Source organism: Streptomyces sp. NPDC101237 (genome assembly GCF_044767465.1).
GTDB classification, from domain to species: Bacteria; Actinomycetota; Actinomycetes; order Streptomycetales; family Streptomycetaceae; genus Streptomyces; species Streptomyces gramineus.
The window spans coordinates 171,036-218,502 of sequence record NZ_JBIWNY010000016.1 but is presented as its reverse complement, the minus strand read 5'-3'; the positions used below and the strand labels follow the sequence as shown (position 1 = coordinate 218,502).

Below are 47,467 nucleotides of genomic sequence, written 5' to 3'. Positions count from 1 at the left end.
CACCAGATCGACGACCAGGTCCAGGCCCTCATCGACTTCAGCCGCACGGTCTCCACCGGCGTCTTCCCGAACGGCCTGCCGCAGGCCCCGACCTCGCTGCCCATGCCGCCCATGCCGTCCGCGCCGCCGCTGCTCGCGGCCGACGCGCCGCTGCCGATCCCGCCCGCGCCGCCGCTGCCGCAGGTGGACGCGGTCCCCGGAGAGGGCACGGGGGTGGAGGACGACTCCAGTCCCGAGGCGCGCCGATGACCCGGGCCGATCCCGACGCGGCCGCGCACTACGTCGCCGAACGGCTGCTGCTGACCGTGCGCGAGGACGTGGGCAGGGCGGACGTGAAGGCGTCCGTCCTGCTCTCCGGCGCCGTGGCGGTCCCCGCCCTGGTCCTCGGGCGCGGGACGCCCGGCGTCGCCGGTCCCGCCGCGGTCTTCCTCGCGGCGGGCGCGGTGCTCTGGGCGGCGGGCACGCTGCTGCTGCTCGCGGTGATCGTGCCGCGCACCCGCACCGTCCGTGCGGCACCGGGCCCGACATTCTACGCCGACGCCCTCGCCGCCGCCGACCCGGAGGCGCTGCGCGGCGCCGCCGCCGCGGCCGGCGCGGACCGGGTGGGCTGGCTGCTCACCCAGTTCCAGGACGTCAGCGTCATCCTCTCGGCGAAGTACCGGTGGCTGCGCGGGTCGATGGTGCTGCTCGGGGCGGGACTGCTGCTGGCGGCGGTGCCGCTGGCGCTGGGCTGAGCGGGCGCCGTCAGGCCGTGCGAAGCCGCTTGAGGCGCTCGACGTCGGCGGCGTGACCCTCCTTGCCGCCGGGCGTCTCGATGATCAGCGGGACGCCCTCGGTCGCCGGGTGGGTCATCAGCGCGCGGAACGGATCCTCGCCGATGTGCCCGGAGCCGATGTTCTCGTGCCGGTCCTTGTGCGCGCCCACGACGTCCTTGGAGTCGTTGGCGTGGATCAGCTTCAGCCGTCCCTCGCCGACGGTCGAGACCAGCAGGTCCAGCGTCTGGTGCATCCCGCTCGGCCCGGTCAGGTCGTGGCCGGCGGCGAAGACGTGACAGGTGTCCAGACAGACGCCCAGCTTCGGGTGGGCGTCCAGCGCCTCGAAGTACGGCCCGAAGTCCCAGGTGCGCGAGCAGAGCGAGGCGCCCTGCCCGGCGGTGGACTCCAGGAGCAGGAACGGGTCGTCGTCGTGGGTCAGCTCGTCCAGCAGCGGCAGCAGATACGCCCGTACCTGCTTGAGCGCCACCTCCCGGGACCGTCCGCCGGTCGCGCTCCCGGTGTGCACCACCACGCCGAGCGCGCCGATCTCCCGCCCGCGCCGCAGCGAGTGCCGCAGCGACTGCACCGACCTCTCGGCGGTCGCCTCGGTGTGCGAACCGAAGTTGATCAGGTACGGAGCGTGCACGTACGCGGGGACCGACTCCGCGGCGCAGGCCTCGCGGAACGCCTCGTCCTGCCGCGGGCTGCCCGCCGGAGTGGCCCAGCCGCGCGGGTTGGCGACGAAGACCTGCACGGTCTCGGCCTTCAGCTCACGGGCGTAGGACATCCCGACCGAGTGCAGGCCGCCGGCCACCGGGACGTGACCGCCGACGGGGTTGCGGGGGAGCGGGGGCGGGAGGCTGTTCACCCGTCCAGGGTGTCACGCCGCGCGCCGGCGGCCGTCACCGGATGGTGATGGTGATCGTCGACCCCTTCGGCGCCTGCTTCCCGGCGTCCACCGACTGTCCCTTCACGGTGTCGCCGAACAGCCCGAGCAGCCCGCGGTCCTCCTTGACCTCGAAGCCGGACTGCTGCAGCAGCTTGGTCGCGTCGTCGACGCTCGCCCCGACCACGTTCGGCACCTCGGCCGTCTCCGGGCCCTTGGAGAGCGTCAGCGTCACCGTGTCGCCCTCGGCGGCCCGCGCGTCGCCCGCCGGGGTCTGCCGGGCCACCTGCCCCTGGTCGTGCTCGGAGGTGATCTCGGTGGCCGACACGGTCACCTTCAGCCCGGCGTCCCGCAGCTCCTGCCGCGCGTCGTCCAGGTCGTCGCCGGTGACGTCGGGCACGTCCACCTGCGCGCCCCTGCTGACGACGAGCGCGATCGCCGTCCCCGCGTGCCGCTTGGTCCCGGCGCCCGGGTCGGTGGAGATCACCGAACCCCTGGCCACGTCGTCGCTGAACTCCCGCGTCACCATGCCCGGTTCCAGCCCGGCGGCCTTCAGCAGCTCCCGGGCGCGGGCCTGCGTCCGGCCCTGCACGTCGGGCACGCCCACCGACTCCGGGCCGTCCGAGACGGTGAGCGCCACCGAGTCGTTGCTGCGGATGCGCCTGCCGGCCGCCGGGTCGGAGCTGATCACCGTTCCCCGCTTCACCGTGTCGCTGTAGGCGTGCTCGACCTTCCCGATGCCGAGCCCGGCCTCCTTCAGCTGCGCGGTGGCCTGCGCCTCGGTCTTCGACAGCAGCGGCGGGACCTTGGTGAACTGCCCGGAGTTGATGTACCAGATCCCGGTGCCGGCGCCGAGGAGGACCAGGACGGCGACGACGAGGGTCACCACCCCGCCCCGGGACCTGCGGCGGGTTCCGTGCCGGCCCTCGGGGACCGGCGGCGCCTCGAAGCGGCTGGTCGTCAGGACCCGGTGGTCCGGCTCGCCGGCCGGCGGCGGCGCAGGCACCGTGAGCGAGCGGGGGATGACGCTCGTCCGGTCCTCGGCTATGTCACGCGCGGCGGCGAGCGCCTGGGGCGGTACGGCGTCCAGCTGGTCGTCCCGCAGCGCGGCCCGCGCCCGGCGGACCAGCGCCAGCAGCGCGACGGCGTCGTAGGGCCTGGCCCCGGGATCGCGGGCGGTGCCGTGCGCGACCAGCTCGTCCAGCTCGTAGGCCAGGCCGGGCACGGCGGCGGAGGGCGGCGGCACGTCCTCGTGGAGGTGCTTGTAGAGGATCACCGCGGGCGAGTCCGAGTCGTGCGGCTTCTCCCCGGTGAGCATCTCGTACAGGACGACACCGCACGCGTACACGTCGACGCGGGGATCGGCGGCGCCGTTCTCGATCTGCTCGGGCGCCAGGTACGACACGGTCCCGAGCACGGCGCCGGTGCTGCTCGTGACGGTGTTCACGGACCGCACCAGCCCGAAGTCGGCGACCTTGACCCGCCCGTCGTCGCCTATCAGCACGTTCTCGGGCTTCATGTCCCGGTGCACGAATCCGGCGCGGTGCGCGGCGCCCAGCGCGGCCAGCACCGGCTCCAGGATGTCCAGCGCGGCCCGCGGCTGCAGCGCGCCGCGCTCGCGCAGCACGTCACGCAGGGTGCAGCCGGCGACGTACTCCATGGCGAGGTACACGTACGGCCCGTCGGTGCCCTGGTCGAAGACCTGGACGACGTTGGGATGGGCCAGCCGGGCGACCGACTTGGCCTCCCGGATGAATCTCTCCACGAAGGATCCGTCGGCGGCGAGCGCCGGATGCATCACCTTCAGCGCGAGTATCCGGTCCAGCCGGACGTCCAGGGCCCGGTAGACCGTGGCCATCCCACCGACGGCGATCCGCGCGTCGACGCGGTAACGGCCGTCGAGCACCTGCCCGACCAGGGGGTCCTGAAGCGTCGTATCCACCCCGCGAGTGTACGAGCCGCAGCCGAAACCCCCACAGGTGAGACAGATTTCCCCATGGACTTGCAGCGCAGCTGTGACGCACCCGGCACGGGCCGCCGGTCAGAAGGCGGGCCGCTCGGGGTCCAGGACGGCCCGGCCCTCGGTGGGGGAGGACGCCTCCGCGAAGTGCCGGAAGGGGATCCGGCCGGCCAGTCGGGCCAGCCGTCCCGCCTCCACCCCGGCCCGCATGGCGGACGCCATCCGCTCCGGGTCCTGGGCCCGGGTCACCGCCGACGCCAGCATCACTCCCGCGCAGCCCAGCTCCATCGCCAGCGCCACGTCGGAGGCCGTGCCGGCCCCCGCGTCCAGGATCACCGGCACGCGCGCGTGCTCGACGATCAGCCGGAAGTTGTGCGGGTTGCGGATCCCGAGGCCCGACCCGATCGGCGACCCCAGCGGCATCACCGCCGCGCACCCGACGTCCTCCAGCCGCCGGGCCAGCACCGGGTCGTCGTTGGTGTACGGCAGCACCGTGAACCCGTCGTCGACCAGCGTCTCCGCCGCGTCGAGGAGCTCGATCGGATCCGGCAGCAGCGTCCGCTCGTCGGCGATGACCTCCAGCTTGACCAGCGAGGTCCCGAGCGCCTCCCGGGCCAGCCGGGCCGTCAGCACCGCCTCCCCGGCGGTGAAGCACCCCGCGGTGTTCGGCAGCACCCGGATCCCCAGCCGCTCCAGGACCGACAGCACGGATCCCCGCACCCCCGGGTCCACCCGCCGCATCGCGACGGTCGTCAGCTCGGTCCCGGACGCCACCAGCGCCCGCTCCAGCACCTCCAGGCTGGGCGCACCCCCGGTCCCCATGATCAGCCGGGACGAGAACGCCGTCCCTCCGAGCACGAACGGGTCGTCGGCCATGGCTCAGCCTCCCTGTACGGCGGTCAGGACTTCCACGCGGTCACCTTCGGCGAGCGCCGTGCCCGGCCACTCGCCGCGCGGTACGACGGTCTCGTTGACCGCGGCGGCCACCCCGGACGGCGCGGCCGTCAGGGACCTCACGAGCGTGTCGAGAGCGGTGCCGGGGTCGATCTCCCGGCGCTCCCCGTTGACGGAGATGTTCATGCGGTCTGCTCCAGGAGTGCGCCGGGGACGGGGCCGAAACGCTTCGGCGTGAACGGGCGGGCCTCTTCCGGCAGCTCCCCGCCGGTCAGCACCTCCGCCATCACGTCTCCCGTGACGGGGGTGAGCAGCACCCCGTTGCGGTGGTGCCCGGTGGCCAGCAGCAGCCCGTCCAGGCGGGTCGGCCCGAGCAGCGGCGCGTTGTCGGGGGAGCCGGGGCGCAGCCCGGCCCGGGTCTCGGTCAGCGGCAGCTCGGTGATGCCGGGCACCAGCTCGTGCGCGTCGCGCAGCAGCTCGTACACCCCGCCCGCGGTGACCGTGGTGTCCCAGCCCAGTTCCTCGCTGGTCGCGCCGACCACCAGCTCGCCGTTCTCCCGGGGCACCAGGTAGAGATGGCCGCCGCGCACCACGGCCCGCACGGTCCGGCTGAGGAACGGCGCGTACCGGGCGGGCACGGTCAGCCGCAGCACCTGCCCCTTCACCGGCCGCACCGGTGGCAGCACGTCCTCGGGCACTCCCGCCAGCCGCCCGCTCAGGCTGCCGCCGGCGAGCACCACCCGGTCCGCGGCCAGCCGTTGCCCCGCGCGGGTGACGGCGCCGGTGGCCCGCTCCCGCACCACCGCCAGGCGCTCGGCCCAGTCGCGGTGGAAGACCACCCCGGCCCGCTCGCACGCGGTCACCAGCGCGGCCGCCAGCCGGCGCGGGTCGATCTGGTGGTCGCCGTCCACCCGCAGCCCGCCGCGCACACCCGGCGCCAGCATCGGCTCCAGGCGCCTGCACTCCCGCCCGGACAGCCAGACCGAGTCCAGCCCCGACCGCTGCTGGAGGGCGTGCAGGTCGCGCAGGTGCGCGCGGTCGTCGGCGTCCAGCGCGACCGCGAGCGTGCCGCAGCGCCGGTAGCCGAGGTCGTGGCCGGTCAGCTCGGTCAGCTCGGCGGCGAAGCCGGGATAGCGGCGGGCGGAGGCCAGGTTGAGCCCGAGCAGGGTCTGCTCGCCGTGGTGCAGTTCGGTGACCGCGGCCAGCATCCCCGCCGCGACCTGCGCGGCGCCGCCGCCGGGCGCGGGGTCGGCGACGGCGGTGGCGAGCCCGCGCTGCGCGGACCGCCAGGCCGTGACCAGGCCGATGATGCCGCCCCCGATGACGAGGACGTCGGACGTATGTGCGGACATGGGCGTCCAGCCCCTCCCTTCGCCGGCATGACCCGGATCAGGTTCGTACGGTCGGAGGCCGCCAGCCTCCCTCTCAGCCCGGTGCGTCCGGGCTCCCGCGTGTGCTTCCCGGCCACCCTAGCCCGCGCCGCCGCGCCCTCGTAAGACGGCCTGCCGGGCGGTGTGGAACAGGTCACTCAGCACGCCCGCTGACTGACTCTTTGTCAGGTGTCTATCGTTCTTGTCTATGGTGATCACGTGAGCGAGCAGACGCAGCGACGGAGCACGTCACAGACGCGACGCGTGGTCGTCGTCGGCGCGGGCATGGCCGGGGTGCAGACCGCCGTGGCCCTGCGCGAACAGGGCTTCGCCGGCACGGTGACCCTGATCGGCGCCGAACCGCACCAGCCCTACGACCGGCCGCCGCTCTCCAAGGCGGTGCTGCTCGGCAAGGCGGAGGGCTCCGCCTTCGAGGTGGACTTCGAGACGCTCGGCATCGAGCTGGCGCTGGGCCGCGACGCGCTCGGCGTGCGCCCCGCCGACCGCGAGCTGGACACCGAGGCCGGCCCGGTGCCCTACGACGTCCTGGTGCTCGCCACCGGCGCCGAGCCGGTCACGCTGCCGGGCACCGAGGGCGTGCCCGGCGTCCATCTGCTGCGCACCCTGGACGACGCCGAGCGGCTGCGGCCCGTGCTCGCCCGGCAGCACGACATCGTGGTCGTCGGCGCGGGCTGGATCGGCGCCGAGTTCACCACCGCGGCCCGCGAGGCGGGCTGCGCGGTGACCGTGGTGGAGGCCGCCGACCGGCCGCTCGCGGGAGCGCTCCCGGCCGAGGTGGCCGCGCCGATGGCCGCCTGGTACGCCGACAGCGGGGCCGACCTGCGCACGCACACGCGCGTGGCGCGCGTCGAACCCGGCGCCGTGGTGCTCGACGACGGCTCGCGGGTGCCCGCGGGCGCGGTCGTGGTCGGCATCGGCGCCCGTCCCGCGACCGCCTGGCTGACCGGCTCCGGCATCGGCCTGGGCCGGCACGGCGACGTGCTCGCCGACGACCGGCTGCGCACCGGCGTCCCGGACGTCTACGCGGTCGGCGACTGCGCCTCCTTCCCGTCCGGCCGCTACGGCGAGCGCCTGCTCGTCCACCACTGGGACAACGCCCTGCAGGGCCCGCGCACGGTGGCCGCCAACATCCTCGGCGAAACCGACGCGGTCTACGACCCGGTGCCGTACTTCTGGTCGGAGCAGTTCGGCCGGTTCGTGCAGTACGCCGGGCACCACGCGGCGGCCGACCGGCTGGTGTGGCGCGGCGATCCGGCGGGCCCGTCCTGGAGCGTGTGCTGGCTGCGCGAGGACCGCCTGGTCGCTCTGCTGGCGGTGGGCCGTCCGCGTGACCTGGCGCAGGGCCGCCGCCTGATCGAGGCGGGACGCCGGATGGACGCCGAGGCGCTGGCCGACCCGGCCCGCCCTTTGAAGAACGCGACCGCGGAGCCCCGATAGCGGCGGTGGGGGAGGAACGGCGCGGCGGGCCACGGCGCCGCCGCGTCCGGACGACCACCGATCGCACCCGGCCCGCCCCAACGCCTACCCTTGACCCCGTGACCGAGATTGACGCAAAGACCGATGCTCTCGTACCCGCCTGGCTCACCGTCCCCGACATCGCAGAGATGCTGGACATCGATGTGACGCGCGTGCGGCAGCTGGTCAAGGAGGGCCAGCTCATCGCCGTCCGCCGTGGTGAGAACCGGGCGCTGCACGTCCCCGCCGCCTTCATCGACGGGGACAAGGTGGTCAAGGGCCTGTCCGGGACCCTGACGCTGCTGCGGGACGACGGCTTCACGGACGAAGAGATGCTGGAGTGGCTTTTCACGCCCGACGAGACCCTGCCCGGCACCCCCGCGCAGGCACTCAGCGAGAATCGTGGCACGGAGGTGAAGCGCCGCGCCCAGGCGCTCGCCGTCTGAGAAAGGCCGTACCGACACCACGGGGGACACCGCATGACCGACACCGCCCGCGCCCGGCTGGCCGACGCCCGGCTGTACCTGTGCACCGACGCCCGTAAGGAGCAGGGCGACCTCGCCGCGTTCCTGGACGCGGTCCTGGCGGGCGGTGTCGACATCGTGCAGCTGCGCGACAAGGGCATGGAGGCCGGCGAGGAGCTGGAGCACCTCGCCGTGTTCGCCGAGGCATGCGCCCGGCACGGCAAGCTCCTCGCGGTCAACGACCGCGCGGACGTCGCCCACGCGGCCGGCGCCGACGTGCTCCACCTCGGCCAGGGGGACCTGCCGGTCCCGGCCGCCCGGGCGCTCCTCGGCCCCGACGTCCTGATCGGCCGCTCCACGCACGCCGACGCCGAGGCCGCCGCGGCCGCCGCCCAGGGCGGCGTGGACTACTTCTGCACGGGTCCCTGCTGGCCCACCCCCACCAAGCCCGGCCGCCACGCGCCCGGCCTCGGCCTGGTGCGGCACACCGCCGCCCTGGGCACGGACCGTCCCTGGTTCGCCATCGGCGGCATCGACCTGGGCAACCTGGACCAGGTGCTGGACGCGGGCGCCCGGCGGGTGGTCGTGGTGCGCGCGCTCACCGCGGCTAAGGACCCGGGCGCCGCCGCCGCCGAGTTCGCGAAGCGGCTGCGGTCGGCGTAGCGGTCCGGTCCCGCCCGGCCGTCCGGAAATATGTCCAGTATCCGGACACGGGACCGACAATCCCGGGCGAATCTCCCGAGTCCGGTTGGGTGACCGTCCGGCCCTGGCTAACCTGCGGGTATGGCCCTTGGAACCGCATCCACCAGGACTGACCGCGCACGCACCGTGCGTGACATGCTCGCCGCCGGCAAGACCACGTACTCGTTCGAGTTCTCCGCGCCGAAGACCCCCAAGGGCGAGCGGAACCTGTGGAGCGCACTCCGGCGGGTCGAGGCGGTCGCCCCGGACTTCGTCTCCGTCACCTACGGTGCCGGCGGCTCCACCCGCGCGGGCACGGTCAAGGAGACCCAGCAGATCGTCGCCGACACCACGCTCACCCCGGTCGCCCACCTCACCGCGGTCGACCACTCCCTGGCCGAACTGCGCAACATCATCGGCCAGTACGCGGACGCCGGGATCCGCAACATGCTCGCGGTGCGCGGCGACCCGCCCGGCGACCCGATGGGGGACTGGGTGGCCCATCCGCGGGGCCTGACCTACGCGGCCGAACTGGTGCGCCTCATCAAGGAGTCGGGCGACTTCTGCGTGGGCGTGGCCGCCTTCCCGGAGATGCACCCGCGCTCCGACGACTGGGACACCGACGTCCGGCACTTCGTCGACAAGTGCCGCGCGGGCGCCGACTACGCCATCACGCAGATGTTCTTCCGGCCCGAGTCCTATCTTCGCCTCCGCGACCGGGTCGCCGCGGCCGGCTGCGAAACCCCGGTGATTCCGGAAATTCTGCCCGTCACCAGTGTGAAGATGTTGGAACGGCTGCCCAAACTCAGCAACGCCGCCGTCCCGGACGCCCTGAAAGAGCGGATCCTCACAGCCAAAGACGATCCGGCGGCGGTACGCTCCATCGGTATCGAGTTCGCCACGGAGTTCTGCGCACGGCTGCTGGCCGAGGGCGTCCCCGGACTGCACTTCATCACGCTCAACAGCTCCACGGCGACGCTGGAAATCCACGAGAACCTGGGCCTGCACCATCCCCCGCGGGCCTAGACCGGTCGCACCGGAGTACGACACACTGCGTAACGGTCATTGGGAGAGGGGCGTACATGGGCTGGACGGTCCTCTACGTAGCGTTCGGCATCGTCGCGTTGTGGTTGCTGGGCGAGGTGCTGCTGCAGTACAAGGCGCGGCTGCGCTGGCGGCTGCTCGCCTTCGGCGGCTTCGTCGGCGTCGTGTTCGGTGTCCTGATCCCGTCGGTGATCGTCATCGGGATCGGCGCGATCGCCTTCGCGGTCGGCCAGACCTACGTCACGCTGTCGTTCCGCCGCGGCTTCGAGTCCGGCTGGGCGGTCAAGCGGCCCGGCGCGGAGGGCGAGGGAAGCCCCGTCAAGCGCCGCCGCGGTGAGCCGGACGAGCGCCACGATCCGGAGGCCGACACCCCGGACGAGGCCGACGGCGCCCAGCGCGCCGCGTACATCACCGGCGGCGACCCGTCCTACGGCGACGACTACGACCGCGACGACGTCTTCGCGCCGAACCGTGCCGCCGAGTCCACGGCCGCCGAGTCCACGGCGGTGTACGAGCCGCAGCCGATGCCCGACGACACCGGCTCCTACGGCGTGTACGACGACCCGGCCTACGCGGCCGCCGCCGGCCAGGACCAGCAGTACGCCGCCCAGGGCACCGACCAGAACTACGCCTACGACTACTCCGGGTACGGCCAGCAGCAGTACGGCTACGACACCGGCGCCCAGCAGCAGTACGCCAACTACTCCGACCCGTACGTCGGCAACCAGACCTACGGCGGCGCGGGGTACGACCAGTCCTACGGCACCCAGCAGTACGACCAGCAGGGCTACACCCAGGAGCAGTACGGCAACGGCGGCGGCTACGGCGAGACCCCCGCGGGCGGCGTCTGGGTCCCGCAGCAGCGCGCCGACGAGACCTACGGCGGCGAACTCCCGCCCGAGCAGCAGTACCCCTACCAGGGCGGCGACGGACAGGGCCGGCAGCAGGACCGGCAGGGCACCGGGTACGACGAGCAGTACCGTTTCTGAGACCGCCGCGCCGCCCGGCGCGGGCCGCGTCTCACTGCGAGCCGCGGAACTCCGGTCCCTCCACGACGAGTCCGGCCACCAGCGCCCCGGACATACCGGCGTGCGGCAGCCCGCCACCGGGATGCGACCAGCCCCCGGCGCCGAACAGGCCTGACAGCCCGGTGGTGTTGCCCGGACGGAGCAACGCGCCGCCGCCCGCCGCCAGGGCCGGCGCCGGGACCGCGCCGCCGGGCGCGCCGGTCTCCGCCTCGACGTCCGCGGGGGTGCGAACCTCCTGCCACAGGATGCGCTCCCGCAGACCCGGCACGGCCCGCTCGGCGGCCGTGACCGCCTGGTCCACCAGGTCCGGAGCCCCGCTCCCGGCGGGTACCGCGCAGACCAGCGCGACCGCCTCGTGCCCGGCGTCCGGGACCAGAGCCGGGTCGTCGGGCCGCAGCACCGTCACCGTCCCGGGAGCCGCGGGCGCCGCGCCGAACAGGCCCTCCAGCTCCGCGCCGGCGTCCACCGCGTGCACCACCGTCCGGTGCGCGGTGCCCTCGGGCCGTCCGCCGCGCAGCGCCAGCAGCACGGTGAGCCGGCTCGGCGGTCCGGTCCGGGGCACCGGGTCCCCCGCGGCCGGGGGGCGGCGCAGCGCCTCGGGGGCCACACCGGCCACCACGACATCGGCTTCGGCCGTCGACCCGTCGGCGAACTCCACCCCCGCCGCCCGGCCGTCCTTCTCCAGGATCCCGGTGGCCTCGGCGCCGAACACGAACTCCACCCGCCGCCGCACGCACCGCTCGTACACCGCCCGCGCCAGCTCCCGGATGCCGCCGCGCACGTACCAGGTGCCGAAGGCGTGCTCCAGGTACGGCAGCACCGCCGCGCTCGCCGGGGTGGCGCGGGGATCGAGGCCGTACGCGAGCGCGTGGCTGTCCAGGAGGGCGGCCAGCCGCGCGTCGCGCAGCTCCCAGGCGCCGATCTCGGCCAGCGTGGTCGCCCGGCGGGTGCGCAGCAGCTTCTTGTGCGGCACCGACGGATAGGGCTCGCGCTCGGCCAGCACCTGCCAGTTCGGCCACAGCGGCTCCTCCAGGAGCGGACGCCGGGTGCGGTCCCAGGCCTCGCGGGCCCGCACCAGGAAGTCACCCCAGCGCTGTCCGGCGCCCGCCCCGAGCGCCTCGTCCAAGGCGGTGACGACGCCCGCGCGGGACGCGTTCGGCAGCGCGACCTCGGTGCCGTCCGCGAAGACGTGCCGGGCCGACGGGTCCACCTGGACCAGCTCGACCAGGTCCTCCAGCGGTTCCTTGCCGGTCTTTACGAACAGGTCGCGGTAGACGGCGGGCAGCGGCAGCAGCCCCGGCCCGGTGTCGAAGGCGAACCCGTCGCGCTCGAAGCGGCGCACCGCGCCGCCGTACGTCCCCGTGCGCTCGTACACCGTCACCCGGTGGCCCGCCACGGCCAGCCGGGCGGCCGCCGCCATGGCGCCCATCCCGGCGCCGATCACCGCAATCCGTCCCATGCCCGCGACTGTATCGACCGGCACCGACAGCCCGGTCCGGCGGCCCGTCAGTCCGGCGGGCGGCCCGCCTGGGCCGCGAGCCTGCGTTCCTCCCGGCGCTGGGCGCGGCGGCGCCGGAAACGGCGGATCCGGGAGATCAGGAACACCAGCGCGAGCAGGCCGGTGGCCAGCAGCACCGCGGCGATGACCGCGGCCGCCAGCGGGTGGAACATCGCGAACGACACGATCGCGCCGACCCCGAGGTCCTCGGCGAAGCTCAGCACGATGTTGCTGAAGGGCTCCGGCGAGGTGTTCACCGCCATCCGGGTCCCGGCCTTGACCGTGTGGCTGGCCAGCGCGGTCGAACCGCCGATCAGCCCGGCGGCCACGTCCGACAGGGAGCCGCTGTGCCCGGCGAGCAGGGCACCGACCCAGGCGCCCGCCACCGGGCGGACCACCGTGTGCACGGAGTCCCACACCGAGTCGACGTACGGGATCTTGTCGGCGACCGACTCGCACAGGAACAGGACGCCCGCGACGATCAGCACCTCGGGACGCTGCAGCGTCGCGGGGACGTCGTCGCTCAGGCCTGTCGCGCCGAAGAGGCCGAGCAGCAGCACCACCGCGTAGGCGTTGATTCCGCTGGCCCAGCCGCTGGTGAAGACCAAGGGGAGTACGGACACGGACGCGATCGTAGCCAGTCGGCGCCCGCACGTCGTGGGCCTGCGCGCGCGGAACCGAGCAGGGCTACTCAGACGGTGAGATGAGTACGCGCGCGGATGGGCCGCGACCTGCGCGGACGAGACAGTGGAGGCACGGAGAAGGGCGCCGGGTCCGGTACCGCCGACACGGGGCGGCGGAACGGCGCCGGCGCCCTCGACCGCTCCTACCGTCGGCCCGTCGGCCCGTCGGCCCGTCGGCTCGTCGGCTCGTCGGCTCGTCGGCACAAGCGGGACACGGGGGAGCGGGGACCCGGGGGAGTCGACGGGGACCCCGGAAGCACGGGGGTGCGACGCACGGCGCCGGTCCGGCGGCGGCCCGCGGGGGACGCGGCCGTCACGGGCCGGCGTCCTCCGCGTCCTCCGCGCGCACCCGCGCGCGTGCGGGCCGTGCCGGGCACGCGCGCGAGGCGGCCGGCGCCGGGCTCAGCCCCTCCCGCTGACCCGTCCCTGCAGCAGCCGGGAGAGCGCCGCGTGGACGTCGTCCAAGGAGCGCTCCGGCTGGAAGGACTTCCAGTCCAGCGCGGCCACCAGCACCATGCCGACCAGCGCGGCCGCCGTCAGCGGGACGTCGATCTCGTCGCTGAACTCGCCGCCCTCCACGCCCGCCCGCAGCACGCCCTCGACGACCGCGACCGCCTGCTGCCTGACCACCATCAGGGTGGACTGCCAGGCCCGGTTGGTGCGCCACAGCTCGGCCACGTAGAGCTGGGTGAACGCCGGATAGCGGTCGATGAAGACCAGACCCGCGCGGATCATGGCGTCCAGGGCGTCGACCCGGCTGCCGCCCTCGCGCGCGGTCCGCTCGGCGGCCTCCTTCAGGGAGGCGGTGAGCAGGCCCACGCCGTGCCGCAGCAGCTCCTCGAAGAGGACCGACTTGCTCGCGAAGTTGTAGTAGACCGTGCCCTTCGCGACCCCGGCACGCTCGGCGATCTCGTCCACGGTGGTGGCGGAGAAGCCCTGCTCGGCGATGAGCGTGACGGCCGCCTCGTAGAGCTTCTGCCGGGTGGCTTCACGGCGCGTGCTGCCGCCCGTGGTGCTGCTGCTTTCCATGGCCCCGATTCTCACAGGAACGGCGGGCCCCGCGGACACGGCGGGGGCGGACCTCGGTCTCCTCACAGCGTCAGCTCCGGATGCAGCCGGTCCAGTGTCCACACCTGGCGGCGCCGGGCCGACAGCGCGGTGAGCGCGAGGGCGCCCGCCGTGAACGCCGTCAGGACCGCGCAGGCCTGCCACACCGGGCCCAGACCGCCGCCCGTGATCAGCCTGCGCAGGGCCTCCACGATGTAGCTCATCGGCAGGAACGGATGGATCGCGTTGAAGAAGGCCGGGCTGGTCTGCACCGGGTAGGTGCCGCCCGCCGAGGTGAGCTGGAGCATCAGCAGCGCCAGCACCAGGATCCGTCCCGCCGCCCCGAAGCGGGCGTTCAGCCACTGCACGATCGCGGCGAAGCACGCCGTCACCAGGAACAGGAACCCGACCGTCCCGGCCGCACGGACCATCTCCAGGCCGATCGCCCAGTGCAGCACGGCCATCAGGGCGGCCGTCTGCAGCACCCCGATCGCGGCCACCGGCAGCCAGCCGGCGAGCGCGATCCGCCAGGCCGCCGAACCCGCCGCCAGGGCACGCCGGTTGAGCGGCTGGATCAGCATGTAGGCGACCATCGCGCCCACCCACAGGGACAGCGGGATGAAGTACGGGGCGAAACCGGTGCCGTAGTTGGGCGCCTTGTGCAGGTCCCTGGAGGCGAGCTGGACCGGATCGGCCATCACGCCGGTGCGCCGGTCGCGGTCGTGCTTGCCGTAGTCGGGGATCTGCGACGCGCCGTCGTGCAGACCGCCGGCCAGCCGGCCGGAGCCGTCGACGAGCTTGTACATCCCGCCGTTCAGGTCGGCGGCGCCGGTCCTGAGCTTGCCGAGACCCGAGTCCAGGCCGGTCGCGCCGGTCAGCGCCGTGCCGAGACCGGTGTGCAGCCGCGCCGCGCCCGCGGCCACCCGGGCCGCGCCGTCGTTCAGCTTGTCGATCTTCTTGACGGCGTCGGCGACGTCCTCGGAGAGGTGCGGGGCCCGGTCGGCGAGGGCGTCGGCCTGCTTCTGCAGGACGCCGAGGTCGGCGTCGAGCGTCTTCAGGTCGCCGTGCTGGTCCGCGATCAGGGTGTCGAGGTCGTCGGCGACGGCGGCCACGTCGTCGGCCGCGTCCCTTGCCTTCTTCAGGTCGGGGCAGACGGGATCGTCGAGCAGCCCGGCCGAGCAGCGTGCCCGGTAGACCTCGTCCAGCGTGGCGGCGGCCGTGTGCGCGGTCTTCGCGGCCGCCGGGGCGGCCTTCACCAGGACGTCCAGGTTGCCGCGGACGGTCCGCGCCGAGTCGGCGACCAGCCGCGCCGTGTCGCCGATGGTCTTCTCGTTGTCCCTGAGATACGGGCCCACCTTGGCGTACACGCCGTCGACCCGGTCCGCGAGGCTCCGCGTGCCGTCCGCGACCTGCCGGGAACCGTCCTCGAGGGTCCCCGAGCCCGAGTCCAGTTTCCTGATCCCCTTGACGAGCTTCCCGCTGCCCGACTTGGCGTCCGCCAGCCCGTCGGCGAGATCCTTCGAGCCCTTCTCGGCCTTCCCGATGCCACCGGTGAGCGTGTCGGCGCCCTCGGCGGCCTTCACGGTCTGCCCGTGGATGTCGGCGAACGAGATGAAGATGCGGTCCAGGAAGGACCGGGAGGCCTTGGCGGACGCGGCCGAGCGCACCTCGTTGAAGACCGTGCGGGAGATCTGGCCGACGATGTAGTTGTTCGCGTCGTTCGTGCGCACCTGGAGCGCGCCGGTCTCCGGGGAGTCGCCGGCGCTGGAGGCGATCCGCGCGCTGAAGTCGGCGGGCATGGTCAGCGACAGGTAGTAGGTGCCGTTCTCGACGCCCCGCCGGGCCTCGGCCGCGCTCACCCGGTGCCAGTCGAACGTCCTGCTGTCCCCCAGCCCGTCGACGATGTCGGCGCCCGCGCTGATCTTCTCGCCGTCGGCGCTCGCCCCCTTGTCGTCGTTCACGAGCGCCACCGGGATGCGGTCGAGCCGGCCGTACGGATCCCAGAACGACCACAGGTAGAGCGCGCCGTACAGCAGCGGCAGCACCAGCAGGGCCACCAGGGCCGCGCGCGGCAGCCTTCCGCGCCCGAAGCGCCTGAGCTCAAGAGCGGCCAGTCGTGGCGAGCGCATCGCCGGTCTCCTCCCCGGTCGCGGGGCCCTCGGGCACCCCGGTCTCCTCTTCGCGCACCGTCCCCGTGCGCACCACGACGGCCCCGTCGAGGGGCTCCCCGCACACCGCCAGCACGGTCGTGCCGGCCTCGGCGATCGCCGCCAACAGCGCCCGCACCTCGGCCCGTTCGGCCGCCGACAGCTTCAGGTCCGCGTCGTCCACGGCCAGCAGCCGCGGCCGGCCGACCAGCGCCAGCGCCACCGACAGCCGCAGCGCCTCGATCCGCTCCAGATCCCGTACGGCGGTCCTGGCGCCCTTCGGCAGCGACTCCGTGTCGAGTCCGGCCGCTGCCAGCGCGTCGTCGATCCGCTGCTCCGCGCGCGCGGTCCGCTCGCCCCGCGGCCGCGCCAGGTCACGCAGCGAGTCGCCGAACCGGCGCTGCAGCAGGGCCCGTTCCCGCAGATGCTCGCCCACGGTCAGGGCGGGTTCGAGGTCGGTGACCCCGGCGACGTTGGCCACCGCGCTGATCCGCCGCACGGCCGCCAACTGCCGGGGCAGCCGGGCCTCGCCGACCGTCGCGGTGCCCTCGGTGGCCTTCATCCGGCCGGTGAGCGCGAGCAGCAGGCAGGTGCGGCCGGAGCCGGACGGCCCCTCCACCGCGATCAGCTCGCCGGGCCCGGCGTCCAGCGAGATCCCCTGGAACGCCCAGCCGCGCGGGCCCTTGAGCCCGAACCCCTCGGCCGTGACGGGCACGCCGTCCACAGATCCCCCTGTCCCTCGCAACGGTGTCCGCACCGGACCGGAGTCCGAAGCGGGGCCTTCATTTGAACTGACTGGTCAGTGCAAAAACTAGCCCGAACTCGCGAGCGAAGCAAAGCCGCAGGTCAGAACGGATTGTCAGTGCCATACCGCACGATGGGCACATACGGCACCCCGAGTAAGGGAGCCGTCACCCAGACGACAGGAGGTTCGTCATGGCCAACTCCTCAGCGGCCGCCGCCCACCGGCGCCGCGCCACCGGCCCTGCCCCCTCACTGACCGGCCCGGCGAGCGACGTGCACCCCGTGCTCCGCCGGGCCACGGCCCCGCCCGCCGCCCTCGACCTGCTCACCCAGGCCCACGCCGCCCTCGACGAGGCCGTTCTCCTCGACACCCCCAACGAGCGCTACGCGATCGCCCACCTGGCGGCCCTGCGCACCGCGGCCGCCGTGCTCGCGGCCCGGGCCCGCCCCGAGACCTCGCCCCGGAGCCGGGCCCGCATCCGCAGCGCCTGGGAGGTACTGCCCGAGGTGGCGCCCGAGCTCACCGAGTGGAGCGCCCTGTTCGCCTCCGGCGCCGGCCGCCGGGCCCGCGCCGAGGCGGGCATCCGGGGCGCGGCGGGCCGCCGCGACGCCGACGACCTGATACGGGACGTGGAGATGTTCCTCCGCCTGGTCGAGCGGATGCTCATCCTCCAGCCGGTGCTGCCGCAACCCCGCCGACAGGACGGCGAGCCGTCGGACGGCTCCGCGGACAGGGGGCTGCCCGACGCGGGGTGACCTGGGGCCGGACGCCCGGCGCGGGAGGACCGGAGCGAGGCGGCGGGGAGCATCGCGGGGCGGCGGAGGCAATAGGGTGGAACACGCCTGAAGTCTTCCCCCTCCCGCACTCCGGGCCGGGAAGGCACCGAGTTCGCGCCGCCGGGCAACAGGCGGTGCCGCGCCGAGGAGTCAACTGCCGTGCCGGACCCCACTCGACCCCGCGCTTCTCTCCGTACCGCAGTGGTCTGGGAGGTCCTCCAGGAGGCCCTCGACCGACGGGTCAAGGCCACCGGCCGGGACGCGCTGGACGTCCTCGACACCGGCGGCGGCAGCGGCAACTTCGCCGTGCCCCTGGCCCGCCTCGGCCACCGTGTCACCGTCGTCGACCCCAGCCCCAACGCCCTGTTCGCGCTGGAGCGGCGCGCCGCCGAGGCGGGCGTCGCCGACCGGGTCAAGGGCGTCCAGGGCGACGTCCTCGGGCTGTTCGACGTGGTCGAGCGCGGCGGCCACGACGCGGTGCTCTGCCACGGTGTCCTGGAGCACGTCGACGACCCGGCCGCGGGCGTGCGCAACACCGTGGCCGCGCTGCGCTCCGAAGGCGTTCTCAGCCTCCTCGCCGCCGGACTCGGCGGGGCCGTGCTCGCGCGAGCCCTCGCCGGGCACTTCAAGGAGGCCCGGCAGGCCCTCGACGACCCCGACGGCCGCTGGGGCAGCGGCGACCCCATGCCGCGCCGCTTCACCGCCGAGCAGCTCACCGCGCTCGTCGAGGAGGCGGGGCTGTCCGTCGCCGCCGTGCACGGTGTGCGGGTCTTCGCCGACCTCGTGCCCGGCGTCCTGGTGGACACCGAGCCCGGTGCCCTCGACGCGCTGCTGAAGCTGGAGGCCGCCGCGGCCGAGCTTCCGGCCTTCCACGCCATCGCCACCCAGCTGCATGTGCTCGGCGAGACTCCGGGTGCGGCCGGGACCTGAGATCCTCCTGGGACGAGCCCGCTGATCAGGGACTCGACAGCGGATGGAGTACGCCACAGGCCCCCCGATCGAGGGGTTTGCGCCGTATGATCGAGGGAGACCGCTCGGCATGACGGGTCGGCCGCCGGGGAATGGAAGCCTCAGCGAGCCGGTACGCCCATGTCGGATTCCGGTTGGCCGATTGGCCTAGAGGGGCGGGTTTCACGGGGGCGATTCCCTGCCTATCCTGAAGGGACCCCCCGGGTCGCCCCGGCGACTGCACGATGAGGAGGACGCCGTGCCGCTCTCGGAGCACGAGCAGCGAATGCTTGAGCAGATGGAGCGAGCGCTGTACGCCGAAGACCCCAAGTTCGCGACAGCGCTTGAGGGAAGCGGGCTGCGGTCGTACACCCGGCGACGGGTCTACCAGGCGGCCGCCGGCTTCCTCGTCGGTATCGCGCTCCTCATGGCCGGCATGGTGGCGAAGCAGATCTGGGTCAGCGTGGTGGGCTTCCTCGTCATGCTGGGCTGCGCGGTCCTGGCCGTCACCGGCTGGCGCAAGGCTCCCAAGCCCGGAGAGCAGCCCGCGGGAGCCCCGCAGGCCCGTCGCCAGGTCAGGCCGAAGCGCTCGGTGATGGACCGCATCGAGGAGCGCTGGCAGCGCCGCCGCGACGAACAGGGCCACTGAGCCCTCGCCGCACGGGCGGAACAGAGCGTGACTGAGGGGTGACCACCCACCGGGTGGTCACCCCTCAGCCGTACCTGCCGCTCCCGCCGCCCGACTCAGCCGCCAAGCCCCACCACCGCCAAGCCCGGCTGCTCGGGCCCGCCACCGCTCAGCCCGGCCCGGCCGCCGCTCAGGCCCGCTGCCGACAGCCCGGCTGCTGTCAGGCCGTACTGCCGGCCGCTCGGCTGCTGTTCAGCCGCAGTGCCGAGAAGTCCGGCTCGGCCCGGCTCGGCCTGGCTACTGCTCAGCCTTACTGCCCACAGCCCGGCTTGACCCCAGCGCCCGGCGCCCGGCGCCCGGCTCGGCCCGGCTGTTCGCTCAGCCCGATCGCCCGTCCAGCCCGGCAGTTCGTCCAGCCGGGCTGTACGTCCGGCGCGGCTGTTGGCTCAGCCCGATCGCCCGCCCAGCCCGGCTGTTCGCTCAGCTCCGCTGTTCCGACGGCTTGCGCAAGGCCGGCCGGACCGCGGCCGCCCGCTCCCGCAGCCGGGCCCAACCCGCCGACGCCGCCCACAGCAGCCGCACCGCCGATCGCGGGGCGAGCCGCGCCCGCAGTCTGGTGGGAAGGCCCGCCAGGCCGTTGAGCGCGTCCGACACCCGGCGGACGTCGTCCGCGAGACCCGCCGTCAGCCGCGGCCGCGGCGCGTACAGGACCTGTTCGACCGCGTCCGCGACCCGGTGCACCGAGGCGGCCGCGACCGGGTCCAGGCCGCCGAGCCGGACGATCCGGTCGGCCGCCCCGCGCGGGCTCAGCGAGTCGTCCGGCGGGACGCCGAAGTCCCAGGCCGTGTCGATCAGTTCCTGCCAGACCGCCAGCGTGTGCGCCGCCGCACCGTCGGGGGTGCGGTCATGGGCCCCGAGCCGGCCGGCGCGCATCCGCAGCCGGTAGAGCATCGGGGACAGCGGTACCGCCAGCACGGCGAATCCGCCCAGCGCCCACAACGCCAGCTGCCACCAGGGCGGGCCGCCGTCGCCCGGCCGTACCGCGCTCGCCGCCGACGGACTCGCGCACACGTCCTGCTTGCGCAGCTGCGCCGAGCAGCTCTCGCTCGCCGAGGCCGCCGCCGACGGCGCCGCCGACGAGCCCTTGGACGGCAGCGTCTCGTCCGGCACCGAGGAGCCGGGGGTGTCCGGGACGGTGTACGACGGTGTGGTGCCCCGGGTCGGGGTCGGCTCGAACCGGGTCCAGCCCACGCCCTCGAAGTACAGCTCCGGCCAGGCGTGCGCGTCCTTCAGCCCCACCGAGACCGAGCCGTCGGCCTGCGGGGTGCCGGGCGCGAAGCCCACCGCGACCCGGGCCGGGATGCCCAGCGTCCGGGCCATCGCGGCCATCGCGAAGGAGAAGTGCACGCAGAAACCGCGGCGCTGCTTCAGGAAGTTCGCGATCGCGCCCTCACCCCGGCCGACCTGCACCTGGGTGTCGTACTCGAAGCCGCCGTCGACCGCGAAGTAGTTCTGGAGCTTGACCGCCTCCTCGTAGTGGTTCGACGAGCCGGCGGTGACCTCCCGGGCCGTCTGCGCCACCACCGTCGGCAGCGAGGCGGGCACCTTGGTGTACTCCTTCTTCATGGCCGCCGACGGCTCCGGCGCCGCGGCCAGCTGATCCGCCGTCGGCTGCACGTCCAGGCTGGTGACCTGGTAGGTCTCGCCGCGGGTGCTCTGGCCGTGGTCGCCGACCAGGGTCATCCCGACCGGCTCGTAGCGCCAGGTGCCGGCCACCCGCACCCCGCTCGGCGGATACGGCATCGGCAGCCAGTCCTGGGCGTACCACTCGGCGGCCGAGACGGTGGTCCGCACGGTCGCCCGCTTGACGTCGCCGCCCAGACCGACCGGGGTCGGGAAGGTGTTCGGGACGCCGGTGATGTGCCGCTGGGCCGGCTTCCAGGTGGTGCCGTCGAAGTCGTCCAGGGAGACGATCCGCAGATACAGGTCGGAGACGTCCGCGGTGGTGGTCCGCACGGACAGCACCTGCCGGTCCTCGTCCACGTTGAGGCTGTCCCGCAGCGACACCAGGGGGTTGACCGCGGAGATCGTGCCGCCGTTCCCGTTGCCCACGCCGACGCCGTTCCCGGTGCCGTCCAGCAGGCCGCCCTGGATCGAGGGCATCACGAACGGCACGAACAGGGCGACGCCCAGCACCGCGAAGCCGATCCGCCGCCCGGTGCGCACCGGGGCCACCACACCGCTCTCCTGGCCGCCCGGGGTGCGCGGAACCCCGCCGAACACCCGGCCCCACTGCGAGAGCCGGTCCCGGCCCTCGGCGAGCAGCAGCAGCAGGTAGCCCGCGGCCGCCACCAGGAACCAGAGCCAGTCGGTCGGCCCGTCGGACAGGCCCGCCGCCACCGAGTACAGCGCCAGCAGCGGCAGTCCGGCCGGCGCGGCGCTGCGGAAGGTCACCGCGAGGACGTCCACGATCAGCCCGACGATCAGGACCCCGCCGATCACCATCAGCCGGATGCCGTCCGACAGCGGAGCGGGTATGGCGTACCGGCTGATGTCCTCGGAGCCCTGCTGGAGCAGGTCCGCGAAGAAACGGAAGGTGTCCGGACCCGGGACCAGCCCGGCGATGGCATGCCCGCGGGCGAAGACCAGCGTCAGCATCAGCAGCGTGACCAGGACCTGCGCGGCCACGGTCAGCGGCCGGGCCAGCGGCACCCGCCGCGCGGCCGCGCCCACGCCGGTCTGGACGGCGACCAGGAACGCGGCCTGGAACAGCCAGGTCATCGGGGAGACCAGGGGAAGCAGGGCGCAGGACGCCATCAGTGTGGCCGCCGCCGCGGCGAGGGCCAGCCGGGCCCGTCCGCTCATCACCGCGCCTCCCCGCCGGCCGCGGCCACCGACAGCCGCTCCCGGTCGGCCTGCCGCCACAACTCCGCCAGCGGGGCGCCGCGCTGCACGCCGACCGCGGTCCAGCCGGACTCGCGCAGCATCCGCAGCCGCTCCTCGTGCGCGTCACCCGGCGCGGGCACGTCGGTGGGCTCCCGCACCCAGGTGGCGGGGTCCAGGACGAAGGCGACGGCGCCGCCGCTGCGCCGGCGCATGCCGGCGGCCACCGCGGCCTGTTCCTCGTCGAGGTCGCCGAGGAAGGCCACCAGGAGTCCCTCGTTCCCGCCGCGCAGGACGTCGTAGGCGCGGGACAGGCCGGTGCCGTCCGAGTGGTCGATCACGGCCAGGGTGTCCATCATCAGCCCGGCCGCGTCCGCGGAGTCCTGACCCGAGCCGGCGAATCCGTCGGCCCCCTCACTGGGCACCGCGCTGCCGGTGTCGGTCAACAGCCGGACCGAGAAGCCGCGTTCGAGCATGTGGACCAGGACCGATGCGGCGCCGGAGACCGCCCACTCGAAGGCCGAGTCGGGGCCCGCGCCCTCGTAGGCGATGCCCCGGGTGTCCAGCAGCACCGTGCAGCGGGCCCGCTGCGGCTGCTCCTCGCGGCGCACCATCAGCTCGCCGTAGCGGGCGGTGGAGCGCCAGTGCACCCGGCGCAGGTCGTCGCCGTACCGGTAGCCGCGCGGGATCACGTCGTCCTCGCCGGCCAGGGCCAGCGAGCGCTGCCGTCCGTCGCCGTACCCCTTGGCCTCGCCGCTGAGCCGGATCGGCGACAGCGGCTCCACCTTCGGGATGACGGTCAGGGTGTCGGAGGTCGAGAAGGACCGGGTCAGTTCGCACATGCCGAACGGGTCGGTCAGGCGCAGCTGGAGCGGGCCCAGCGGATAGCGGCCGCGCAGGTCCGAGCGGACCCGGTAGGAGACCTCCCGGCGGCCGCCCGGCTCGACCCGGTCCAGGACGAAGCGCGGGCGCGGTCCGAGGACGTAGGGCACCCGGTCCTGGAGCATCAGCAGGCCGGTGGGCAGCCGCGAGACGTTGTCCATCCGCAGGTGGACCCTCGCCTCGCTGCCGGCCGGCACCCGCGAGGGGGAGAGCCGGCGGCTGCCGGCCACCCGGTAGCGGGTGCGGTAGATCACTGCCGCGCAGATCAGCGGCAGCACGGCGAGCAGCAGCCCGACCCGGCGCAGATCGCTCTGGCCGAGTATGTAGGCGCAGATCACCGCCGCGACGCCGGCCGCCAGGAAGGAACGGCCGCGGGTGGTCAGCCCGGCCAGGGCCGTGCGGACACCGCCCCCCTCCTCGCGGTCGGCCTCCGCCGGGGCGCCCATCACCGACTCCGCGGGGGCTGCTGGGGATAGGCCGGCACGCCCCGGCCGAGGCCGCCGAAGCCGGTCTGCTGCTGCGGGGCCGCGGGCACCGGGGTCTGCTGCAGGATCTCCTGGACGACCTGCTCCGCGGTGCGCCGGTTGAGCTGGGCCTGGGCGGTGGGCAGCAGCCGGTGGGCGAGGACCGCCACGGCGAGCGCCTGGACGTCGTCCGGCAGCGCGTACTCCCGGCCGCTCAGGGCCGCGGACGCCTTGGCCGCGCGCAGCAGGTGCAGCGTCGCGCGCGGGGAGGCGCCGAGTCTGAGGTCGGGGTGGGTGCGGGTGGCGGAGACCAGGTCCACCGCGTACCGCCGGACCGGCTCGGCGACGTGGACGCCCCGCACGGTCTCGACGAGCTTCACCATGTCGTGCGCGTGCGCCACCGGCTGGAGGTCCTCCAGGGGGTTCGCGCCGCCGTGGACGTCGAGCATCTGCAACTCGGCCTCCACGCTCGGGTAGCCGACCGAGACGCGGGCCATGAAGCGGTCGCGCTGGGCCTCCGGGAGCGGGTAGGTGCCCTCCATCTCGACCGGGTTCTGGGTCGCCACCACCATGAACGGGCTGGGCAGTTCATAGGACTGGCCGTCGATGGTGACCTGTCGCTCCTCCATCGACTCCAGCAGCGCGGACTGGGTCTTGGGCGAGGCGCGGTTGATCTCGTCGCCGATCACGATCTGGGCGAAGATGGCGCCCGGCTTGAACTCGAAGTCCCGGCGCTGCTGGTCCCAGATGGACACGCCGGTGATGTCCGACGGCAGCAGGTCGGGCGTGAACTGGATGCGGCGCACCGAACAGTCGATGGACCGCGCCAGGGCCTTCGCCAACATCGTCTTGCCGACACCCGGGACGTCCTCGATCAGCAGGTGTCCCTCCGCCAGCAGCACGGTCAGCGAGAGCCGTACGACCTCCGGCTTGCCCTCGATCACGCTCTCCACCGAACTGCGCACACGCTCCACAGTGGCGGTCAGATCAGTAAGGCTCGCTCGATCGTCATAGGTCGTCACCCGGCCCTCCTCGGCCCCTTATTGCCCGGACCGGCGCTCTGTCAGCGGAACCGGCCCACCCCGAAACACGGACCCCACGCGTGAATGGTTCCGCGTGACGTCCCACACCGCATTCTTGCTGCCGTTACCGATTCGTGTCACTCGCCTGTGGACAACTGCTCGCACTATGTCGGCCTTGCGGCCTTTCGGTCGTGTATTCGACAGCGTCCCGACAGGGTACGGCGGCGGTTCTCGGGGCGGGCGGTCCGCCCGCGGGCGGTCTCAGGCGGGGTCGACCTCGCGGAGCAGGCCGGTGCGGACGTCGAAGACGAAGCCGCGCACGTCGTCGGTGTGCAGCATGAACGGCGAGGTGCGCACCCGTGCCATGGACTGCCGCACGTCCTGGTCGACGTCCCGGAAGGCCTCCACCGCCCATGCCGGGCGCTGGCCGACCTCCATCTCCAGCTCGGACCGGAAGTCCTCGGTGAGGGCTTCCAGCCCGCAGCCGGTGTGGTGGATGAGGACCACGCTGCGGGTGCCGAGCTTGCGCTGGCTGATGGTGAGGGAACGGATCACGTCGTCGGTGACCACACCGCCGGCGTTGCGGATGGTGTGACAGTCGCCCAGCTGCAGGCCGAGCGCCTTGTGCAGGTCGATACGGGCGTCCATGCACGACACCACGGCCACGTGCAGGACGGGCCTGGCGTCCATGCCCGGGTCGGTGAAGGCGGACGCGTAGGTACGGTTGGCGTCGACCAGGCGGTCCGTCACGGTGCCGCCATCGGTTATGGCGCCTTCAGATCCAGTGGGAGCTGCTGCGGAAGTCGTCATGGAGACGACGTTACTGGTCACGGGCGGTCAGGGCCTGCTGTGAGAGGTCACAAAGAACATCATCGTGGCTTGTTGTGAGCTAACCCACACAGAGCGCAAACCTGGTCCGTACGGGTGATTCCCCGCCGATCCCGGCGCCCGCCGCCCTGCCGTACGCGCCGCGCAGGCCGGTTGATTGACCGGGCGACACGGTGGACTAAAGTGACGCGAAGCGGGAGGCGAGACTCTCCCCGCTGGTGAAATCCCCTGGAGACCCCGGCACGGCGCCCGGACCGTCTCCCCACGTGCGCGGCGCGCGTACCGAGCGGGCGGGGACCCGGCGGTGCGTATCTCCCGCGCGGACCTGAGAGGCCCCCTTGAGCCAGAGTCGACACGTCCCGGTGATGCTCCAGCGGTGCCTGGACCTGCTGGCACCCGCCCTGGAGGCGCCCGGCGGCGTGGTCGTCGACTGCACCCTCGGCCTCGGCGGCCACAGCGAGGCGCTGCTGACCCGTTTCCCCGAGGTCCGCCTGGTCGCCCTGGACCGCGACAAGGAGGCCCTGCGCCTGTCGGGTGAGCGCCTTGCCCCCTTCGGCGACCGTGCCACGCTGGTCCACGCCGTCTACGACGAGCTGCCCGAGGTGCTCGAACGCCTCGGCATCGCGCGCGTGCAGGGCGTGCTGTTCGACCTCGGTGTCTCCTCGATGCAGCTCGACGAGGCCGACCGCGGCTTCGCCTACGCCCAGGACGCGCCCCTCGACATGCGCATGGACCAGACCACCGGCATCGGCGCCGCCGAGGTCCTCAACACCTATCCGCCCGGTGACCTGGTGCGCATCCTGTACGCGTACGGCGAGGAGAAGCAGGCCAAGCGGATCGTCTCGGCGATCGTCAGGGAGCGCGAGAAGGAGCCGTTCAGCAACAGCGCCCGGCTGGTCGAGCTGATCCGGGACTCCCTGCCGCAGGCCGCCAAGCGCACCGGCGGCAACCCGGCCAAGCGCACCTTCCAGGCGCTGCGCATCGAGGTCAACGGCGAACTCGCGGTCCTGGAGCGGGCGATCCCGGCGGCGGTGGCGGCCCTCGCGGTCGGCGGCCGGATCGCCGTGCTGTCGTACCACTCCCTCGAAGACCGCCTCGTCAAGCAGGTGTTCGCGGCCGGGGCCGCCACCACCGCCCCGCCCGGACTGCCGGTCGTGCCCGAGCAGTACCAGCCCCGGCTCAAGCTGCTGACCCGTGGTGCCGAACTTCCCACCGAGGAAGAGGTCGCCGAGAACCGCCGGGCCGCGCCCGCGCGTCTTCGAGGCGCCCAGCGCATCAGGGAGTCCATTGAATGAGCGGCGCGAGCACGCTGGGTTTCCGGACCCACCGGAGGACACGTGAGTAGGAAACCCGAGCTGAAAGGACGGGCCGCCCGGCTCGCCCGGCTCTTCCCGGTCGGCCGGGCCAACCGGGCCGCCCGCACCCCGTTCGTCCTGCTGGTCGTCCTGCTGCTCGGCGGCGGCCTGATCGGCCTGCTGGTGCTGAACTCGGCACTCAGCGAGGGCTCGTTCAAACTCGACGACCTGCAGAAGCAGACCAAGAACCTCACCGACGAGGAACAGGCGCTCCAGCGGGACATCGACGCCTACTCCGCACCCGACGCCCTCCAGCGCCGGGCCCGCGAACTCGGCATGGTCCCCGGCGGCGACCCCGTCTTCCTCGGCTCCGACGGCACCGTCAAGGGCGTCCCCTCCACCGCCGCGCTCCGGGGGACCACCCGGCCGCCCGCCCCCGAGGTCATCGGCACGCCGTCGGGCGCCGTACCGACGGCGCCCGACGGCTCCGCCGCGGACACCCCGCCGGAGTCCGCGCCTGCCACCACCCCGGTGGCGACGCCGACGCCGGCCCTCACGCCCGTGACGACCCCGACCACGACCCCCGGCAGGTGACGGACGTGCCAGACACCTCTGGAGACAGGCAGGCACCGCGCCGCCGCGTGCCCGGCCCCGCCGGGCCGCCCCGTCCCCGGGAGCCCCGGGGCGCGGTCCGGCGCGGCCCCGGCCCCGGCCCCGGCCCCGGCGCCCGCCCGGCCCGCCGGCCGAGCGCGGCGCGCCCCGCGTCCCAGCGCCCGCTGCGGCTCGGCAGCCCCCGGCCGCGGCTGCGCATGGTCGGCTTCGCCCTCACCCTGGTGTTGATGATCTTCGTCGGACGCCTGCTCCAGGTGCAGGCCGTCGACGCCGGCACGTACGCCGCGAAGGCCGAGCAGAACCGGTACGTGGTGCACACCCTGGCCGCCGAGCGCGGCGGGATCACCGACCGCAACGGCGTGGCGCTGGCGATCAGCGAGGACGCGTACGACATCACCGCCGACCCCACCATGTTCACCGCCAAGCAGCTCAAGGTGAACGACGGCCCCGAGCAGGCCGCCGCGCTGCTCGCCCCGATCCTCGGCAAGGACCAGGCCGACCTGGTCAAGCTGCTGCGGCCGCAGAACCGGGACCTGCGCTACGTGCGGCTCGCCGCCCGGCAGACCCCGCAGGTCTGGAAGCAGATCAAGGACCTGAAGACCGCGCTCACCAACAAGTCGGCGACCGACCGCGGCACCGTCAACGTGCTCGCGGGCGTCTTCGCCGACCCCAGCAGCCAGCGCGTGTACCCGAACGGCGACCTGGCCGCCGGGATACTGGGCTGGGTCAACGCCGACGGCAAGGGCGGCGGCGGCATCGAACAGCAGCTCGACAAGGAGCTGACCGGCAAGGACGGCAAGATCCGCTACGCCCAGTCCGGCGGCCGCGAGGTGCCCACCGCGGGCTCCACGGAGACCCCGGCGGTGCCCGGCGCGGACGTCGAGCTGACCATCGACCGGGACATCCAGTGGGCCGCCCAGAACGCCATCTCGGAGCAGGTCAAGAAGTCCCGGGCGGACCGCGGTTACGTGGTCGTGCAGGACACCAGGACCGGGCAGATCCTGGCGATGGCCAACTCGCCCGGCTTCGACCCGAACGACCTGTCGACGGCGGACGCCGCCGCGATGGGCAACGCGGCGCTCCAGGACGCCTACGAGCCCGGCTCCACCGCCAAGGTGATGTCGATGGCGGCCGTCCTGCAGGAGAACGCCGCCACCCCGCTCACCCATGTGGTGGTGCCCAACCGGCTGCACCGCGGCGACCGGCTCTTCAAGGACGACATCGACCACGCGACCTGGTACCTCACGCTCAACGGCGTGCTCGCCAAGTCCAGCAACATCGGCACCATCCTCGCCACCGGACAGCTCGGCAGGACCCAGGAGCAGGCCAACCAGGTCCTCTACTCCTACCTGCGCAAGTTCGGCATCGGCGGTTACACCGGGCTCGGCTTCCCCGGCGAGACCCGGGGCATCCTCGCCCCTCCGGCCAAGTGGTCCACCTCGCAGCAGTACACGATCCCTTTCGGCCAGGGCTTCTCCATCAACGCCATGCAGGCGGCCTCCGTCTACTCGACGATCGCCAACGGCGGGATCCGGGTCGAGCCGACGCTGGTGCGCGGCTCCAAGGGCGCCGACGGCCGCTTCACCCCGGCCGCCCAGCCCACGAAGAACCGTGTGGTCAGTGAGAAGACCGCCCGGACGCTCGCCGGGATGCTGGAGTCCGTGGTGGACGACGAGCAGGGCACCGGCGCCAAGGCGGCCATCCCCGGCTACAACGTCGCGGGCAAGACCGGAACCGCCAACCGCGTGGATCCGGCCACCGGCAGGTACCGCGGCTACACCTCGTCGTTCGCCGGGTTCGCGCCCGCGGACAAACCCCGCATCACCGTCTACTGCGCCATCCAGAACGCCACCGCCGGCAGCTACTTCGGCGGCCAGATCTGCGGCCCGATCTACAAGCAGGTGATGGAGTTCGCCCTCAAGACCCTGCAGATCCCGCCGACCGGCGCCAAGGCGGCGAACCTGCCCGTCGACTACAAGCCCTGATCAGCGCCCCAGCTTTTCGGAAAGACCACCAGGAACGAGCCCGTGACAACGATCACCCCAGATCCCGGGAACCGCCGGGCGGCAGAGCCCTCGCTTCGCTCCGGAGCGGGTACGCCCGGTACGCTCACCGCCGTGCCACACGCTGATCAGTCCCAAACCACCCAGAAGGGCGTTTCCGTGACGTATCCGGGGCCGCCCAGGCCGGTTCAGGTCTCCGCCACCCCCCTCGCGGAGCTCGCCGATCAGCTGGGCGTCGCCGTCCCGGAGACGGCGCGGGACGCCGTGGCGGTCACGGGCATCACCCACGACTCCCGCGCGGTCCGCCCCGGTGACGTCTACGCCGCCCTGCCCGGCGCCCGGCTGCACGGTGCCGACTTCGTCGCCCAGGCCGCCGGCCTCGGCGCGGCCGCCGTGCTGACCGACCCGGCCGGCGCCGAACGCGCCGCCGCCACCGGCCTGCCGGTCCTGGTCGCCGACGACCCGCGCGCGCGGATGGGCGAACTCGCCGCCACCGTCTACGGACACCCGGGCCGCGACCTGCTCCAGATCGGCATCACCGGCACCTCCGGCAAGACCACCACGGCCTACCTGGTGGAGGGCGGGCTGCGGAGCGCGCGCAGCACCGGGCTCATCGGCACCGTCGAGATGCGCATCGGTGACGAGCGCATCAAGTCCGAGCGCACCACCCCCGAGGCCACCGACCTCCAGGCGCTGTTCGCCGTCATGCGCGAGCGCGGGGTCGAGGCGGTGGCCATGGAGGTCTCCAGCCACGCCCTGGTCCTCGGCCGGGTCGACGGCTGCGTCTTCGACATCGCCGTCTTCACCAACCTCAGCCCGGAACACATGGAGTTCCACTCCGGCATGGAGGACTACTTCCAGGCCAAGGCGCAGCTCTTCACCCCGAGACGCAGCAAACGGGGCGTGGTCAACGTCGACGACGAGTACGGCCGCAGGCTCGCCCGCGAGGCCGGCGTCCCGGTCGTCACCTACTCCGCCGAGGGCCACCCCGACGCCGACTGGCGCGCCGCGGACGTCCACATCGGCCCGATGGACTCGACGTTCACCGTCCTCGGCCCCGAGGGCGTCCGGGTCGCCGCCAAGTCGCCGCTGCCCGGTCCCTTCAACGTGGCCAACACCCTCGCCGCGATCGTCGCGCTGGCCGCGGCGGGCCTCGACCCGCAGACCGCGGCCGACGGCGTCGCCGCCGTGCCGGGCGTGCCGGGCCGCCTGGAGCGGGTGGACGCCGGACAGCCCTACCTCGCGGTCGTCGACTACGCGCACAAGACGGACGCCGTCGAATCGGTCCTCAAGGCGCTGCGCAAGGTCACCAAGGGCCGGCTGCACATCGTTCTCGGCTGCGGCGGCGACCGGGACACGACCAAGCGGGCCCCGATGGGCGCCGCCGCGGCCCGGCTCGCCGACACGGCCGTACTGACCTCCGACAACCCCCGCTCCGAGGACCCGCTCGCCATCCTCGCGACCATGCTCGAAGGCGCCGCCACGGTGCCCGCCCACGAGCGCGGCGAGGTGCTCCTCTTCGAGGAGCGGGCCGCCGCGATCGCCGCGGCCGTCGCCCGCGCCCACCCCGGCGACACCGTGCTGGTCGCGGGCAAGGGCCACGAGCAGGGCCAGGACATCGCCGGTGTGGTCCGTCCCTTCGACGACCGCCAGGTGCTTCGCGAAGCTATCCAGAAGACCCAGGGATGAACTTGTGATCGCCCTCTCCCTCGCCGAGATCGCAGCAGTCGTCGGCGGGCAGACGCACGACATACCGGATCCGTCCGTCCAGGTCACCGGGGAGGTGGTCCGGGACTCCCGCGAGGCGGGTCCCGGCAGCCTGTTCGCCGCCTTCGTGGGCGAGCGCGTGGACGGCCACGACTTCGCCGCCCAGGTGGTCGCACAGGGCGCGGCCGCCGTTCTGGCGTCGCGCCCCGTCGGCGTGCCCGCGATCGTCGTGGACGACGTCCAGACGGCCCTCGGCGCCCTCGCCCGCCACGTCGTACGGCGGCTCGGCGCGACCCTGGTGGCCCTCACCGGCTCGGCCGGCAAGACCAGCACCAAGGACCTCATCGCCCAGGTGCTGCGCACCAAGGCGCCCACCGTGTTCACCCCGGGCTCGTTCAACAACGAGATCGGGCTGCCGCTGACCGCCCTGTCCGCCACCGAGGAGACGAAGTTCCTGGTGCTGGAGATGGGCGCCCGGGGCATCGGCCACATCCGCTACCTGACGGACCTGACGCCTCCGCGGATCGGCCTCGTCCTGAACGTCGGCACCGCCCACATCGGCGAGTTCGGCGGCCGTGAGCAGATCGCCCAGGCGAAGGGCGAGTTGGTGGAGGCGCTGCCCGCGGCCGAGGACGGCGGCGTCGCGGTCCTCAACGCGGACGACCCCCTGGTACGGGCCATGGCATCCCGTACCAAGGCGAAGCTGGTCCTTTTCGGAGAGTCGGCCGAAGCGGACGTACGCGCCGAGAACGTACGACTCACGGACACGGGACAGCCCGCGTTCAGCCTTCACACACCCTCCGGTGCAAGCGATGTGACCATGCGCCTGTACGGTGAGCACCACGTGTCGAACGCGCTCGCCGCGGCCGCCGTCGCCCATGAGCTGGGCATGTCCGCGGAAGAGATCGCCACCGCGCTCTCCGATGCTGGCTCCCTCTCCCGATGGCGTATGGAGGTCACCGAGCGCCCGGACGGCGTGACCATCGTCAACGACGCCTACAACGCCAACCCCGAGTCCATGCGAGCCGCGCTGCGCGCGCTCGCGGCAATGGGCACAGCCGCACAGGCCGCGGGGGGACGCACGTGGGCGGTGCTCGGCAAGATGGCCGAGCTGGGGGACGAGGCGCTCGCCGAGCACGACGCGGTCGGACGGCTCGCCGTCCGGCTCAATGTCGGCAAGCTCGTCGCCGTCGGGGGAGTAGAAGCCTCCTGGCTGCAACTGGGCGCATATAACGAGGGTTCGTGGGGTGAGGAGTCGGTGCACGTGTCCGACGCACAGGCGGCGGTCGACCTGTTGCGCAGCGAGTTGCGCCCGGGGGACGTCGTCCTCGTGAAGGCGTCCCGGTCGGTGGGGCTGGAGAGCGTTGCCCAGGCGCTCCTGGAGTCCGGTGCCGAGGGCGGTGACGCCCGATGATGAAGCAGATCCTCTTCTCGGGCGTCATCGGTCTGTTCCTGACGCTGATCGGCACTCCGCTGCTGATCAAGCTCCTCGCGCGCAAGGGCTACGGCCAGTACATCCGTGACGACGGCCCGCGCGAGCACGCCAGCAAGCGCGGTACGCCGACGATGGGCGGTATCGCCTTCATCCTGGCGACGGTCGCCGCCTACTTCCTGTCCAAGGTGATCACCGGCTACGCGCCGACCTACTCGGGCCTGCTGGTGCTCGGCCTGATGTGCGGCATGGGCCTGGTCGGCTTCCTGGACGACTACATCAAGATCGTCAAGCGGCGTTCGCTGGGCCTGCGGGCCAAGGCGAAGATGGCCGGTCAGCTGATCGTCGGCATCTCCTTCGCGGTGCTCTCGCTGCAGTTCCCGGACGCCATCGGCAACACCCCGGCGTCCACCAAGCTGTCCTTCATCACGGACTTCGGCTGGACCATCGGCCCGGTGCTGTTCGTGGTCTGGGCGCTGTTCATGATTCTCGCGATGTCCAACGGCGTGAACCTGACGGACGGTCTGGACGGCCTCGCCACCGGCGCCTCCGTGCTGGTCTTCGGTGCCTACACCTTCATCGGCGTCTGGCAGTTCCAGGAGTCCTGCGCCAACGCGATGACCCTGACCAACCCCAACGCCTGCTACACGGTCCGCGATCCGCTGGACCTCGCGGTCATCGCCTCCGCGCTGATGGGTTCCTGCCTCGGCTTCCTGTGGTGGAACACCTCGCCGGCCAAGATCTTCATGGGCGACACCGGTTCGCTCGCGCTCGGCGGTGTCCTGACGGGCCTGGCGATCCTCTCCCGCACCGAACTGCTGGTGGCCCTCATGGGCGGCCTGTTCGTCCTCATCACCATGTCGGTGGTCATCCAGGTCGGTTCCTTCCGGCTCACCGGGCGGCGCGTCTTCCGGATGGCGCCACTGCAGCACCACTTCGAACTCAAGGGCTGGTCCGAAGTCCTTGTGGTGGTCCGCTTCTGGATCATCCAGGGCATCTGCGTGATCGTCGGACTGGGCCTCTTCTACGCAGGATGGGCAGCGGACAAGTGACCGACTGGCAGGGCAGGCACGTCACCGTCGCCGGACTCGGTGTCTCCGGTGTCCCGGCGGCCCGCGCGCTGCACGCGCGCGGGGCGGTCGTCACGGTCGTCAACGACGGCGACGACGCACGCGCGCGCGAACAGGCCGCCGAACTGGAGGCCCTGGGCGTCACGGTACGGCTCGGCGACGGCGCCACCCTGCCCGAGGGCACCGAACTGATCGTCACCGCGCCCGGCTGGAAGCCGGACAAGCCGCTGTTCGAGGCGGCCCGCGCGGCCGGCGTGGACATCTGGGGCGACGTGGAGCTGGCCTGGCGGCTGCGCGGCCCCGACGCGGCGCCCTGGCTGGCCGTCACCGGCACCAACGGCAAGACCACCACCGTCCAGATGCTGGCGTCGATCCTGACGGCCGCGGGCCTGCGCACGGCCGCCGTCGGCAACATCGGCGTCTCGCTGCTGGACGCGGTCCTCGGCGACGAGGAGTACGACGTCCTGGCCGTCGAGCTGTCGAGCTACCAACTGCACTGGGCGCCCTCGCTGCGCGCCCACTCCGCCGCGGTGCTCAACCTCGCCCCCGACCACCTGGACTGGCACGGCTCCATGGAGGCGTACGCCCGGGACAAGGGCCGCGTCTACGAGGGCAACCGCGTCGCCTGCGTCTACAACGCCGCCGACAAGCTCACCGAGGACCTGGTGCGGGAGGCCGACGTCGAGGAGGGCTGCCGGGCCATCGGCTTCACCCTCGGTACTCCGGGACCGTCCCAACTCGGCGTGGTGGACGGCATCCTGGTCGACCGCGCCTTCGTGGAGAACCGGCAGCAGAACGCCCAGGAACTGGCCGAGGTCTCCGACGTCGTGCCGTCCGCCCCGCACAACATCGCCAACGCCCTTGCCGCGGCGGCCCTCGCGCGCGCCTTCGGGGTGCCCGCCACGGCCGTACGGGACGGGCTGCGGAACTTCACCCCGGACGCCCACCGCATCGCGCACGTGGCCGACGTGGACGGGGTCGCCTACATCGACGACTCCAAGGCGACCAACACGCACGCGGCGCAAGCCTCGTTGGCGTCATATGAGTCGATCGTATGGATTGCCGGCGGTCTGGCGAAGGGCGCGACCTTCGACGAACTGGTCGCGAGCTCGGCCGGGCGGCTTCGCGGCGTGGTGCTGATCGGAGCCGATCGCGCCCTCATCCGGGAGGCCCTCGCGCGACACGCGCCGGAAGTACCCGTGGTCGACCTCGACCGGACCGACACTGGGGCGATGCTCGCGGCGGTCCGGGAGGCGCGGCGGCTGGCGGTCGAAGGCGACACGGTGCTCCTCGCCCCCGCCTGTGCCTCCATGGACATGTTCGCCAACTACAACAAGCGCGGTGACGCGTTCGCTCAGGCTGTTCGCGAACTCGGCGCCTGACCCGGCCGCCAGCCGGGCGACCTTGGGAGGGACGCGTGGGACGGTCGACGTTCAGCGGAGGCGCTGATGCCCGGTAGCCGCACCGGCCAACCGCCCGTACAGCGAGCGGTCCGCAGGCCCGCCGTGTCCCGCACGTCGCGGGACAACCCGCTGCGGCGGCTGCGGACGCGCCTGAACCGGGCCTGGGACCGGCCGCTGACCGCGTACTACCTGATCCTCGGCGGCAGTCTGCTGATCATCGTGCTGGGTCTGGTGATGGTCTACTCGGCCTCCCAGATCACCGCGTTGCAGATGTCGCTGCCGGGTTCGTTCTTCTTCCGCAAACAGTTCCTCGCCGCCTGCATCGGGGGCGTGCTGCTGTTCGTGGCGTCCCGCATGCCGGTGAAACTGCACCGGGCGCTCGCCTACCCGATCCTGGCCGGCGCCATCTTCCTGATGGCCCTGGTGCAGGTCCCGGGGATAGGGATGTCGGTCAACGGCAACCAGAACTGGATCTCGCTGGGCGGCTCGTTCCAGATCCAGCCCAGCGAGTTCGGCAAGCTCGCCCTCGTGCTCTGGGGCGCCGACCTGATGGCGCGCAAACAGGAGAAGCGGCTGCTGACCCAGTGGAAGCACATGCTGGTGCCGCTGGTCCCTGTCAGCTTCCTGCTGCTCGGCCTGATCATGCTCGGCGGCGACATGGGCACGGCGATCATCCTGACCGCGATCCTGTTCGGCCTGCTGTGGCTGGCGGGAGCGCCGACCCGGCTGTTCGCCGGAGTGCTGTCGATCGCCGGCGTGCTCGGTGTGATCCTCATCAAGACCAGCCCCAACCGCATGGCGCGGCTCGCCTGCATCGGCGCCACCGAGCCGAAGACCGGCGTCGCCGACTGCTGGCAGGCGGTGCACGGCATCTACGCTCTGGCCTCCGGCGGGCTCTTCGGCTCCGGACTCGGCGCGAGTGTGGAAAAATGGGGCCAACTGCCCGAAGCCCACACCGACTTCATCTTCGCCGTCACCGGTGAGGAACTGGGCCTGTCGGGGACGCTGTCGGTACTGGCCCTCTTCGCGGCTCTAGGCTATGCGGGTATCCGCGTGGCCGGACGCACGGAGGACCCCTTCGTGAGGTACGCCGCGGGAGGCGTGACCACCTGGATCACCGCACAGGCGGTGATCAACATCGGTGCGGTGCTCGGCCTGCTGCCGATCGCCGGCGTCCCCCTTCCGCTGTTCTCCTACGGGGGCTCCGCCCTGCTGCCGACCATGTTCGCCATCGGGCTGCTGATCGCCTTCGCGCGCGACGAGCCCGCTGCGCGGGCGGCGCTTGCGCGGCGGCAACCTCGCTTTGGTAGAAAGCGGGGGGCCGGGAGCCCTGCGGGGCCTCGGAGATGGAACACGATGCGACGGCGCGCCCCGGTGGCGCGCTCGTCCGGAGAGCGGTGAATTTCGGTGCATGTCGTACTCGCTGGTGGGGGGACCGCCGGCCACATCGAGCCCGCGCTCGCCCTCGCGGACGCCCTGCGCAGGCAGGACCCCACCGTGGGGATCACGGCCCTGGGCACGGAGCGCGGCCTGGAGACCAAGCTGGTGCCCGAGCGCGGTTACGAGCTCGCCCTGATCCCGGCGGTGCCGCTGCCCCGCAAGCCCACCCCCGAACTGATCACCGTGCCGGGCCGGCTGCGCGGCACCATCAAGGCGGCCGAGCAGATCCTGGAGCGCACCAAGGCGGACTGCGTCGTCGGTTTCGGCGGCTACGTCGCCCTGCCCGGCTACCTCGCCGCCAAGCGGCTCGGCGTGCCGATCGTGATCCACGAGGCCAACGCCAGGCCCGGTCTGGCCAACAAGATCGGCTCCCGGTACGCGGCCCGGGTCGCGGTGTCCACGCCGGACAGCAAGCTGCGCGACGCCCGGTACATCGGCATCCCGCTGCGCCGCTCCATCTCCCTCCTGGACCGCGCCGCGGCCCGCCCCGAGGGCCGGCACCGCTTCGGTCTCGACCCCAACCTGCCCACGCTGCTGGTCTCCGGCGGCTCCCAGGGCGCCCGCCGCCTCAACGAGGTCGTCCAGCAGGTCGCGCCCTACCTGCAGCAGGCGGGCATCCAGATCCTGCACGCGGTCGGACCGAAGAACGAACTGCCGCAGGTGCACCAGATGCCGGGGATGCCGCCGTACGTCCCGGTAAGTTACCTGGACCGGATGGACCTCGCGTACGCCGCGGCCGACATGATGCTCTGCCGCGCGGGCGCGATGACCGTCGCCGAACTCTCCGCCGTCGGACTCCCGGCCGCCTACGTCCCGCTGCCCATCGGCAACGGCGAACAGCGGCTGAACGCCCAGCCGGTGGTCAAGGCCGGCGGCGGCCTGCTGGTCGACGACGCGGAACTCACCCCGGAGTGGGTGCAGCAGAACGTCCTGCCCGTGCTCGCCGATCCGCACCGCTTGTACGAGATGTCCCGTGCGGCAAGCGAGTTCGGCCGCCGGGACGCCGACGACCTGCTCGTCGGGATGGTGTACGAGGCGATCGCCGCCGGCCGCTAGGCCGTATGACGAAAGGCAAGTGAGCAGCGTGGCCGGACCGACCACCGCCGAGCGCGGTCAACGTCAGCAGGAGTCGTCCGGCCCGCCGCCCGCCCGGCGGTGGAAGAACCGCCGCTTTCGTACGATCGTCATTCTGGCTCTGGCGGTTGTGCTCCTGGCGGCGGGCTCCGTCTGGCTGCTCTACGGCTCCCCGTGGCTGCGCGTACGGCACGTCTCCGTCTCCGGTACGGCCGTTCTCACGCCCGAGGAGGTGCTGGAGGCCGCCGACGTGCCGGTCGGGGCGCCGCTGGTCTCCGTCGACACCGACGGCATCGAGGCCCGGCTGCGCCGGAAACTGCCCCGGATCGACGAGATCGACGCGGTCCGTTCCTGGCCCCGCGGAATCGGGCTGAAGGTGACCGAGCGAACGCCCGTCCTCCTCATCGAGAGGGACGGGAAGTTCACCGAAGTGGACAAGAAGGGCGTCCGGTTCGCGACGGTCTCACAGCCGCCGCACGGCGCTCCGTCGCTGGAACTGAGCCTGTCCCGGTCGGGTTCGGCCACCGCGAGCCTGCGGCGCTTCGGCACCGACCGGCTGGTGCGGGAGGCCGTGGCCGTCGCGGGTGACATTCCGGCCGCCGTCCGCCGGGACACCCGGACCCTCAAGGTCCGTTCCTACGACGACATCACGCTCGAACTGAGCGGCGGCCGGACCGTCGAGTGGGGCAGCGCCGAGAACGGCGCCGCCAAGGCCCGTACGCTCACCGCTCTCATCAAAGCCGCCCCCGGCGCTCGGTACTTCGACGTAAGTGTTCCCACCGCCCCTGCGTCAGCGGCGAGTTGACGCACATAAGCGCAGGCCAGCACCCTGGTTGGGCACCGCTACGGCTGATCACATAGGGTGAAAAGAAAAACGGGAGGTTCGGCGTGTTCGTTGAACGGGCGCCACTTGTCGACTTAGTGTCCTGTTCAGAAGACTCCAGGGAACAGACACACTGGTAACCCTAAACTTCAACGTTAGGGTTCGGGTCGGCGCTACGGACCGTCCCAATCGGCATCCGCCGTCCCGCGCGGGCATCGCACGGCGACGGCAACGTAATTCGAGGCGAGAGGCCTTCGACGTGGCAGCACCGCAGAACTACCTCGCAGTCATCAAGGTCATCGGTGTCGGCGGCGGTGGTGTCAATGCCATCAACCGGATGATCGAGGTCGGTCTCAAGGGCGTCGAGTTCATCGCCATCAACACCGACGCGCAGGCGCTGTTGATGAGCGACGCCGACGTCAAGCTCGACGTCGGCCGTGAACTCACCCGTGGACTCGGCGCCGGCGCCAACCCGGCCGTCGGCCGCAAGGCGGCCGAGGATCACCGTGAGGAGATCGAGGAGGTCCTCAAGGGGGCCGACATGGTCTTCGTGACGGCCGGCGAAGGCGGCGGCACCGGCACCGGCGGCGCCCCCGTCGTGGCCAACATCGCCCGCTCGCTGGGCGCCCTCACCATCGGCGTGGTCACCCGCCCCTTCACCTTCGAGGGTCGGCGCCGCGCCAACCAGGCCGAGGACGGCATCGCGGAACTCCGCGAAGAGGTCGACACCCTCATCGTCATCCCGAACGACCGGCTGCTCTCCATCTCCGACCGCCAGGTCTCGGTCCTCGACGCCTTCAAGTCGGCCGACCAGGTCCTGCTCTCCGGTGTCCAGGGCATCACCGACCTGATCACCACGCCCGGTCTGATCAACCTCGACTTCGCCGACGTCAAGTCCGTCATGTCCGAGGCCGGTTCGGCCCTCATGGGCATCGGCTCGGCCCGCGGCGACGACCGTGCGGTGGCCGCCGCGGAGATGGCGATCTCCTCGCCGCTCCTGGAGGCCTCCATCGACGGCGCCCGCGGCGTGCTGCTCTCCATCTCCGGCGGCTCCGACCTCGGCCTGTTCGAGATCAACGAGGCCGCCCAGCTGGTCAGCGAGGCCGCCCACCCCGAGGCCAACATCATCTTCGGCGCGGTCATCGACGACGCCCTCGGCGACGAGGTCCGGGTCACGGTCATCGCGGCCGGCTTCGACGGCGGCCAGCCCCCGGCCCGCCGGGACAACGTGCTGGGCTCGTCCTCGGCCTCGTCCTCGGCCCGCCGCGAGGAGCCCGCTCCGGCCCGGCAGCCCGAGTCCCGCCCGTCCTTCGGCTCGCTCGGCAGCGTGACCCCGAAGGAGGAGCCGGAGCCGGCGCCCGAGCCGGTGGCCGACATCCCGGTCGCCCCGCCGGTCCCGCCGTCCCGTTCCTACACGGACAGCGCGGCCGAGGAACTGGACGTGCCGGACTTCCTCAAGTGATCCTTCTGACGTGACAGCACAGCGCGAAACCGTGAGCGGCGCGCACTTCGCCTTCACCGACCGGTGGGGCGGGGTGAGCGCCGTTCCGTACGAGCAGCTCAATCTGGGCGGGGCGGTCGGCGACGACCCCGACGTGGTACGGACCAACCGGGAGATCGCCGCCACGTCGCTCGGCCTGGACCCGGGCCGCGTGGTCTGGATGAACCAGGTGCACGGCAGCGAGGTGGCCGAGGTCCGAGGACCGTGGCCTCCCGGTCCCTCGCCCGAGGTCGACGCACTGGTGACCACGGCCGGGGGACTCGCCCTCGCCGTGCTGACCGCCGACTGCGTGCCGGTGCTGCTGGCCGATCCGGTGGCCGGTGTGGTCGCCGCCGCCCACGCCGGACGGCCCGGCATGGTGAAGGGGATCGTGCCGGCCGCCGTCGAGGCCATGGTCTCGCTCGGCGCCGACCCGGCCAGGATCGTCGCCCGCACCGGCCCGGCCGTCTGCGGACGGTGCTACGAGGTGCCGGAGGCGATGCGCGCCGACGTGGCCGCCGTCGAGCCGGCGGCGCACGCCGAGACCAGCTGGGGCACTCCGGCGGTCGACGTGGCCGCCGGTGTGCACGCGCAGCTCGCGCGCGCCGGGGTGCTCGACCGGGCGCAGTCGCCGGTGTGCACACTGGAGTCAGATGATCATTTTTCGTACCGTCGTGACCGCACCACCGGGCGGCTCGCGGGCTATGTGTGGCTGGACTGATGGGGCATGACGGACCGTAGGACCGAACTCGCCACGAACCTGGCGAAAGTGGAGGAGCGCATCGCGACCGCCTGTGCGGCGGCCGGGCGCGACCGGGCCGAGGTGACCCTGATCGTGGTCACCAAGACCTATCCGGCGAGCGACGTGCGGATCCTGTCGGAACTCGGCGTGCGCGATGTCGCCGAGAACCGCGACCAGGACGCCGCCCCCAAGGCCGCCGCATCCGCCGACCTCCCCCTCACCTGGCATTTCGTCGGTCAATTGCAGACCAACAAGGTGCGTTCCGTGACGGGTTACGCGGACTTCGTGCAGTCCGTCGACCGCCCCCGGCTCGTGGAGGCGCTGTCCAGGGAGGCGGTGCGGACCGGCCGCGAGGTGGGATGCCTCGTGCAGGTCGCGCTCGACGCCGCCGCGAGCGGACGGGGTGAGCGCGGTGGTGTGGCATCCGGCGGGATCGCCGAGTTGGCCGACCTGATCGCGGCCGCCCCCGGGCTGCGGCTCGGCGGTCTGATGACCGTCGCCCCGCTCGCCGGGGAGTACGCGGGGCGCCAAGGGGCCGCGTTCGAGCGGTTGATGGATTTGTCGACCGACCTGCGCCGAGCCCATCCGGCTGCGAACATGGTCTCCGCAGGGATGAGTGCGGACCTGGAGGAAGCCGTGGCCGCCGGTGCGACACATGTGCGCGTCGGCACTGCGGTACTCGGCGTCCGCCCCGGGCTCGGGTAACGTCGCCAAGAAGTCGGACCACAGCAGAAAATATGGTCAATGTGGCCCGAAACGGGCACAACGGCCTCGTGGATCGCGGGACTTGGCAGTCGTCACCGATCCACCACAGAGCGGAGGACTCAGAGCATGGCCGGCGCGATGCGCAAGATGGCGGTCTACCTCGGCCTCGTGGAGGACGATGGGTACGACGGTCGCGGATTCGACCCTGACGACGACTTCGAGCCCGAACTGGACCCGGAGCCCGAACGGGACCACCGGCGGCACGAGCCGTCACACCAGTCCCATGCGCCACACCAGTCCCAAAGGGACGATTCGGTACGAGTGGTGCAACCGCCCGCACCTCGCGAACCCGTGTCGCATTCCGCCTCGCTACCCGCGGAATCGGGTCGCCCGGCGCGTATCGCCCCCGTGGCGTCCATCACACAAGAGCGCGCGAGCCTGGAGAAGAACGCACCGGTGATCATGCCCAAGGTCGTGTCGGAACGAGAGCCTTACCGGATCACCACGCTCCACCCCCGGACCTACAACGAGGCCCGTACCATCGGGGAACACTTCCGTGAGGGCACCCCGGTGATCATGAATCTGACTGAGATGGATGACACAGACGCGAAGCGACTTGTCGACTTTGCGGCCGGTTTGGTGTTTGGTCTTCACGGCAGCATCGAGCGGGTGACGCAGAAGGTGTTCCTGTTGTCGCCTGCTAACGTCGATGTCACGGCGGAGGACAAGGCCCGCATCGCAGAGGGCGGGTTCTTCAACCAGAGCTGAGACACGGCACCGGTACGAAGCACGGAACAGGGGAGAGGGAAGCACGGATCATGAGCGTGTTCCTTGATGTGATCTACATCGCGCTGATGTGCTTCCTCATCGTGCTCATCTTCCGGTTGGTCATGGACTACGTGTTCCAGTTCGCCCGCTCATGGCAACCCGGCAAGGCGATGGTGGTCGTACTTGAGGCCACCTACACTGTCACCGATCCACCGCTCAAGCTTCTGCGGCGGTTCATTCCGCCGCTGCGTCTCGGGGGCGTGGCGCTCGACCTGTCCTTCTTCGTACTGATGATCATCGTCTACATCCTGATCGCGATCGTTGGTCGGCTGTGATGAGCGATGTGACCTACCGTCTTGCCGATGCCGACGACTACGTTGAGGTGAAGAGATGCCGTTGACCCCCGAGGACGTGCGGAACAAGCAGTTCACGACCGTCCGCCTCCGAGAAGGCTATGACGAGGACGAGGTCGATGCCTTCCTCGATGAGGTCGAAGCCGAACTGACGCGCCTCCTGCGCGAGAACGAGGACCTGCGCGCCAAGCTGGCCGCCGCCACGCGCGCGGCCGCGCAGAACCAGCAGAACATGCGCAAGCCTCCGGAGCCGCAGGACCAGCAGGGCGGCATGCCCCAGGGCGGCATGCCGCAGCAGGGCATGCCCCAGCAGGGCGGTATGCCGCAGCAGGGCATGCGAGGTCCCGGCGCTCCGGTGCCCGCCGGCATATCGGGCCCGCCGCAGCAGCAGATGGGTGGCCCCATGGGCGGTCCCCCGCAGCTGCCGAGCGGTGCCCCGCAGCTGCCGGCCGGCCCCAGCGGCCAGGGCGGTCCGCAGGGTCCCGGCCCGATGGGCCAGGGTCCGATGGGCCAGGGCCCCATGGGCCAGGGCGGTCCGATGGGCCAGGGCCCGATGGGTCAGGGTCCGATGGGCCAGGGCCCCATGGGTCAGGGCGGTCCGATGGGCCAGGGTCCGATGGGCCAGGGCATGGGCCAGGGCCCGATGGGCGGCCAGCCCCCGATGCAGCAGCAGATGGGTGGCCCGATGGGCGGCCCCATGGGCGGTCCGATGGGCGGCCCCGGTCAGGGCCCCGGTGGCGACAGCGCCGCCCGAGTCCTCTCGCTGGCCCAGCAGACCGCCGACCAGGCGATCGCCGAGGCCCGCTCCGAGGCCAACAAGATCGTCGGCGAGGCCCGCAGCCGCGCCGAGGGTCTGGAGCGTGACGCCCGTGCCAAGGCGGACGCCCTGGAGCGGGACGCGCAGGAGAAGCACCGCGTCGCCATGGGCTCCCTGGAGTCCGCGCGCGCCACGCTGGAGCGCAAGGTCGAGGACCTGCGCGGCTTCGAGCGCGAGTACCGCACGCGTCTGAAGTCGTACCTGGAGTCGCAGCTGCGTCAGCTGGAGACCCAGGCCGACGACTCCCTGGCGCCGCCGCGTACGCCCGCCGCGGCCTCGCTCCCGCCGTCCCCGGCGCCTTCCATGGCCCCGGCCGGCGCGAGTGCCCCGTCCTACGGCGGCAACCAGCCCATGGGCGGTCCGTCCCCGGCTCCGCCGTCCTACGGCGGCCAGCAGCAGATGACGCCGGCGATGACCCAGCCGATGGCACCGGTACGCCCGCAGGGCCCCTCTCCGATGGGCCAGGCGCCGTCCCCGATGCGCGGCTTCCTCATCGACGAGGACGACAACTGACGGCGGGCGCGTAGCGCGCCACCCACGTCGGCAGGCATGACAGGGCGGGCCCCGGATTCCACTCCGGGGCCCGCCCTGTTTATGCGCGTTGCACACCCCCCGCACCCCTGAACCAGAGGCCCGCTTCCCGGGGGCGCGGGGAACCGCGCACGGTGCTGGTCCGGCCGCAGGGATGGAGCGGAGGGCCGTCTCCCGGGGGCGCGGGGAACCGCGCACGGTGCTGGTCCGGCCGCAGGGTTGAAGCGGAGGCCCGCTTCCCGGGGGCGCGGGGAACCGCGCACGGTACTGGTCCGGCCGCAGGGATGGAGCGGAGGGCCGTCTCCCGGGGGCGCGGGGAACCGCGCACGGTGCTGGTCCGGCCGCAGGGATGGAGCGGAGGCCCGCTTCCCGGGGGCGCGGGGAACCGCGCACGGTACTGGTCCGAGCCGAGCCATGAAGAAGAGGCCCCCACGGACCGCCGGCCGACCCGCACGCACGGAGAAGGGCCCGGCCCCCCGTCACGGGGAACCGGGCCCTTCCCAGGTCAGGCGCCAGGCGCCACCGCCTACGCCTTACGCAGGCGGAACGTCAGCGACAACCCCTCGTCGACGAACGCGTCCCCGTACCCGTCGACACCCTCACCCTGCGCGAAGTCCGTCGCCAACACCTCATCCGCGATCAGCTCCGCATGCTCCGCGAGCGCCGCGATCACCGCCGGATCGGTCGACACCCACCGCAGCGCGATCCGGTCGGCCACGTCCAGCCCGCTGTTCTTGCGCGCCTCCTGGATCAGCCGGATCGCGTCCCGGGCGAGCCCCGCCCGGCGCAGCTCCTCGGTGATCTCCAGGTCGAGCGCGACGGTCGCACCGGAGTCCGACGCCACCGACCAGCCCTCACGGGGCGTCTCCGTGATGATGACCTCGTCCGGCGCCAGCGTCACGGTCTCGCCGTCGACCTCCACCGACGCCGTGCCCTCGCGCAGCGCCAGCGACAGCGCGGCCGCGTCCGCCGCGGCGACCGCCTTGGCCACGTCCTGCACCCGCTTGCCGAACCGCTTGCCCAGCGCCCGGAAGTTGGCCTTGGCCGTGGTGTCGACCAGGGAGCCGCCCACCTCGGACAGCGATGCCAGCGAGGAGACGTTCAGCTCGTCGGTGATCTGCGCGTGCAGCTCCGGGTCGAGCGCGTCGAAGCCCACGGCGGCGACCAGCGCCCTGGACAGCGGCTGACGGGTCTTGACACCCGACTCCGCGCGCGTGGCCCGTCCCAGCTCCACGAGGCGCCGTACCAGGACCATCTGCCGGGACAGCTCCGGGTCGATCGCGGACAGGTCCGCCTCCGGCCAGGAGGTCAGGTGCACCGACTCGGGCGCGCCCGGCGTGACCGGCACCACCAGGTCCTGCCAGACCCGCTCGGTGATGAACGGGGTCAGCGGCGCCATCAGCCGGGTGACGGTCTCCACCACCTCGTGCAGCGTGCGCAGCGCGGCCTTGTCGCCCTGCCAGAACCGGCGGCGCGAGCGGCGCACGTACCAGTTGGACAGGTCGTCGACGAACGCGGACAGCAGCTTGCCGGCGCGCTGGGTGTCGTAGGCCTCCAGGGCCTGGGTGACCTGGTCGGTGAGCGCGTGCAGCTCGGAGAGCAGCCAGCGGTCCAGCAGCGGGCGGTCGGCCGGAGCCGGGTCCGCCGCGCTCGGCGCCCAGTTCGACGTACGGGCGTACAGCGCCTGGAAGGCGACCGTGTTCCAGTACGTCAGCAGGGTCTTGCGCACGACCTCCTGGATGGTGCCGTGACCGACCCGGCGGGCCGCCCACGGGGAGCCGCCGGCCGCCATGAACCAGCGCACCGCGTCCGCGCCGTGCTGGTCCATGAGCGGGATCGGCTGCAGGATGTTGCCCAGGTGCTTGGACATCTTGCGGCCGTCCTCGGCGAGGATGTGGCCGAGGCACACCACGTTCTCGTACGACGACTTGTCGAAGACCAGCGTGCCGACCGCCATGAGGGTGTAGAACCACCCGCGGGTCTGGTCGATGGCCTCGGAGATGAACTGCGCCGGGTAGCGGCTCTCGAACAGCTCCTTGTTCTTGTACGGGTAGCCCCACTGCGCGAACGGCATCGAGCCCGAGTCGTACCAGGCGTCGATGACCTCCGGCACGCGCGTGGCCGTCCCGGCGCACTGCGGGCACGCGAAGGTGACGTCGTCGATGAACGGGCGGTGCGGGTCCAGCGCCGACTGGTCGGTGCCGGTCAGCTCGGTCAGCTCGGCGCGGGAGCCGACGACCGTGAGGTGGTCGTCCTCGCAGCGCCAGATCGGCAGCGGGGTGCCCCAGTAGCGGTTGCGGGACAGCGCCCAGTCGATGTTGTTGTTCAGCCAGTCCCCGTAGCGGCCGTGCTTGACGGTCTCCGGGAACCAGTTCGTCTTCTCGTTCTCCTGGAGGAGCCGGTCCTTGATCTCCGTGGTGCGGATGTACCAGGACGGCTGCGCGTAGTAGAGCAGCGCGGTGTGGCAGCGCCAGCAGTGTGGGTAGCTGTGCTCGTACGGCAGGTGCTTGAAGAGGAGGCCGCGCTGCGCCAGGTCCTCGGTGAGACGTTCGTCGGCCTTCTTGAAGAAGACGCCGCCGACCAGCGGGACGTCCTCCTCGAAGGTGCCGTCGGGGCGGACCGGGTTCACCACCGGCAGGCCGTAGGCGCGGCAGACCTTGAGGTCCTCCTCGCCGAAGGCGGGGGACTGGTGGACCAGACCCGTACCGTCCTCGGTCGTGACGTATTCCGCGTTGACGACGTAGTGCGCCGGCTCCGGGAACTCCACGAGCTCGAACGGACGTTGATAGGTCCAGCGCTCCATCTCGGCGCCGGTGAAGGTCTCGCCCGTGGTCTCCCAGCCCTCACCGAGCGCCTTGGCGACCAGCGGCTCGGCGACGACCAGCCGCTCCTGGCCGTCGGTGGCCACCACGTAGGTGACCTCCGGGTGCGCGGCGACGGCCGTGTTGGACACCAGGGTCCACGGGGTGGTCGTCCACACCAGGAGCGAGGCCTGGCCGGCGAGCGGACCGGAGGTGAGCGGGAAACGGACGTACACGGAGGGGTCGACGACCGTCTCGTAGCCCTGCGCCAGCTCGTGGTCGGACAGGCCGGTGCCGCAGCGCGGGCACCAGGGGGCGACGCGGTGGTCCTGGACCAGCAGGCCCTTGTTGAAGATCTCCTTGAGCGACCACCAGACCGACTCGATGTACTCGGGGTCCATGGTCACGTACGCGTCGTCGAGGTCGACCCAGTAGCCCATGCGGGTCGTGAGCTCGGAGAACGCGTCGGTGTGGCGCAGCACCGACTCGCGGCACCTGGCGTTGAACTCGGCGACGCCGTACGCCTCGATGTCGGGCTTGCCGCTGAAGCCCAGCTCCTTCTCGACCGCCAGCTCCACGGGCAGGCCGTGACAGTCCCAGCCGGCCTTGCGGGCCACGTGATAGCCGCGCATGGTGCGGAAGCGGGGGAAGACGTCCTTGAAGACGCGCGCCTCGATGTGGTGGGCGCCGGGCATGCCGTTGGCGGTGGGCGGGCCCTCGTAGAACACCCACTCGGGGCGGCCCTCGGACTGCTCCAGGGTCTTGGCGAAGATCTTCTGCTCGCGCCAGAAGTCGAGCACGGCGTGCTCGAGGGCGGGCAGGTCGACCTGTGCGGGCACCTGGCGGTACGTCGGCGCTGTCATCTGCGAGCTTCCTCCAACGGACTTGCTGCCTTCCGTCGGAGGGACGAGAGCCTTTTCTTGCGGACGCCGTGTGCGGCGCGCTCCCGCGGTACCACCCTCCTTGGCCCTCCGGACGCCGTACGCGCCGGTGAGCCCCCTCATTGGGGTCGCGAAACCGGTTCTACTCGCCCCGGCCCCACGGCTGCGGCTTTCTTCCGGCGGCTCCGGGGTGATCTTCACGTCGCGCCGGCCCCCGGGCTCCCACCGTCCCCGGGTCGCTCTGGGCTGCGTACGCCGCTACTCGTCCCCATCCACGCTTCTCGCTCCGCCCAGTGTACGGCGCCGCACGGACAGCGGCCGACCCGTTTTCCGGGCGCCGCCCGCGCCGGGCCGTCCGTCTGTCGGGATGACCCGAATGGCGAGGTACGCGTGTTCGCATCCTGGGATGTCCGGCTCGGCG

The 47,467-nt window shown here is 72.6% G+C and carries 40 protein-coding genes, 1 pseudogene and 1 riboswitch; of the genes and pseudogenes, 26 read left to right on the top strand and 15 right to left on the bottom strand.

The annotated features are described in order from the left end of the window. Both ACIRQ9_RS24945 and ACIRQ9_RS24940 read left to right on the top strand, forming a co-directional pair. A pseudogene (locus ACIRQ9_RS24945) lies at positions 1-249 on the top strand (hypothetical protein); the annotation flags it as partial. After that, positions 246-734 carry a Pycsar system effector family protein gene (locus ACIRQ9_RS24940; RefSeq protein ID WP_404177454.1) on the top strand — a complete coding sequence of 163 codons (489 nt, stop codon included), beginning with the start codon at positions 246-248 and terminating at the stop codon, positions 732-734. The pseudogene ACIRQ9_RS24945 and the gene ACIRQ9_RS24940, both read left to right, overlap by 4 nt. A 10-nt stretch (positions 735-744) precedes the next feature. Here ACIRQ9_RS24940 and ACIRQ9_RS24935 read toward each other — a convergent pair whose 3' ends face one another. The 5 genes from ACIRQ9_RS24935 to thiO form a co-directional block, all read right to left on the bottom strand. Beyond that, a complete protein-coding gene (locus ACIRQ9_RS24935) occupies positions 745-1,623 on the bottom strand; it encodes a deoxyribonuclease IV (RefSeq protein WP_404177451.1) in 879 nt (292 codons plus the stop codon). A 34-nt stretch (positions 1,624-1,657) separates the two neighbouring features. Then, entirely contained in the window at positions 1,658-3,583 is a 1,926-nt protein-coding gene (gene pknB, locus ACIRQ9_RS24930; RefSeq protein ID WP_404177448.1) for a Stk1 family PASTA domain-containing Ser/Thr kinase, read from the bottom strand. Between the two features lie 99 nt (positions 3,584-3,682). After that, positions 3,683-4,477, bottom strand: a complete 795-nt coding sequence (locus tag ACIRQ9_RS24925) for a thiazole synthase (protein WP_404177445.1) — start codon at positions 4,475-4,477, stop codon at positions 3,683-3,685. Between the two features lie 3 nt (positions 4,478-4,480). Beyond that, on the bottom strand, positions 4,481-4,681 hold the full coding sequence (gene thiS, locus ACIRQ9_RS24920) for a sulfur carrier protein ThiS (RefSeq protein WP_404177442.1): 201 nt from the start codon (positions 4,679-4,681) through the stop codon (positions 4,481-4,483). Further along, positions 4,678-5,847 carry a glycine oxidase ThiO gene (gene thiO / locus ACIRQ9_RS24915; protein WP_404177439.1) on the bottom strand — a complete coding sequence of 390 codons (1,170 nt, stop codon included), beginning with the start codon at positions 5,845-5,847 and terminating at the stop codon, positions 4,678-4,680. The genes thiS and thiO overlap by 4 nt, the downstream gene beginning before the upstream one ends. Further along, positions 5,845-5,956, bottom strand: a riboswitch (TPP riboswitch). It overlaps the preceding gene by 3 nt. Before the next feature lie 128 nt (positions 5,957-6,084). Here thiO and ACIRQ9_RS24910 point away from each other — a divergent pair. The 5 genes from ACIRQ9_RS24910 to ACIRQ9_RS24890 all read left to right on the top strand — a co-directional run bounded on the left by ACIRQ9_RS24910 (position 6,085) and on the right by ACIRQ9_RS24890 (position 10,519). Further along, positions 6,085-7,323, top strand: a complete 1,239-nt coding sequence (locus ACIRQ9_RS24910) for an NAD(P)/FAD-dependent oxidoreductase (protein ID WP_404177436.1) — start codon at positions 6,085-6,087, stop codon at positions 7,321-7,323. A 98-nt stretch (positions 7,324-7,421) separates the two neighbouring features. Continuing rightward, positions 7,422-7,787, top strand: a complete 366-nt coding sequence (locus ACIRQ9_RS24905) for an Rv2175c family DNA-binding protein (RefSeq protein ID WP_404177433.1) — start codon at positions 7,422-7,424, stop codon at positions 7,785-7,787. Between the two features lie 33 nt (positions 7,788-7,820). Next, a complete protein-coding gene (gene thiE, locus ACIRQ9_RS24900) occupies positions 7,821-8,468 on the top strand; it encodes a thiamine phosphate synthase (RefSeq protein WP_404177430.1) in 648 nt (215 codons plus the stop codon). Positions 8,469-8,588: 120 nt separating this feature from the next. Continuing rightward, positions 8,589-9,512, top strand: coding sequence for a methylenetetrahydrofolate reductase [NAD(P)H] (metF, locus tag ACIRQ9_RS24895; RefSeq protein ID WP_404177427.1), 924 nt, complete (start codon positions 8,589-8,591; stop codon positions 9,510-9,512). Between the two features lie 56 nt (positions 9,513-9,568). Then, positions 9,569-10,519, top strand: coding sequence for a hypothetical protein (locus tag ACIRQ9_RS24890; RefSeq protein WP_404177424.1), 951 nt, complete (start codon positions 9,569-9,571; stop codon positions 10,517-10,519). Between the two features lie 31 nt (positions 10,520-10,550). Here ACIRQ9_RS24890 and ACIRQ9_RS24885 read toward each other — a convergent pair whose 3' ends face one another. The 5 genes from ACIRQ9_RS24885 to ACIRQ9_RS24865 form a co-directional block, all read right to left on the bottom strand. Next, the gene (locus tag ACIRQ9_RS24885) at positions 10,551-12,017 is read right to left on the bottom strand and encodes a phytoene desaturase family protein (RefSeq protein ID WP_404177421.1); all 1,467 of its coding nucleotides are present in this window, start codon (positions 12,015-12,017) and stop codon (positions 10,551-10,553) included. A gap of 47 nt (positions 12,018-12,064) precedes the next feature. Next, a complete protein-coding gene (locus ACIRQ9_RS24880) occupies positions 12,065-12,679 on the bottom strand; it encodes a DUF4126 domain-containing protein (RefSeq protein WP_404177419.1) in 615 nt (204 codons plus the stop codon). 462 nt (positions 12,680-13,141) lie between these two features. Further along, positions 13,142-13,768 carry a TetR/AcrR family transcriptional regulator gene (locus ACIRQ9_RS24875; RefSeq protein WP_404177416.1) on the bottom strand — a complete coding sequence of 209 codons (627 nt, stop codon included), beginning with the start codon at positions 13,766-13,768 and terminating at the stop codon, positions 13,142-13,144. Positions 13,769-13,830: 62 nt separating this feature from the next. After that, positions 13,831-15,915 carry a YhgE/Pip family protein gene (locus tag ACIRQ9_RS24870; protein WP_404177413.1) on the bottom strand — a complete coding sequence of 695 codons (2,085 nt, stop codon included), beginning with the start codon at positions 15,913-15,915 and terminating at the stop codon, positions 13,831-13,833. After that, positions 15,887-16,657, bottom strand: coding sequence for an ATP-binding cassette domain-containing protein (locus tag ACIRQ9_RS24865; RefSeq protein ID WP_404177410.1), 771 nt, complete (start codon positions 16,655-16,657; stop codon positions 15,887-15,889). The genes ACIRQ9_RS24870 and ACIRQ9_RS24865 overlap by 29 nt, the downstream gene beginning before the upstream one ends. 212 nt (positions 16,658-16,869) lie before the next feature. On the opposite strand from ACIRQ9_RS24865, the gene ACIRQ9_RS24860 reads away from it, so the two are divergent. The 3 genes from ACIRQ9_RS24860 to ACIRQ9_RS24850 all read left to right on the top strand — a co-directional run bounded on the left by ACIRQ9_RS24860 (position 16,870) and on the right by ACIRQ9_RS24850 (position 19,051). Next, the gene (locus tag ACIRQ9_RS24860) at positions 16,870-17,433 is read left to right on the top strand and encodes an SAV_6107 family HEPN domain-containing protein (RefSeq protein WP_404177407.1); all 564 of its coding nucleotides are present in this window, start codon (positions 16,870-16,872) and stop codon (positions 17,431-17,433) included. Between the two features lie 180 nt (positions 17,434-17,613). Continuing rightward, on the top strand, positions 17,614-18,384 hold the full coding sequence (locus ACIRQ9_RS24855) for a methyltransferase (protein WP_404177404.1): 771 nt from the start codon (positions 17,614-17,616) through the stop codon (positions 18,382-18,384). A 277-nt stretch (positions 18,385-18,661) separates the two neighbouring features. Then, entirely contained in the window at positions 18,662-19,051 is a 390-nt protein-coding gene (locus ACIRQ9_RS24850; protein ID WP_404177401.1) for a DUF3040 domain-containing protein, read from the top strand. Between the two features lie 459 nt (positions 19,052-19,510). Here the strand turns inward: ACIRQ9_RS24850 and ACIRQ9_RS24845 are convergent, their stop codons facing one another. From ACIRQ9_RS24845 to ACIRQ9_RS24830, 4 genes are all read right to left on the bottom strand, one after another. After that, positions 19,511-21,895 carry a DUF3488 and DUF4129 domain-containing transglutaminase family protein gene (locus tag ACIRQ9_RS24845; RefSeq protein ID WP_404177398.1) on the bottom strand — a complete coding sequence of 795 codons (2,385 nt, stop codon included), beginning with the start codon at positions 21,893-21,895 and terminating at the stop codon, positions 19,511-19,513. Further along, a complete protein-coding gene (locus ACIRQ9_RS24840; RefSeq protein WP_404177396.1) occupies positions 21,895-23,241 on the bottom strand; it encodes a DUF58 domain-containing protein in 1,347 nt (448 codons plus the stop codon). Before ACIRQ9_RS24840 ends, ACIRQ9_RS24845 begins: the two co-directional genes overlap by 1 nt. Beyond that, on the bottom strand, positions 23,241-24,281 hold the full coding sequence (locus ACIRQ9_RS24835) for an AAA family ATPase (protein WP_404177394.1): 1,041 nt from the start codon (positions 24,279-24,281) through the stop codon (positions 23,241-23,243). Before ACIRQ9_RS24835 ends, ACIRQ9_RS24840 begins: the two co-directional genes overlap by 1 nt. 261 nt (positions 24,282-24,542) lie before the next feature. Next, entirely contained in the window at positions 24,543-25,091 is a 549-nt protein-coding gene (locus ACIRQ9_RS24830) for a beta-class carbonic anhydrase (RefSeq protein WP_404177392.1), read from the bottom strand. Positions 25,092-25,447: 356 nt separating this feature from the next. Between ACIRQ9_RS24830 and rsmH the strand changes: the two genes are divergently transcribed. From rsmH to ACIRQ9_RS24750, 16 genes are all read left to right on the top strand, one after another. Then, positions 25,448-26,404: a 16S rRNA (cytosine(1402)-N(4))-methyltransferase RsmH gene (gene rsmH / locus ACIRQ9_RS24825; RefSeq protein WP_404177389.1), complete on the top strand. Its 957-nt coding sequence runs from the start codon at positions 25,448-25,450 to the stop codon at positions 26,402-26,404. Between the two features lie 42 nt (positions 26,405-26,446). Continuing rightward, positions 26,447-26,998, top strand: coding sequence for a septum formation initiator family protein (locus ACIRQ9_RS24820; protein ID WP_404177386.1), 552 nt, complete (start codon positions 26,447-26,449; stop codon positions 26,996-26,998). 5 nt (positions 26,999-27,003) lie between these two features. Next, the gene (locus ACIRQ9_RS24815) at positions 27,004-29,001 is read left to right on the top strand and encodes a peptidoglycan D,D-transpeptidase FtsI family protein (protein ID WP_404177383.1); all 1,998 of its coding nucleotides are present in this window, start codon (positions 27,004-27,006) and stop codon (positions 28,999-29,001) included. Between the two features lie 177 nt (positions 29,002-29,178). Then, positions 29,179-30,708 carry a UDP-N-acetylmuramoyl-L-alanyl-D-glutamate--2,6-diaminopimelate ligase gene (locus tag ACIRQ9_RS24810; RefSeq protein ID WP_404177488.1) on the top strand — a complete coding sequence of 510 codons (1,530 nt, stop codon included), beginning with the start codon at positions 29,179-29,181 and terminating at the stop codon, positions 30,706-30,708. Positions 30,709-30,712: 4 nt separating this feature from the next. Further along, positions 30,713-32,140 (top strand): UDP-N-acetylmuramoyl-tripeptide--D-alanyl-D-alanine ligase, encoded by a 1,428-nt coding sequence (gene murF, locus ACIRQ9_RS24805; protein WP_404177380.1) that lies wholly within the window; start codon positions 30,713-30,715, stop codon positions 32,138-32,140. Continuing rightward, positions 32,140-33,210 carry a phospho-N-acetylmuramoyl-pentapeptide-transferase gene (gene mraY, locus ACIRQ9_RS24800; RefSeq protein WP_351325381.1) on the top strand — a complete coding sequence of 357 codons (1,071 nt, stop codon included), beginning with the start codon at positions 32,140-32,142 and terminating at the stop codon, positions 33,208-33,210. The genes murF and mraY overlap by 1 nt, the downstream gene beginning before the upstream one ends. After that, positions 33,192-34,610 carry a UDP-N-acetylmuramoyl-L-alanine--D-glutamate ligase gene (gene murD / locus ACIRQ9_RS24795; protein WP_404177377.1) on the top strand — a complete coding sequence of 473 codons (1,419 nt, stop codon included), beginning with the start codon at positions 33,192-33,194 and terminating at the stop codon, positions 34,608-34,610. Before mraY ends, murD begins: the two co-directional genes overlap by 19 nt. A 66-nt stretch (positions 34,611-34,676) precedes the next feature. Continuing rightward, positions 34,677-36,032: a putative lipid II flippase FtsW gene (gene ftsW / locus ACIRQ9_RS24790; protein ID WP_404177374.1), complete on the top strand. Its 1,356-nt coding sequence runs from the start codon at positions 34,677-34,679 to the stop codon at positions 36,030-36,032. 6 nt (positions 36,033-36,038) lie between these two features. Then, the gene (gene murG, locus ACIRQ9_RS24785) at positions 36,039-37,127 is read left to right on the top strand and encodes an undecaprenyldiphospho-muramoylpentapeptide beta-N-acetylglucosaminyltransferase (protein WP_351325162.1); all 1,089 of its coding nucleotides are present in this window, start codon (positions 36,039-36,041) and stop codon (positions 37,125-37,127) included. Positions 37,128-37,155: 28 nt separating this feature from the next. Next, complete coding sequence (locus tag ACIRQ9_RS24780; RefSeq protein WP_404177484.1) at positions 37,156-37,950, top strand: cell division protein FtsQ/DivIB; 795 nt, start codon at positions 37,156-37,158, stop codon at positions 37,948-37,950. Positions 37,951-38,227: 277 nt separating this feature from the next. Further along, positions 38,228-39,430, top strand: coding sequence for a cell division protein FtsZ (gene ftsZ, locus ACIRQ9_RS24775; RefSeq protein ID WP_351325161.1), 1,203 nt, complete (start codon positions 38,228-38,230; stop codon positions 39,428-39,430). A gap of 10 nt (positions 39,431-39,440) precedes the next feature. Then, positions 39,441-40,169, top strand: a complete 729-nt coding sequence (gene pgeF / locus ACIRQ9_RS24770; RefSeq protein ID WP_404177370.1) for a peptidoglycan editing factor PgeF — start codon at positions 39,441-39,443, stop codon at positions 40,167-40,169. A gap of 6 nt (positions 40,170-40,175) precedes the next feature. Next, positions 40,176-40,895 (top strand): YggS family pyridoxal phosphate-dependent enzyme, encoded by a 720-nt coding sequence (locus tag ACIRQ9_RS24765; protein ID WP_404177367.1) that lies wholly within the window; start codon positions 40,176-40,178, stop codon positions 40,893-40,895. Positions 40,896-41,021: 126 nt separating this feature from the next. Then, positions 41,022-41,663: a cell division protein SepF gene (locus tag ACIRQ9_RS24760; RefSeq protein ID WP_404177364.1), complete on the top strand. Its 642-nt coding sequence runs from the start codon at positions 41,022-41,024 to the stop codon at positions 41,661-41,663. Between the two features lie 50 nt (positions 41,664-41,713). Then, entirely contained in the window at positions 41,714-41,998 is a 285-nt protein-coding gene (locus ACIRQ9_RS24755; RefSeq protein WP_046729537.1) for a YggT family protein, read from the top strand. A 55-nt stretch (positions 41,999-42,053) separates the two neighbouring features. Further along, entirely contained in the window at positions 42,054-43,346 is a 1,293-nt protein-coding gene (locus ACIRQ9_RS24750) for a DivIVA domain-containing protein (RefSeq protein WP_404177361.1), read from the top strand. Positions 43,347-43,890: 544 nt separating this feature from the next. On the opposite strand, the gene ileS is transcribed toward ACIRQ9_RS24750, so the two are convergent. Then, positions 43,891-47,028 carry an isoleucine--tRNA ligase gene (gene ileS / locus ACIRQ9_RS24745; protein ID WP_404177358.1) on the bottom strand — a complete coding sequence of 1,046 codons (3,138 nt, stop codon included), beginning with the start codon at positions 47,026-47,028 and terminating at the stop codon, positions 43,891-43,893. Between the last annotated feature and the right edge of the window lie 439 nt (positions 47,029-47,467).

What these genes read in the sequence shown, in the direction of transcription:
- ACIRQ9_RS24940 (WP_404177454.1), top strand. Translation starts at nt 246, where the DNA reads ATGACCCGGGCCGATCCCGACGCGGCCGCGCACTACGTCGCCGAACGG.
- ACIRQ9_RS24925 (WP_404177445.1), bottom strand. Translation starts at nt 4,477, where the DNA reads ATGGCCGACGACCCGTTCGTGCTCGGAGGGACGGCGTTCTCGTCCCGG.
- thiS (WP_404177442.1), bottom strand. Translation starts at nt 4,681, where the DNA reads ATGAACATCTCCGTCAACGGGGAGCGCCGGGAGATCGACCCCGGCACC.
- thiO (WP_404177439.1), bottom strand. Translation starts at nt 5,847, where the DNA reads ATGTCCGCACATACGTCCGACGTCCTCGTCATCGGGGGCGGCATCATC.
- thiE (WP_404177430.1), top strand. Translation starts at nt 7,821, where the DNA reads ATGACCGACACCGCCCGCGCCCGGCTGGCCGACGCCCGGCTGTACCTG.
- metF (WP_404177427.1), top strand. Translation starts at nt 8,589, where the DNA reads ATGGCCCTTGGAACCGCATCCACCAGGACTGACCGCGCACGCACCGTG.
- ACIRQ9_RS24890 (WP_404177424.1), top strand. Translation starts at nt 9,569, where the DNA reads ATGGGCTGGACGGTCCTCTACGTAGCGTTCGGCATCGTCGCGTTGTGG.
- ACIRQ9_RS24885 (WP_404177421.1), bottom strand. Translation starts at nt 12,017, where the DNA reads ATGGGACGGATTGCGGTGATCGGCGCCGGGATGGGCGCCATGGCGGCG.
- ACIRQ9_RS24875 (WP_404177416.1), bottom strand. Translation starts at nt 13,768, where the DNA reads ATGGAAAGCAGCAGCACCACGGGCGGCAGCACGCGCCGTGAAGCCACC.
- ACIRQ9_RS24870 (WP_404177413.1), bottom strand. Translation starts at nt 15,915, where the DNA reads ATGCGCTCGCCACGACTGGCCGCTCTTGAGCTCAGGCGCTTCGGGCGC.
- ACIRQ9_RS24860 (WP_404177407.1), top strand. Translation starts at nt 16,870, where the DNA reads ATGGCCAACTCCTCAGCGGCCGCCGCCCACCGGCGCCGCGCCACCGGC.
- ACIRQ9_RS24845 (WP_404177398.1), bottom strand. Translation starts at nt 21,895, where the DNA reads ATGAGCGGACGGGCCCGGCTGGCCCTCGCCGCGGCGGCGGCCACACTG.
- ACIRQ9_RS24840 (WP_404177396.1), bottom strand. Translation starts at nt 23,241, where the DNA reads ATGGGCGCCCCGGCGGAGGCCGACCGCGAGGAGGGGGGCGGTGTCCGC.
- ACIRQ9_RS24830 (WP_404177392.1), bottom strand. Translation starts at nt 25,091, where the DNA reads ATGACGACTTCCGCAGCAGCTCCCACTGGATCTGAAGGCGCCATAACC.
- mraY (WP_351325381.1), top strand. Translation starts at nt 32,140, where the DNA reads ATGAAGCAGATCCTCTTCTCGGGCGTCATCGGTCTGTTCCTGACGCTG.
- murD (WP_404177377.1), top strand. Translation starts at nt 33,192, where the DNA reads ATGGGCAGCGGACAAGTGACCGACTGGCAGGGCAGGCACGTCACCGTC.
- ftsW (WP_404177374.1), top strand. Translation starts at nt 34,677, where the DNA reads ATGCCCGGTAGCCGCACCGGCCAACCGCCCGTACAGCGAGCGGTCCGC.
- ACIRQ9_RS24765 (WP_404177367.1), top strand. Translation starts at nt 40,176, where the DNA reads ATGACGGACCGTAGGACCGAACTCGCCACGAACCTGGCGAAAGTGGAG.
- ACIRQ9_RS24760 (WP_404177364.1), top strand. Translation starts at nt 41,022, where the DNA reads ATGGCCGGCGCGATGCGCAAGATGGCGGTCTACCTCGGCCTCGTGGAG.
- ACIRQ9_RS24755 (WP_046729537.1), top strand. Translation starts at nt 41,714, where the DNA reads ATGAGCGTGTTCCTTGATGTGATCTACATCGCGCTGATGTGCTTCCTC.
- ACIRQ9_RS24750 (WP_404177361.1), top strand. Translation starts at nt 42,054, where the DNA reads ATGCCGTTGACCCCCGAGGACGTGCGGAACAAGCAGTTCACGACCGTC.
- ileS (WP_404177358.1), bottom strand. Translation starts at nt 47,028, where the DNA reads ATGACAGCGCCGACGTACCGCCAGGTGCCCGCACAGGTCGACCTGCCC.